Consider the following 57,671-nt stretch of genomic DNA (forward strand, 5'->3'; position numbering starts at 1 on the left):
ACCTGTTCACGCTTGGGGTGTTCGCATGCCAATCTGAAGAAAAAGTCCTGGCCTTCCAGGTCGTGACGACCGCGCAGAATGCTCTCGACGATTTCAGGCACCGACTGATGCTGGTAGATACGGAACTGCCGGCCACGGTCGAGCAGGGCCAGACGCGGCTGCAAGGTAATCTCGTAGACAGCCTGATCGTTGGACCCGGACAGGCGTTTGAAGCCCGTGACCACGCCATACAGCGTACGCAGCGGTTTGATCGGCGGCGGGTTCAGGCTAAACAGCGGCAGCGTTCGGGGCGCGGCGTGCAGGCTGAAACTGGCGTCCTGGCCGAGCAGACTGTCGGCGGCCAGGTCACATTCGGTGCTGGTGAACTCCACCCGATAAAGGAACGGCTGACTCAGGTGCTCCTGGCCGTCGAAGGCCAGGACATCGAGCTGGGCCGCCAGGTTGCGGACCCACAAAATGTGGCGGGTATGGTCGAAAAAAACGCTTGGTGAAACGCTGGAAGCCATGTCTCCAATCCCTGAGCTGCGAAAGCCCAAAGAGTAAAGATTGGTTATCGGTGATTAATGTCGGAAGATTCGACTTTACAAGAAAGACGCTTCCGTATTCGCACCCACAGGTCCGATAGGCCGGTAAATCAAGGTAGTCATCGATCTTTGGCCGAATGTGCCGGCGGCTGACTGCGGCCTGAAGCTCAGTGCTGGGTTTTGTGATCCAGGGCGGCATAGAAGTTGGCGCTTTGCTGCAAGTATTTCTGGGTGTAGGCGCTGGTGCTGGAACGTTTGCCACTGACTTCCACACTGACTGCAGCGGGCAAGGCCACCGTGGCGGAAACGGCGGAAGCAGCGATAACGGAGAAGAGATTGAAGTTCATGTCGGTAACCCTCGTGTGCGTTTGGTTGGGTGGCCGGTGAAGGCCTTGGAACCGAACTTACGCCCGAGGGTGACACCTTAGAAATGCTTTGAAACAGTAGCCGCTATTAATACAATTAATACAAAGACTCAGGCCCCGTGTTGCGGGGCCTGTGGCTTATTGACGCACCAGGAACTTGAGGTCGCTGGGGGCATCGATGGCCAATGTCTGCACGGTTTTACCCAGCAGGCCGGTCTTGGGATCACGCTCGACCACCACGATTTCATTGCTTTTCTGGTTGGCAATCAGCAGGAATTTGCCGCTGGGGTCCAGGGCGAATTCGCGGGGGTGGTCGCCTTCCACCGAGCGCTGCTGCACTTGCTTGAGGTGCGCCGTGGCCGGGTCAATGCTGAACACCAGGATATGGTTGGCCGTGCCGCGGTTGCTCACGTAGAGAAACTTGCCATCGCTTGACGCATGCAGCGCCGCGCCGGCTTTGTCCGACACCGGTTGGCCGACGGCATAGTCCACCAACTGGGTCTGGGTCAGCTTGCCGTCGCGGTAATCGAACACCGCCACCTGGGCGCTCATCTCGGTGGTCAGCCACGCATGTTTGCCGTCAGCGCTGAACAACAGGTGACGCGGGCCGCTGCCCGGCGGCAGTTGCACCGAGGCCGGGTCTGCCGGGGTCAGTGGTTGTTCGTGGTTGGCCTTGGGGTCGTAGCGGTAGGCAAATACTTTGTCGGCCCCCAGGTCCTGCACAAATACGTACTTGCCATCCGGCGACGACACCACCGAATGCACGTGGTTGGAGGCCTGGCGCTCAGGGTTCACACGGCTGGCCGGGTGCCCGCTCAACTGCACGGGCGGTGACAGCTTGCCGCTGGCGTCCACCGGCAGGATCGCCAGGCTGCCGCCCGGATCTTCGAGGACCGAATAGTTGGCCACGAACAGGTAGCGCCCATCAGCAGCAAGGCTGGAATGGGTCGGCTCGTTGCCCAGGCTTTGCACCTGGTTGATCAAGGTCAACTGGTGCGTCTTGGGGTCGATGCTATAGCTGCTCACGCGGCCGACGGCGTCTTTCTGGCCGGGACCATTCTCGTTGACCACAAACAAGTGTGTCTGGTCTTTGGAGACCGTCAGCCACGACGGGTTGGCCGCCTGTGCCGCCAGTACCGGCTGGCTCTGGAACTGGCCGGTGCGGCTGTCGAACTGCAGGCGGTAGATGCCTTCGCTGGTGCCGGCGGTGTAGCTGCCCACCAGCAACTCATGGATGTCGGCCGGTGCGGCCTGTACCGACATCGCACCGACACTGCCTGCCATCAGCAGGGGCCAGAATTTACGCATCATCATCGGCGTGGTCCTCGTCGTTATTGTTGCCGGTAAAGGCACTCATGCAGATCAAGCGGTGCTCGCCCGATTCACCGGTCAAAGTCCAGCTTTGCAAGGTGCTATCGAAAATCGCGGCCTGCACCTGCTCCAGGCTGAAACACCAGCGTTTTTCAGCGCGGCCGTCCATGGCAGTGATCAGCAGTTGCTGGTCGAGCTGAAACTCGAAAGCGTGCAGGCCGTCAATCAGGAGCATATCGCTGGTTTCGAGGACGGCGATCAGGTTGTCTGCAGTCATTACTAGTCAGTCATCTAAGGGGGAAAGTTCCCATGATAGGCGAGTTTGGTTCGCGCACCCACTGCGGCCTTGGGCCTTGAGGTAGCCGGCTACCTCTCCTCGCTCGCCGGATCAGCGTTAAGTAACCGCGCATCGCTGCGATGCCCGACTAGTTAACCTGGAGCCCCAATATGCCGACACCCTTGCCCAGCGTGGCCAACACCATCAGCGCGCTGTTCGCCAGTCGCCCGCGCTTTGACACCGTGGTGCAAAACCTGTTGACCGCAATGCTGACCGACGCCTATCCGGGCCTGAATCTGGACCTTGCCAAGATCCAACTGGCCACCCCGGAGGCCTCCGGCGGCTGGCGCTTTGAGCCGCTTATGACACACGTGCTCAATTACCTGGCCAGCGGCACCCCCCTTCCCGTCAATGAGCTGGATTTGCGTGCCGCCTTCCTGTCCGGGCAACCGCCCCGGCGCCTGAACAGCGCGGCGGGCACACCGTTGGAGATGCAGCGGATCATTACGCTGATCCGGGAGCTGCCATGGTCGGTGCCCATCGCCCTGCAAAACGCATTGAGCGATTACTGGAATGAAAACGACGAGGCGTCCCACAGCCGCTGGCGGCGACTCAGCACCCTGTTGCTGGACAGCCTGCAAATCAGCGTGTTGAAACAAGCGGACTTGACCGATCTTGAACGCGACACCCTGCAACAGGTGATCAACTGCCCCGACGGCGATCAACGCATGGCCCGCCATGGACTGGCGCAGACCCACGCCTATGCTCTGGAGACCACCTTGCACAGCGATATGGGAGACTCGGTGCTGCTCGGTTCGCACCTGCTGTTGGTGCGCACGGTCGATACCCAGGTGATCGTGCTGCTGTGCAAACCCGGCGGGCGTGTCGAGCACTTTCCCTCGGTTGATGCGTTCGGCCAGTACTGGGGCGCGCAACTGGCCGACGATTACCGTATCGATACGCTGAGCTGGCGCCGTTACGAGATCCAGGGTGATGTGTTCGACCAGCAGGCCGCGCTGATCCTCAATCGCCAACTCAAAAGCCTTGAGGCGCTGCGCCTGCCCTGCACGCTGGGGCTGACGACGCTGCGGGCGCTGCATGCTGAACTCAGCGACCCGGCGCAGTACTTGATCGACACGCCTGCGGGCGGCGAGCCGCAGTTCGAGCATCTGCTGCGCCCGCAACTGCCCGACTGGCTGCAGCGCGCCTCGCCAACCCAGCAACAGGCTTACCGCCAGCACAGCATGGGGCTGGCCGCCTGCAAGATCCTCAACAAGGGTCGCACCTTTCTCAGTGACATTACCGACATTCAAGCCTTCACCCTGGACAGGCTGCGCCAGGCCCTGCGCAGCGAAGAACAACGGACGCTCCCCGCCGGGGCGACGCCCATGTCGCCGGAGCATTACGACCCCGATAAAATCACGCTCACCTTCACCGAGTACGCGGGCTATCCCGGCGCCCCCGGCATCGTCGAAATCACCCACATGAGTCTCACGGAACTGGCACTGAAGAACCTGGTGGGCCGGCCGCGCGGCACCTTGACCCTGGCCCATCGTGACGGCCTGGACCTGCCCGACTGGCTGACCGCCGACTTCGTGACCGGCACCAACGGCCTGATCGAAACCGTCAACATTGGCCGGCACTATCCCGAGTTTCTCAAGCAACAATTGCTCGGCGACGCCCCGGCCGTCGAGGCGCGCATGCGATTGTTCGCCGAACAGATGCGCCACCAACTGCCGTTACAGGCGCTGGAACTGCACCTGCAGCAACAAGACGCGATAGGCGCGACCGGTGCACGCTACGTCGCGGCGCTGGTCGAGCCTGGCGCCGCCGAACGCCGGGTGGATGAACACACGGTGGTGATTCGTTGCCTGGCGCTGTTACGCAAAGCTGAAGCCGTGCCGGATGTGGTCGCCAACATGTTCATCATCGAACCACTGGATAACAGCCAGGGCCCACACCTGCTTTACCGCCCGTTGTATCCCGACGCCTTGTGTGAGTTCCCCACGCGCGCGGCCCTGCTGAACGCCATCGCGCAGCCTGGGCCGCTGCAGACCAGCGTATTGACCTGGCTCAGCGACGAGGCGCGCCCGATCTATGACAACGGCGGCTTCCTGCACCCGCATTACGTGCGCTTCGGCCAGGGCGATGAGTTCTCCAACCTCCTGGCCCCGCCACCCGCGCGGCTGGCCAACGACGGCGCGAGCAACGAGCTATTGCAATACCTGCTTAACGGGCAAGTGATGGAGTACCTCTATGGCAGCAACGCACGGGCACTGGTCGACCAGGCCACCCACCAATCGATGTCGACCCGAAGCAGCCGCTGGGCGGCGATGCTGGAGATCGGTGGCGTGCTGTTTAACACCCTGCTGCTGCCGCTGTTGCGCGGCCCCGCCCTGCTCACCGCGTGGCTGCTGGCGCTAACGGCGAGCCTGCAGCGCGACGTGCCGATGCTTGGCAGCGCCGATCCGACCACGCGGGAACTGGCGGCCGCCGATGTGTTAATGAACCTGGCGAATGTGCTGGGTGAGCTGGTGCCGGGCGTGGAGAGCGCCACCCCCTTGGCCTTAAAAGTCAAGAAACAGGCCCTGCGCATGCCCGCACCGCGCCGCTTGCCGCAACAGTGGCCGCGCCCCAAGGCACCGACGGTTACCGAAGGCGTGGTGGTGATGCCCGGCGAATTTCCCGGTGAGCGCAGTTCCGCCCTGGAACTGGACTTCGCCAGTGCCCGGCGCCGACTCACGGCCACGCAAAAGGCACGGCTGGCACGATTGCAAGTGCCGCGTCCGCCGACCCTGCCGTCGCCAGTCCTCAATGGCCCGCGAAGAGGCTTATACGTGCTGGACAACCGGTGGCACGTGTTGATTGAACGGCAGCTCTACCGGGTCAACCTGCTGGAAGACGGCAATGTGCTCATCGTCGACCCGCTCGACAGCCGCAACCTGGGTCCCTATGTAAAGGCCGACGATCAAGGTCGCTGGGATCTCGACCTCACCCTGCGCCTGCGCGGCGGCATGCCGCTCAAACGTGTGGCCGCGCAGCGCCAGCGCAAGGCCCAGCGCAAGATCCAACTGACCGATCAGTACAACGACTTCCTGGCCCAGCAAGTGGCACTGCAGCGCGCGGCGGACGTCTCGCAAAGCGTGATGGAAAAAGCCGCGCAGGACCCTCGCTTCACCGCTCAACAGCGCGCCGGCCTGCAGCGTCAGTTCGACACCGCCCTGGAGCGCCAGACCCGCGTGTTCCAACAACTGCTGGACACACTCGATGAACGTATCGAACACGGTATTGCACTGAGCGCCGACACCGTGCTGGCCTTGCGGGAAAACACCCTCAACAATGCCCGCAAAGCCGTGGTGCGCGCTGAGCAGGACCGCGAGCAGCTCTACGCCAGCAATCGCCGCTTTATCGGGGGTGGCCTGTCGTTGCGGCAGGTGATCATGGAGCACTACGTCAGCTACCTGGCGTTTATCAAGGAACTGGCGCAGATCAATGAGCGCAGCCTGCGCAACCTTGAACTCAGGGACCGCCAACTGGCGGCTTTGTATGAGCAGGGTCCGGAAGGCGTGGCGGTGTTCGAGCGCCTGACCCGCGACCGCCCGGAAAACGAACTCAGCACCCTCGGCGTGGTAAAGCTGCAATTGCTGGCCCTGCGGGTATTGAGCATCAAGGACGCGGCGCTGGACCTGATGGACGGCCTCAACGCGATCGTCGACCCTTTGAGCGTGCACGTACGCTCCCACTCCGAACTCAAGACCCTGGAGCTGACGGCGGTGGAGCGCCGTGAAACCCTGGAGAGCCTGGTGGAGCGTTACGGACAGGCGCTGGATGGCTTGCAGGGGCTGCGCGAGGTCAATGCCGAGGAACTGGAAAGCGGCCACTTCAATGCGCTGTACACCCTTGTCGAAAAACTCTACGAAGACGCCACGCAACAGTTGGCCAATGAAGTCAAACCCGCCGCGCAAACCGTCAGAAAACCGCCGAAACGCCCCAAGATCAGGGCGGGCCGAGCGCAGAAAAAACTCATCAGAACTCGCAGCGGCGCGATGCTCATCGGCGATCTGGCGCCCGCCGGCAGCAGCCTGCCAATTGATGTGGTGGAGGTGCGTTCGGAGGACAACAACCAGGTCATCGCCACCTACTCACGCCGCGAAGAGGACCTGTGGGATGAAGTGCGCATGGTGCGCACACCGGAACCGCCAGCCGCCGCGAGGCCCTTGAACGAACTCAAGGGCAAGGCGCGCAAGCTGCTCACACAATTGGAAGGCCACCTGCAAGGCGCCGAGCGTTACAAAGCACTGTGCCGCCACCCGCAGGAAATCGAGGAATTGATGAGCAACGAGGCCACTCGCCTCGACAACGCCGCCCAGGCACTCGACCAGGCGCTTGGGGCGCAGCCCGCAGAGGCAAGACTGGCGGCCGACCAGCGCCTGCTTGAGGACCTGCGCCAAGGGGTGGCGCGCCTGACCCGCAAAGGCCACGAACTGCGCACGGCGCTGAGCCTTGAGCTGCCACCGACCAGCGGCAACCTGCAATTTTTATTCGATCAGGGCCTGGTGCAGGTCGCCATGCTGGGCGAGCGCATTGCGCTGACCGGCGCGCGCAAAGACTTTATCCAGGAATATGCGATCAATGATCGCCGGGGCTATCCGCTGTGGTACGCGCACTTTCACTACGGCACCGCACACACCCCCAAAGCCGACTACAGCGTGGCGCACCTCAAGACCGCCGCCCAGCGTCGGCAAAGCTATTACACCCTGCTGGATAACGCCCAAAGCCCGCAGGCGGTGGTGGCTGTGCACCGTGGGATGCTCGGTAAAGCCCTGGCCGAACGTTGGTTCCTGCCATTGGCGCCTTGAGCGCGGGTGGGTAACCGTGGAAACAAAAACGCCCGACGGTCAGGTCGGGCGTTTGGGCGGCGACGCTTGCGCGTCAGTGGGCAAACAACGAATTGCCCTTTTGCCCCGCGAGCTTCTCGGGTTTGATCAGGAACCGCGCCAGCGCCGGCAACAGCCACAACGCGCCGAACATGTTCCACAGGAGCATGAAGGTCAGCATCAGGCCCATGTCGGCCTGGAACTTGATCGCCGAAAAAATCCAGGTGCACACGCCGATGGCCAGGCACAGACCGGTGAACAGCACTGCCTTACCGGTGGACTTGAGCGTCTGGTAATAGGCTTCCTGCAACGGCAGGCCGGCACGCAGGAAGCTTTCCAGGCGGCTGTAGATGTAGATGCCGTAGTCCACGCCAATTCCCACGCCCAGCGCCACCACCGGCAAGGTCGCAACCTTGACGCCGATGCCCATGAACGCCATCAGCGCGTTGCCCAGCACCGAGGTGAGCACCAGCGGCAGCACGATGCACAAGGTCGCCGCCCACGAGCGGAAGGTGATCATGCACATGGTCGCCACACACAGGTACACCAGGATCAGGATGGTCAGCTCGGACTCCTTGATCACCTCGTTGGTGGCCGCTTCGATCCCGGCGTTGCCGGCGGCGAGGATGAATTCCAGGCCGTCCTTGTTGTTCTCCCTGGCGAAGTCCTGCACCGCATGCACCGCGCGGTCGAGGGTCTCGGCCTTGTGGTCGTTGAGGAACACCAGCACCGGCGCCAGCGAGCAATTGTTGTTGTACAGGCCATCGGCGCGGGCGATGGAGTTGTTCAGTACGTCCGGGTTACGCGACAGGGTTTCCCATTTCAGGTTGCCCTCGTTCATGCCCTTGATCATCTGTTTGGACACGGTCACCAGCGAGATCGCCGACTGCACGCCTTCAGTGTTCTGCATCTTCCACATCAACTGGTCGATGGGCGCCATGGCCTCATACCGCGAACAGCCTTCGGCCTTGGTCTTGACCATCACCACCAATACGTCGGAGCTGGTGGAGTAGTTGCTGATGATGAAGTTGTTGTCTTTGTTGTAGCGCGAGTCCGGGCGCAGTTCCGGCGCGCCCTGGTCGAGGTCGCCGATCTTGAGGTTCTGGCTGTACCAAAGGCCGCCGCCAAAAGCGACCAGCGCCAGCAGGATCGAGACCGGCGCGACTTTCGCGCTGGCAAATTTGGACAGCAGGCGCCAGAACGGATGCTCGCGGTGTGCATCTTCCTTGCTTTTAGCGATGGCTCGTTTGCTGATACCGACATAGGAAATCGCCACCGGTAGCAGGATCAGGTTGGTGAACACGATCACCGCCACGCCGATGGACGCGCCGATGGCCAGTTCGCGGATCACGCCGATGTCGATGATCAGCAGGGTAATGAAGCCCACCGCATCCGCCAGGATCGCGATCATCCCCGGCAGGAACAGTTGCCGGAAGGTGCGCCGCGCTGCCGTCAGTGCGTTATCGGCTTCGCTCGATTGCAGGGCGATCCCGTTGATCTTCTGCACGCCGTGGGAAATCCCGATGGCGAAGATCAGGAACGGCACCAGCATCGAATAGGGATCGAGCCCGAAGCCGAAGAAGTGCATCAGCCCCAGTTGCCAGACCACCGCCACCAGCGTGGTGCTCAACACCGCGATGGTGCTGCGCAGGCAGTTGGTGAACCACAACAGCAGCACCAGGGTGATGACGAACGCGATACCGAAGAACAGCACCACCATCACCAGGCCGTCGATCAGGTCACCGACCTTCTTGGCAAAGCCGACGATGTGGATCTTGACGTTGGGGTTCTGGGCTTCGAACTTGTCGCGAATTTTTTCTTCCAGTTCATGGGAGAACTTGCGGTAGTCCAGGGCCAGCAACTTGCCCTGGTCCTGCGGGTCCGGGTAAGACTCCAGCAGCGGGATATCGACGATGCTCGATTTGAAGTCGTTGGAGACCAGACGCCCGACCTGGCCGGACTTGAGCACGTTGTTGCGCAACTGGTCGAGGCTTTGCGCCGAGCCGTTGTAGCTCTGCGGGATGACTTCGCCCCCGGCGAAGCCTTCTTCGGTCACTTCGGTCCAGCGTACGCTGGGGCTCCACAGCGACTTGAGGCCCGAGCGGTCGACGCCGGAGATATAAAACACCTCGTCGTTGATCTGACGCAGGGTCTCCATGTACGCCTTGGTGAAGATGTCGCCGTCCTTGGCCTCCACCGAGATGCGCACCGTGTTGCCCAGGTTGGCCAGGTCGTTGCGGTGCTCCATCATTTTTTCGATGAAGGGGTGTTTCAGGGGGATCATTTTTTCAAAGCTGGTGGACGGGCGAATCAAGGTCGCCTGCCAGAACAGGAACACGCTCACCAGCAGGCAGATGACGATGACTGCCGGGCGATTGTTGAAGATCAGGCGCTCAAGAAAGGTTGCTTTATCGTTGTGATGACTGCTCATTCTTTCCCCGCCTTCTTATTGTTTTGTCGGTTCGGCGCCGGTCGGCGCGGCGACACGAACACCGCCCTGCCCGACCAGAATCAAGTTGCCATTGCCTGCCGCGGTGACCGCCGACAGTGAAATACGGTCCGGGCGGTTGAACACGGCGAAGGTCTGGCCGTCGTCGTGGCTGACCACCACGCTGCCGCCGTTGCCGACGACCACAATGGAGCCATCCTCCAACAAGGTGGCCCCGGACAAGCCGAATTCCAGGGCGCCACGCGCGGCAGTCAATTCGACCTGCTCCCAGGTGCTGCCAAAATCGGTCGAACGGTACAGGTTGCCGCGCAGGCCATAGGCCAACAGGGTGTGCGGTTGTGCGGTGCTGATCACCCCGAACAGCGAGCCTTCATAAGGGCCTTCGAGTTTTTCCCAGGTCTGGCCCTCGTCGCTGGAGCGGAACATGCTGCCCTGCTCCCCGACGATAAACAGGCCGGCGTCCTTGATATGGGCGATGGCGTTGAGGTGGAACTGGTCCTCGTTGTCGAGGCGGTCGCTGACGTCTTCCCAGGTTTTGCCGCCGTCGGTGGTTTCGATCAGCGCACCGTAGGCGCCTACGGCCAGGCCGTGGCTGGCGTCGTTGAACCATACATCGAGCAAGGGCGCTTCGCGCTTGAGGTCTTGGTATTGCTGGACCCAGGTGGCGCCGCCATCGGTGCTGGCGAGGATCTGCGCGTCATGGCCCACGGCCCAGCCCTGCTTGTCATCGACAAAAAACACGGCGGTGAGCAACTGTCGGGTGGGGACCTTGGCTTGTTTCCAGGTGCTGCCCTGGTCATCGGAATAGAGGACATGCCCGCGATCACCGACCGCCACCAGGCGCTTGCCCGCGTGGACCACATCGATCATCAGGCCTTTGGCGGCCTTGGGGGATTCAATCGCAAACACCGGCTGCGCGGCGGTATCGCTGGCTGCCAGCACAGGTGTCGACAACACAGCCCCCGCCAGCAACGAGAGCGCTGTGGCCAGCAACGCAACCCGGCGTGCGGCGCGTGGGCGGCAAACAACCCAACCCATGACAGGCTCACTCATAGACCTTCTCCCATTTATTATTTTTTGTTAGGTCGTCTCGCCTTCCCGGGCTCTGAAACCTGCAATCTAGAGCGCCTGGAGGAAGCAGGGGCCATCCTATCGGGCTTTCGAATCGTCTGACAATCGGCGCTACGTTATCTTTTGTTAACTGGCGGCGTTTGGCCATGTGGTGAATATAGCCGTATTCGCCAGGCTGATTGCCGGGCGCGCAATGAATTTTTATTCCATCTATTGAGTTTAGAGAATTTTTATTCCACTAATAGGCACCTTAAAAACAATAATCCAAAGGACCACGGCTATGCGTGAACTCGGAATCGGTTTGATCGGCACAGGCTTCATGGGCCGCGCCCACGCCCTGGCCTTCAACAATGCACGGGCGGTTTTCGAACTGCCGGTACACCTCAAGCTGGCCGCCCTGGCCGATGCCGATACCGAGCGGGCCAAACGCTGCGCCGCGGCCTGGGGCTTTGCCGCAGCCCATGGTGACTGGCAAGCATTGGTCGACGACCCGAAGGTCGATGTGGTGGCCATCACCACGCCCAATCACTTGCACTACCCCATGGCCATGGCCGCGATCGCGGCGGGGAAAGCGGTGTATTGCGAAAAACCCCTGGCGGTCAGTCTGGAACAGGCCGACGCCATGCGCCGCGCCGCCAGCGCTGCCGGCGTGGTCACCCGGGTGGGCTACAACTACCAGCACAACCCCATGATCACCCTGGCGCGGCAAATGATTGCAGGCGGCGAACTCGGTGAAATCATCAGTTTCCAGGGTGAATTCAGCGAGGATTTTATGGCTGACCCAACGTCGCCGTGGTCATGGCGCTGTGAAGTGGCCCACGCCGGTGGCGCGTTGGCCGATCTGGGCAGCCACCTGCTGTCGATGGCGCGTTATCTGGTGGGGGATGTGGTCAGCGTGTGCGCCGATACCCAGACCGTACATGTCCAGCGCCCTGCCGTTAAAGGCGGCAACGACGTCAAAACCATCGCGGTGGATGACCAGGTGCATGCACTGCTGCGTTTCGCCAACGGCGCGCGCGGCACGATCAGCAGCAGTTGGCTCAAGCACGGCTACAAGAACCACCTGGGTTTCGAGATCAGTGGGACAAAAGGCACCCTGGCCTTCGATCAGGAGCGTTTAAACGAACTGCGCCTGTGCCGTGTCGGCCAAGACGGCTTCCAGCGGCTGCTGGCCGGCCCCGCCCTGCCCGGCTACGCCGCGTTCAGCCCGGCGGCGGGCCATCAGTTGGGTTACAACGAGTTGAAAACACTGGAGGTGCAGGAATTGATCATGGCCGTGGCGGGCAGAGGTGCCGATGGCACTGACTTTGACGGCGCATGGGCAGTGGAGCGGCTGGCGACAGCGATTCGCGTGGCCGCCCGTGAAGAGCGCTGGGTGAAAATAGAAGAAGTATGAGTTAACACGCCAAACCCTGTTGTTTCACATCAGCGTAAGGCCCGGCGCAGCACTTTACCCACCGTCGTTTTAGGCAGTTCGGTGCTGCGAAACTCCACATACCTGGGCACTTTGTAGCCCGTCAGGTACTCGCGGCAATGGGCGAGGATCTGCTCCTGGGTCAGGCTCGGGTCTTTGCGCACGACGATGATCTTGACCCTCTCGCCGGTCACGCCATCCTCCACCCCAATCGCCGCCACCTCGGCCACGCCTGGGTGCAGCGCCACCACGTCTTCGATTTCATTGGGGTACACGTTGAAGCCCGACACCAGAATCATGTCTTTCTTGCGGTCGACCAGGCGGATGTACCCGCGCTCGTCCATCACACCGATATCCCCGGTGGACAACCAGCCCTCGGCATCCAGCACTTCGGCGGTGGCCTGCGGGCGTTTCCAGTAGCCCTGCATCACCTGCGGCCCGCGTACTTGCAGTTCGCCTGGCTCACCGATGTCAGCCAATCCACCGTCCTCGCGCACAAACCGCACCCAGGTCGAGGGCAGTGGCACGCCGATGCTGCCGGTGAAGTCCATCTCACGCATGCGGGCGATATCGATGGGGCTGATGCTCACCACCGGCGAGCACTCGGTGAGGCCGTAGCCTTCGATGATCGGAAGCCCGGTCACCTCCTTCCAACGCTTGGCCACGGCAGTGTGGGTGGCCATGCCGCCGGCGATGACCATGCGCAGGTCCGAGAAGTCTCGTGCGCAGAAGTCCTTATTTTCCAGCAGCCCGTTGAACAGGGTGTTGACCCCGGCAATGCCGTTGAAGCGCTCCTTGCGCAGGATCATCTGCACCCGTTTCACGTCCCGTGGGTTGGCGATGAGGATGTTGCGCCCGCCCAGGCACATGAACATCAGGCAGTTCACCGTCAGCGAAAAAATGTGATACAGCGGCAACAGGGTGACGTTGGTTTCCTGCTTGTCCTGGTCCAGTTGGTCACCGACCCAGGCCTTGGCCTGCAGCAGGTTGGCGATGATATTACGGTGGCTGAGCATCACGCCCTTGGCATCACCGGTGGTGCCGCCGGTGTATTGCAGGAAGGCCAGGTCATCCAGCGCCATGCTCACCGGCAGGTGGTTCAGCGCGCGCCCCTGCTTGAGCACCTGATTGAAGCGCACCGCGCCAGGCAGGTGAAACGCCGGCACCTGCTTTTGCACGTGGCGCAGGATGAAGTTCATCGCGGCGCCCTTGAAGGCACCGAGCAAGTCACCGATGGCCGCCACCACCACGCGCTTGACGCTGCTGCCGGCCACAGCCTTTTCCAGGGTGTGGGCGAAGTTTTCGAAGATCACCACGGTCTCGGCGCCACTGTCCTTGAGCAGGTGTTTGAGTTCGTGGGCGGTGTACAGCGGGTTGACGTTGACCACCACCGCGCCGGCCAGGATCGTACCCAACAGGCAGATCGGGTACTGCAGGCAGTTGGGCATCATCAACGCCACACGGTCGCCCGGCTGTACGCCCTGGCCTTGCAGCCAGGCGGCAAACGCGATGCCCTGGACGTGCCAGTCGGCGTAGCTCATTTCGGTGCCGATGCTGACATAGGCCACACGCTCGCGGAATTTTTCCAGGTGTTCCACGAACACTTCGCGTAACGATGGGTAGTCCTCGATGGCGGCATCGATGTCTGCCGGGACGCCGGGCAGGTAAGCGTTCAACCACACCCGTTCGGTGTGTTCCAGGCTGATAGCGTTCATGGCAGTCTCCTTGTTGTTGTTTTGGTGGGCCCTGCTACTTTTCGACGATGGCGGTAATGCCCAGCCCGCCCGCTGCGCAGATCGAGATCAACCCGCGGCCGCCGCCGTTCTCATGGATGATCTTGGCCAGCGCCGCCAATTGCCGGCCGCCGGTGGCGGCGAACGGATGGCCGCAGCCGAGGGAGCCGCCGTTGACGTTCATTTTGGCGCGGTCGATGGGCCCCAACGGCGCCTCCAGGCCCAGGCGCTCGCGGCAGTAGTCGGCGTCTTCCCAGGCCTTGAGGGTGCACAGCACCTGGGCGGCGAACGCCTCGTGAATCTCGAAGAAATCAAAGTCGGCAAAGCTCAGGCCTTCGCGTTTGAGCATGCGCGGCACGGCATAGGCCGGCGCCATCAGCAGGCCTTCGCTGCCGTCGACAAAATTCACCGCCGCCGTCTCGCCGGTGCGCAGGTAGGCCAGCACCGGCCAGCCGTTCGCCGCAGCCCACTCCTCGCTCGCCAGCAGCACCACCGAGGCGCCATCGGTCAGCGGCGTGGAGTTGCCCGCCGTGAGCGTACCGTTGTGCCGGTCATAGGCCGGTGACAGGCCAGCGAGTTTTTCCAGGCTGGCATCGGCGCGCAGGTTGTTATCACGGGCCAGGCCGCGATGGGGGCTGATCAGGTCGTCGAAGAAGCCGCGTCGGTAGGCGGCGTCCAGGCGCTGATGGCTGGTGAGGGTCAGCTCGTCCTGGGCCAGGCGCTTGATCTGCCAGCGCTGGGCCATGGCTTCGCAGTGCTCGCCCATGGACAACCCGGTACGCGGCTCGCCGTTGCGCGGCAGCAGCGGTTTGAACAACATCGACGGCCGCACCTTGAGCAGCGTCTTCAGTTTGTCGCCCAGGCTTTTCGCGCGGTTGGCGGCGAGCAAGGTGTGGCGCAGGGATTCATTGATGCCGATGGGCGCGTCGGAGGTGGTGTCGGCGCCGCCGGCGATGCCCACCTCGATCTGGCCCAGGGTAATTTTATTCGCCACCAGCAACGCGGCTTCAAGCCCCGTTCCACAGGCTTGTTGCACGTCGTAGGCGGGGGTTTCCGGGGATAAGGTGGTGGAGAGCAACGACTCACGCGCCAGGTTGAAGTCCCGCGAATGCTTGATCACCGCGCCGGCCGCAAACTCGCCCAGGCGCTGGCCGTGCAGGTTGTAGCGGTCCACCAGGCCTTGCAGTGCCGCCACCAGAAGATCCTGATTGCTGTCGTGGGCGTACAGGGTGTTGGAGCGCGCGAACGGAATTCGGTTGCCGCCGATGATCGCCACACGGCGAGTGGGGGCCGGGTTGAAACGGTAGTCACTCATTGAACGCTCTCATTCCAAATGAACAGCCCACGCATATGGGGTTTGTCGCCTGCGAAATTGCGCACCTCAAATTCACGCCGTGGGCCGCTCACCGGATGGCTCCACAGCGCGACCTGGCCGGGCAAATAAATCGGCAACTTGAAATCACAATGGGCCTCGGCCTGGGCCAACCCACCCGGCGGTTGCTGGGCGGCGAGTGCGCGGCCCAGGGTCCACATGCCGTGGGCAATGGCGCGGCGAAAGCCGAAGATTCTGGCGCCTACCACCGACGTGTGAATCGGGTTGAAATCGCCGGAGACTTTGGCAAAACGTCGGCCCAGATCCGCCGGCAACACCCAGCGCCTGGTGCGCAACAACCCGTGTTCCTGCAACGGCAGAACGTCGTCCCAGGGTTCACCGACAGGGGTCGGCACGTCACGACGCAAGTACAGGCTGTCGCTTTCCCACGCCAGGGTGCCCGCGCTGAACGCCCGCGTGGCGATGCTCAGCGCCTGCCCTTTGGGATGGGCCACCCAACGCTCGGCATACACTTCCAGGCGCAGCGCCTGGCCCTCGTGCAAGCGCTGGTGCTGACGAATGCGGTTGGCCAAATGCACCATGCCGCTCGCTGGGTACGGAAAGCTCGGCCGCGTCAGCAGCATCAAGTGCAGCGGGAAGGCCAGCACGTGGGGGTAAGACAGCGGCACGCCCTGCTCACGGCGAAAACCGCAGGCCCGGCCGTAGGCCGCGATGCCCTCGGCGGACAACTCCACCGCCGAGCGCACCAGGCGCGCGTTCGGCAGCACCGGATCGCCGTCGGGCTTGGGCTTGCGCAGGGCGCGTACGCCGTCCAGCAACAGGCGCGTGCGCGAAGGCGGTGGGTCGATGATCTGGGTCACGTAGTCCATGGCATCAGGCTCCCAACAGGCTTTGGCCGCACACCCGCACGACTTGGCCATTGACCCCACCCGAGGCCGGGTGCGCCAGCCAGGCAATGGTTTCGGCCACGTCGATCGGCTGTCCGCCCTGGCTCATGGAGTTCATGCGCCGCCCCGCCTCGCGAATCATCAGCGGAATCTTCGCGGTCATCTGGGTTTCGATAAACCCAGGCGCAACGGCATTCACCGTCACCTGCTGCGCCGCTGCACGCGGGGCCAGGCCCTGGACCAGACCGATCACACCGGCCTTGGAGGTGGCGTAGTTGCTTTGCCCGAGGTTGCCGGCGATGCCGGAAATCGACGACACACATACGATGCGCCCGCCGGGGTTCACCCCCTGGTGCGCGAGCAACGCGTCGCTCAGCTGCAACGGCGCCTCAAGGTTGACCGCCAGCACACTGCGCCAGTCTTGCTCAGGCATTTTGGCGATGGTCTTGTCGCGGGTGATGCCGGCGTTGTGCACCACCACATCGAAGGCGCCGTACTGGCTGACGTGGGCCAGCAACAGCGCGGCGGCATCCGGCGCGGTGATGTCCAGCGGCAACGCCGAACCGCCGACGAGGCTCGCGGCCTGTTGCAGCGACTCCAAAGCATTGGGCACATCGACGCACACCACATGGGCGCCCTCGCGGGCCAACACCTGGGCGATGGCCAGGCCGATGCCACGGGACGCGCCGGTGACCAGCGCACGGCGGCCGGTGAAAGGCTTGTCCCAATTGACGCCTGGCTGGCCGTCCACGGGTTTGTCCAGGCGCACTACTTGCCCCGAAACATAAGCCGAACGGCGTGACAGAAAGAAACGCAGGCTGCTGTCCAACGCGTCTTCGGCACCCGGTGCAACATAGAGCAACTGCACGGTGATCGCCCGGCGCAGCTCCTTGGCCAGCGAGCGCACCAGACCTTCGAGGGCGCGTTGGGCGACGGCCTGGGGCAGGTCCTGGCAATGTTCCGGCGCGGTACCGAGCACCACCACGCGAGCATGCTGGCCGAGGCGTTTGGCGTTGGCGTGGAAGAACACGTACAGCTCATCCAGTTGGTGCAGGTCGGTCACACCGGTGGCGTCGAACACCGCGCCCTGCACCTTGACCGTGGACGGTGCCTGAACGGTGGCCGGGCTGGCGGCCACGGTGTCGGTGGCGCTGAAGAGGCGTTGCACTTCGCCGACCAGGCGCCCTGCCCCGGCGACGATCACCGGGTTGGCCAAGCCTGGCTGGCCGCTGCGATGACGCTGCAACGGCACGGGCTGGGGCAAGCCGATCGCCTGCGCCACGCGGCGGCCCCAGGGGGAACTGACGAACGCTAGGTAACTGTCACTCATAGATAGATCCACTCAAAACACTGTCGTGACTTGGGTTCTGCGGGAGGGGCAAGCGCCCTCCCACACTGGCGGCGTTTGTCCTCAGTTGACCGAGGCGTTTTCGCCCTGGCTGGCGCGGCGTTTGGTCACCGGTTCCAACGCCTGCTTGCGCTGCTGCAAGGCTTCCAGCAAGCCGAAGTCCTGCGGGAAGTCGTCCACCTGGATCGCGTGATCGGCAAATTCCACGTAGCGCGCCAGCAACCCTTCCTCGTCCTCGCTGATCAGGTCCTGCGCTCGCGCTTTGACGCGCCAGGCCGTAAACGCCGCGGTCGAGATCGGCAGCGGCTCGATCAGCCCTTGCTTGACGGCGGGCTTGAGCCGCGCATCGATCAGTTCCACTTGCGGCAACAGACGCAAGCCCAATTCGCCATAAGCCAACTTGTCGATCTCCGGCCGTGGGATGTAGGAATTGGCCAGCAAGCGGTCACGGGTTTCGCCCGGCGTCTGCACCACGTCGGCGACCTGGGCCAGCAAATGATCCGACGGCTTGCGCTGTGGGATGCCGAACGGAAACGTCAGGCCCCGCACCACCGCCGCAGCGGCTTTGGAGGGGTAGTTATCGAGGACTTCGGCGAGGGCTTCATGGGCCCGCAACAGCGCATCCTGGGCCGACCAGTGCACCAGCGGCAGGTCGCTCTGGGGCCGGCCATCGTCCTCAAAGCGCTTGAGCACGCAGGACAGGATATACAGCTGCGAAAGGATATCGCCCAGGCGCCCGGTGATACTTTCCTTGCGTTTGAGGGCGCCGCCCAGTACGCCCATGGACACATCCGAGATCAACGCCAGCACCACCGACAGCCGATTGGCCTGACGATAGTAGGACGCCAGCGCCGGCTCGGTCTTGGCCGGCGCGGACAGCAGGCGGCCACCGGTCAGCGCATGCACCGCCGCGCGTACGGTGTTGGCCAGCACGAAACTCAGGTGGCCGAACATCGCGCTGTCGAAGTCGTGCAGGGCCTTGCGCCGGTCCGGGTTGCGCGCCGCTTCCATTTCGCGGAACACATAGGGATGGCAGCGAATCAGGCCCTGGCCAAAGATGATCAGGCAGCGGGTCATGATGTTCGCGCCTTCCACCGTAATGGCGATGGGGCTTTGCTGGTAGGCGCGGGCGAGGAAGTTGTTGGGGCCCATGCAGATGCCCTTGCCGGCGACGATGTCCATACCGTCATTGACGATGATCCGCGCGCGTTCGGTGACGTGGTATTTGGCGATGGCCGAGATCACCGAAGGTTTTTCACCGGCATCCAAAGACGCCACCGACACCTTGCGCACCGCATCGCACGCATACAGATGCCCGGCCATGCGCGCCAACGGCGCCTGCACCCCTTCGAACTTGCCGATGGGCAGGCCGAATTGCTTGCGCATCGCCGCATAGGCGCTGGTACCGCGCACCGCGACCTTGCCCAGGCCGACGTTGGCCGAGGGCAGCGAAATCGCACGTCCGGCGGCCAGGCATTCCATCAACATGCGCCAGCCATTGCCGACTTGCTCACGGCCACCGATGACCCATTCCAGCGGGATAAACACCTCCTTGCCGGTGGTCGGGCCGTTCTGGAAGACGGCGTTGAGCGGCCAGTGGCGGCGACCGCTGTTCACGCCGGGGTGGCTCGTGGGGATCAAGGCGCAGGTGATGCCCAGAGAACCCTTGGGCCCCAGCAAGCCGTCCGGATCTTGCGCACGGAACGCCAGGCCCAGCACGGTGGCGATAGGCCCCAGGGTGATGTAGCGCTTGTCCCAGGTCACTTTGAACCCCAGGACTTCTTCGCCTTCGTGCAGGCCCTTGCAGACAATGCCCAGGTCGGGAATCGCCCCGGCGTCCGAGCCGGCATAGGGGCTGGTCAGGGCAAAACAGGGGATGTCTTCACCCCTGGCCAGGCGCGGCAGGTAGTAATTGCGCTGGGCATCAGTGCCGTAATGCAGCAGCAGCTCGGCCGGGCCCAGGGAGTTGGGCACCATCACCGAAATCGCCGCCGCCGAGCAGCGTGTCGACAGCTTCATCACCACTTGGGAGTGCGCGTAGTGGGAGAAGCCTTTGCCACCGTACTGCTTGGGAATGATCATGCCGAGAAAGCCCGCGTCCTTGGTGTACTGCCAGGCTTCGGGGGACATGTCCTGCCAGACCTGGGTGGTTTCCCAGTCATTGGCGATGTCGCACAACGTTTCCACTTCCGTGTCGAGAAACGCTTGTTCTTCGGCGCTCAGGCTCGCCGGTGCGGCTTGCAGCAGGCGCTGCCAGTCGGGTTTGCCGCTGAACAGCTCGGCGTCCCACCACACAGTTCCGGACTCAATGGCCGCACGCTCAGTGTCGGACATCGCCGGCATGATCGTACGAAACAGGCCGAGGGCCTTGCCGGTCAACAGCGTGCGACGCAGCGGTTTGATTGCCAGCAACACGGCAGGCAACAGCACCAGCAACGCGGCAACCGTGATGCCGAACCCCGCCACCACGTTGAACAAATAACCGGCCGCTATCCATATCAGGCCGATGCCCAGCCACAGGGCCGCGGCCGCTTGTCGATACGCCAGGGCAATCGCTGCTGCGAAACCCGCCAATAACCAGATCACCATGGGGATACCTCGACTCGATTCAGGGCATGGCCAACGCGCGTCCCGCTCGGTATGAGCGACGGCTTGAAACCACACTACAAACTTGGAAACACAAATTCAAATTTTGTTTTGAAATTTTTATTTAATGCTCGGGCGAAAAAACAGCGGCCGAACGGGTCAGCCTGGGTCAATGCTTAAGACCTGCGTGGAATGAGGATGAACCACTGGGGAAGGCAGCAAGATGCGCTTGGTGCCCTCCTCCATCATCCTCGGTGAAGCCTCAGAACGCGTAGGTGGCCGACACACTCACCACATCACCCGACGACTCGGCCTTGCCGTTGAGGCTGGCGCCGCCCAGGCGATCGACGTTTTGCGTCTTGAGCTTGACCTCCTGGACGAACTGGTGCGAATACGCCAGGTCGACACTCAGCCCCTTGATGGCTTTCACGTCGTAGCCGGCCCCCAGCGACAGGAAGGTACGGTCACCGTCCGGAATGCGGGGGTCGCGGGTCGAATTGCGCGTCGGGGTCTGGTCAAGGGCCACACCTGCGCGCAGGGTCAGCTCGTCGGTCACGCGGTAGTCACCGCCGAGGGAGTACATCCAGGTGTTTTTGTAGTTGTAGGGAATGGACACAATGGTGGTGCCCCCGGACTCAAGCGTCAGGTCCTTGAACGAGGACCACTCTGTCCAGGTCACGCTGGCGCCGAGGGTGAAACGGTCGTTGAACTGGTGCACCCAGTCCAGGCCCGCCGTGGCGGGGATGTCCAGTTGGACGCTGGCATGGGCACCGTCCGGCTTCAGTTCCAGCCCTGGGTAAGCGGTATTGACCAAGGTACCGCTACCGCCGAACGGGCTCGGCTGGGTCATGAGGTTGTAGGAAAACTGATCGGCGTACATGTTGTATTTGCCGGTCATCTTGTTCTTGATCTTGGCGTGATAGTTCAGGCCAAGGGTGTCTCGGTCGGTGGGTTTCCAGACCACGCCGGTAAACCAGCCCGCCGAAATATTGTCGACTTTCACGCGCATCAGCGCATTACCGACATCCGACGGGAAGTTGATCCCGCCCAGCACCGAATCGGACACCGCTGCGGCCGATAACAAGTCGACGTTCTGGCTGACGAAGCCCTTGCTGTGCTGCACGATCACACCACCGCCGATGGAGAACTGGTCGTTGACTTTGAACGACAGCGAACCCGTCAAGCCGACGGTTTCAATTTTGGTGTCCACGGCGAAGTCGCGCAGTTTCGAATCCTGATCCCAGGTGGAGCGCATCCCTTGGGGCACGACCTGACTCAAGCCGAACGCGAAGCGATCCCCCAGGGGCATCACCATGAAGCCGGTCGGCAACCAGGCAGTAAAGCCGCCTTGGCCACCATCGTTGTTATTGACGGTGGTTGCCGCGACATCGGGGAAACCGTTGGCATCCAGCGGCGTGCTGGAAATCGGGTTGCCGGCGTAATCCGAAGCGTCGCCCTTGTACTTGATCTTGATCCGCGCGTAGTCGACGGTGAATTGCGCGACGTTGTGCTCGACGAACGCCATCGCCGCCGGGTTGTTGTACGCCGAACTCGGGTCGTTCTTGAACAGCGAACCGCCCCCGAATGCACGGCCCCATCCAGGCGCGCCGTAGGTCGGTGTGGAGAAACCGCCGGCCTGGACAGGCACGGCCACCAGCGCCCCGCCTATCATCGCCAGCCCCAGCAAAACCTGCACATGTTGTTTCTTATTATTCATGCGGCACTCCTTATTGTTATCTCTCTGAGCCAGCCCTGCCGGTTCGTCTTGCGGCTTTCAACGTTTGGACCGGCGCCCGGTACAGGCGCCGGTTTTTTTCAACGGGTGATCAGCCCTTCGTTCTGTGCTGCCTTCAAGGCACGATGGTCAGCGCAGGGCTTGGGGTCACGCTCAGGCTCACCACGGTGCAGCTGCCGCTCAGGGTCTGATTGGAGGCGGTCAGCACGCCGCCGCTGTAACCCACCGCGATGGTGGACGGGCCGCAATTGGAGGCCGGGTACAGGATGGAGCTCGCGATGGTGTAGCCAACGTTTGTCACCGAGCCGACAGCCGCCCCAGTGGCGGTCAAGGTCCAAGGCAAACCGGTGATTTTAGGCAGCGCACACAGGCCACCGCCGGTCACTGCCACGCCAGTGATCTTGGCAACACCGGTTGCATCCACATTCCCGGTAAACGTGGCCCCACAGTTAACGGTGGCCTGGAAGGAAGATGGCGACTTCACCGAGATCGTGCCTGGCGCGGTGAAGCTGGTACTGACCGGAGAGATGCTATAGGCGTTCGCCATGGAAGCCGCACCCATGCAAACAGTCAAGGCAGTCAACGACACGAGGGTTTTCAAACTTTTCATTGTTATTCCTCACATGTAATGGCGAGTCATTCGCCGGGGGTAATGGCCATGAACGAGAGGTCACGGTGAACTGCAGAACTTCCCTTTCCAGCCAAATCTCAATTCAATTACCGCTACAAACAGGACGAGCGTTATTCAACAACTTTGAAGTTGGGCGGCATCTTGATCGACACCGTTTTGATCTTGCAGTCTTCGCCAATCGGTACATTGGCCGCTTCCAACTTGCCGGTGGCGTTATCCCACGTGCCCTCGGCCGTCGACGGCCCGCACTTGCCGCCCAGGCCGAAGGCATGCACATCCACGCTGATGTTGGACATGGCGCCGCTTTTCGTATCCTTGGCAACTAATACCCACGGCAAGTTGATTGCCTCAACCCGGCTGCACTTGAGGCCACCGTCGAACTCCACTTTGTCGACATTGACCGAGGCGCCATCGGCCGCGACCTTGCCGGCCACCTTGATGGTGCAGTCGGCGCTGATCAGCGCGCCCTTGGAGAAGCTGATGGGGCCTTGGGCCGTAAAGGCGCTGCCGGCCGGTTCGATACGGGCGGCCTGGGCCTGGTGATAGGTGATCAGGCCCAGTGCGGCGAGCACGATATGGGCGGTGAACCTGGCAGGTGTGTGCATGGTGTACGTCCTTCCCTTAATTATTGTTGTTCGGGTCAAACCACATTCTCGGGGCGATAAAATCCTGCGCGGTATTCACACCCCGAGTGGATGAATCACGTGTTACTTGAACTAGAACGGCTTGGCGCTGTTGCTGTACTTCGCCAGATACTTCAAACGCTGTGACGGCTGCAAATTGGTCAGTGTGATATCCCCGGCATAGTGGTTAAGCACGCGATGGTCCATGCGCCTGCGCCATAAATACGGCACGTAGGCCCAGACAATCATGCTCGCGTAACCGTAAGGCAGTTGCGGCGACTCATCGAAGTGACGCAACGACTGATAACTGCGCGTGGGGTTGGCGTGATGATCGGAATGCCGTTGCAACTGGAACAAAAAAATATTGGTCACAACCCGATTACTGTTCCACGAGTGTCGAGGCGAACAGCGTTCATAACGTCCATTGGGCAACTTCTGACGTTTAAGGCCGTAGTGTTCGACGTAGTTCACCACTTCCAACAACGAGAACCCGTAAATGCCCTGGATGACCAGAAACGGAATCACCGCCGCGCCCAGCCAGGCAATCATCGCGCCCCACAGCACCACGCTGTACAGCCAGGCACTGAGCACGCCGTTCTTCCAGTGCCATGCCGGCAGGCCGAGTTTGCGCAGGCGTTCGCGCTCCAGGTTCCACGCCGACTGTGCGCTGAACCACACCGAACGCGGCAGAAACGCCCAGAAGCTCTCGCCCAGGCGCGAGCTGGCCGGGTCTTCCGGCGTGGCCACCCGCACGTGATGGCCGCGGTTGTGTTCGGTGTAGAAGTGCCCGTAGAACGTCGGCGCCAGGGTGACCTTGGCCAGGAACACCTCCAGCGCGCTGGGCTTGTGACCCAGCTCATGGGCCGTGTTGATGGCAATGCCAGTGGCGGCACCTGTCGACATGGCCATGCCCAGGTAGGTCAACAGGCTCGGCTCGCCGTGCAACTGGGTGCGGGCAGTGATGTAGCTCGCCACCTGGGCCAACCCGCTGGACGGGTCAAGACCCGCGACCGCCGGCGTCAGGCCGCCCTGGATGATCCAACTGATGCCGCCGGCGGCCAGCCAGCCGGTGATCACCACCGAGCTGATCACGAAGAGCACCCCGGTGTAGACGATCCAGCGGTAGTAGCGCTGCGATTCAAGGTGGCTGACAGCGGATTCGGGCGGGTTGCTGACGTCTTCGCCCAACAGGCCGTCGATCAAAGGAATCAGGCCGAAGATCACCAATACGCCGACCCACCACAACGACTGGATACCGGTGCTGATCGCCAGCGCCCCGGACAGTAACGGCGTGGCCAGGGGCATGATGCCCAGCCACCACAGATGACGCTTGCCATCGGCCCAGACGGTGGGCGTTGCCAGGGTCTGGTTCATGGCAGCCTCCGCACGCGGGAAGCAGGCCGGGAAAAAAGGTTCAGGGAGCGTTGAATGCTCCGGGAAATCAACCATGCGATAAAAGGCGTTTTTTTCATTTTTATTCGCTCTTAGGCATTTCAAAAATCATTTCAAAATATAAATTGAAATATTTTTTTAAATAAATAGCGCGGAATCGTTAGGTCGTCAACTACTTTTTCGAGGCCTTTTTGACGTGACCGGGCAGTCTCTTTTTCTGCCACTTGGTCAGGTCTCTACGCCCAGCGTTTCAGGCCGTGAATACCCGCCATAAGGGCCACGTTTATTTGTTCGTCAGGGCAAAAGGGGGATGCAGAACGCTGGCGCCTTGCACGGGCTTCACGCGTTTGGCCACCTGCAGCACCACCTCGACCACGCGCGCCGTGGCGGTGATCGGCAACATATGGCCGCGCCCGTCCACCAACTGCAGCTTGAGCCCAGGCACCCGGTCGGCGAGTGCCTGGCCATGCTTGCGAACGTCCAAAACCCTGTCCTGTGCGCCGTAGATCAGGCCGATGGGCAGGGTCAGTTGCCCGTAGCGCTTGATCATGTCCGGCAAGTAATCGTTGACCAGGGCAATTTCGCTGGAGGCGGCATAGAAGTTGTCGGGGCGCATGCCCAGCAGCCCGCCGCCACGGGTGGCGAAATCGTCAGGGGCCGGGTCCGGCGCGAAGATGCCCTTGACCACTGAGCGGCGCATCAACAGCCCCATGGGCACTGTGAGGGTATGAGCCACCAGGCGCCGCAACAGGGCCGGGCGCACCGCCAGTGACCAGAACACCAGGGGCAAGGTGGGCTGGGGATGGGTCAGCGGCGCGACCAGTACCAGGCCTGATACTGCCTCGGGATGGTCTAGCGCCAGCGCGAGCGAGATCGCCCCGCCGAGCGAATGCCCCAGCACCAAGGGTTTATCCAGGCCCAATGTGTGGATAAACGCCGCCACTTGCCGCGCCTGGGCCGGCAGGTCGGCCGCCGTGCCTTTATGGCGTGTGGAATAACCCGAGCCGGGGCGGTCGAGGGTGATCACCCGAAAGTGCTCACGCAATTGGCCGGACAACGCATAGGTCAGGTTGCGACTGCTGCCCATCAACCCATGAATCATCACCAGCGGCGGGCCCTTGCCCTCCTCCACATAATGAAAGCGCTCGCCATCGATCTCCACGCAACGCCCCATCATCGGCACGCGCGCTTCAATGCGCCGTGTCATCCAGGTACTGAAGCCCCATAACAGCACACTTGCGCCCGCCGCAGCGGCCACCCATTCCACAGCCATAGCTCGGTCCTCCGCATCCCTGCTGCCGGCGACCCGACCGGAATTGATCTGGGCCTCAGCTACCGTCCACACCTTGGATCCGAACCCAGTCCATGCCATGCGCGTCCGTCGGACAAATCGCACAAGCGGAACAAGGATCTGGCGTAAGCGACATTTTCAGGTAGATTATTTAAAATCTTTTTTAAAATAATTAATTCAATTTTTCTTTGCAATGGTGTTCTATCTAAAAGACACAACAAAAACAGGAGCACATCCGATGCCCATCAAGGACAGCCTATGAATGCCCACAGTGACTCAATCGACATTGCCATCATCGGCTCCGGTTTTGCCGGGCTGTGCATGGCCATCAAACTCAAGGAAGCCGGGTTCACCGATTTCCTGGTCGCTGAACAGGCGCAGACCCTGGGTGGCACGTGGAGGGACAACCATTACCCCGGCTGCGCCTGCGATGTGCAGTCCCACGTGTACTCGTTTTCCTTTGCGCCTAACCCGAACTGGACCCGGCAGTTCGCACCACAGGCGGAGATCCGCGCTTATCTGGAGCACTGCGCCGAGCGCTTCGGGCTGGCGCCGTTCTTGCGTTTTGGCATGGGCCTGCAGCGCGCGGTGTTCGATGAACAGCAGCAGCGCTGGCAGTTGCGCTTCAGCGATGGCCGCCAATTGAGTGCACGGGTGCTGGTGTCGGGGATGGGCGGCCTGTCGCGCCCGGCGCTGCCGGATATTCCGGGGCTGGAGAGCTTCAAGGGCAGGCGCTTTCACTCCCAGCAGTGGGATCACGACTATTCGCTCAAAGGCAAACGTGTGGCGGTGATCGGCACCGGCGCCAGTGCCATTCAGTTCGTGCCGCAGATCGCGCCGCAGGTGGCCCATCTCGATCTGTTCCAGCGCACGCCGCCGTGGATCATGCCCAAGCCCGACCGGGCGATTTCAGCGGGCGAGCGCTGGCTGTTCAAGCATCTGCCCTTCACCCAGCGCCTGGTGCGCAACGCCTTCTACTGGGCTTTGGAGGCCCGAGTGGTAGGTTTTGCGCTGAATCCGCGGCTGATGAAAATGGTGCAGAAAATCGCCCTGCGCCACCTGCACAAACAGGTGGCCCGCCCCTCCCTGCGCAAAACCCTCACACCGGACTACACCATCGGCTGCAAGCGCGTGCTGATCTCCAATGACTATTACCCGGCGCTGTCACGCAGCAATGTCGAGGTGGTCACCGACCCGGTGCTGCGCATCGAGGCCGACGGGGTGATCACCGCCGACGGCATCAAACACCCGGCCGATTGCCTGATCTTCGGCACCGGGTTCCAGGCCAGCGATCCCCTGCCCCGCGACTGCATCATCGGCCGCGACGGGGTGGACCTGATGGACACCTGGCGCGACGGTGCCCATGCCTACAAGGGCACCACGGTGCCGGGCTACCCCAACCTGTTTTTGATTGTCGGGCCCAACACCGGCCTGGGTCACAACTCGATGATTCTGATGATCGAGGCGCAAGTGACCTACATCCTCGGTGCGCTCCAGCACATGCAGCGCAGCCGTATTGCCACGGTCGACGTCAAACCGGCGGTGGAACAGGCCTACAACCAGCAATTGCAAGACAAGCTCAAGCGCACCATCTGGAACACCGGCGGCTGCCAAAGCTGGTACCTGGACCCGCGCACCGGCAAAAACACCACGCTGTGGCCGGGCTCGACCTGGCGCTTCAAGCAGGTCACCCGCCAGTTCGCCCTCAAGGACTACGTGGTCGATCCGCTCCCGATCAATCCGCCGGCCCGCCCAGCCGCAGTGCCACATCCCAATGCAGAGGGGAGCCTGTCATGAAGTCATTCAACGGCCGCGTCGCGGCCATCACCGGCGCGGCGTCCGGCATGGGGCGCGCCTTGGCGCTGGCGTTGGCGCGGGAAGGTTGCCATCTGGCGCTGGCGGATAAAAACGCCCAGGGCCTGGACGAAACCCTGACGTTGATCAGGGCCTCCACCCTGTCTCCCGTGACCATCACCACCCAATTACTGGATGTGTCGGAGCGCCAGGCCATGGAGGATTGGGCCGCGCGCTGCGTCGCCGAGCATGGCCGGGTCAACCTGGTGTTCAACAACGCCGGGGTGGCGCTGTCCAGCACGGTGGAAGGCGTGGACTACGCCGACCTGGAATGGATCATCGGCATCAACTTCTGGGGCGTGGTGCATGGTACCAAGGCATTTTTGCCGTACCTGAAGGCCAGCGGCGACGGCCACGTGATCAACACCTCCAGCGTGTTCGGCCTGTTCGCCCAACCGGGCATGAGCGGCTACAACGCGTCCAAGTTCGCCGTGCGCGGCTTTACCGAAGCCCTGCGCCAGGAACTCGACCTGCAACGTTGCGGCGTGTCGGCCACCTGCGTACACCCCGGCGGGATCCGGACCGACATCTGCCGCAGCAGCCGCATCGACCCGAACATGACTGGCTTTCTGATCCACAGCGAGCAACAAGCCCGCGCCGACTTCGAAAAACTCTTTATCACCGATGCCGATCAGGCCGCCAAGGTCATCCTGCAAGGCGTGCGTCACAACAAGCGCCGCGTGCTGATCGGCCGCGACGCCTACTTCCTCGACCTGCTCGCGCGTTGTTTGCCGGCCGCCTATCAAGCGTTGGTGGTATTGGCCAGCAAACGCATGGCACCCAAACAACCCCGGCCGGTGTTTGAAACCAACGACGAACCCCGTCTCTGAACAGGAGCCCACACCATGTTGCCCATTCGCCGCGACCTGCGTTTTGCCTTGCCTGCCGAGCGCATCAAGAACTGGCATGAACAAGGCCCGTTCATCACGCATTTTTTCAACGCCTTGTCCCTGTTATTTCCCCAGGGCGAGCTGTTTTTCATGGACAGCGTGCGCCACTACCGTCAGCGCATCGATGACCCGGAGCTGAAAAAACAAATCCAGGGTTTTATCGGCCAGGAGGCCATGCACAGCCGCGAACACGTGGCCTACAACGACCTGATGCAAGCCGCCGGCCTGCCGGCACACACCCTGGACCGTCGGTTGAAATTCATCCTCGACCTGCAGAAAAAACACTGCCCACCGGCCTTCAACCTGGCGATCACTATTGCCCTTGAGCACTACACCGCGATGCTGGCCGAAATCCTGCTCAGCGACCCGTCGCGCTTCGGTAACTCCCTCAAGGGCTACCAACAGATGTGGTACTGGCACGCCTTGGAAGAAACCGAACACAAGGCCGTCGCGTTCGATGTGTGGAACACGGTGATCAAGCCAGGGCCCATGCGCTACCTGCTGCGCACCGGCACCATGCTCACCACCACGGTGTTTTTCTGGTTGGTGGTGCTGGACTTCCACCTGCGCCTGCTCGTTGCCGACCGCAAGAGCGGCGGGCACCTTAAAGGGTTCTGGCGCATGTTGAAGTTTCTCTACGGCCCCAGGGGCGTTTTCCCACGGATGCTGGTGCCGTGGCTGCACTACTTCAAACCGGGCTTTCACCCCTGGGACCACGACAATCGTGCGCGCCTGGCCGGCATCGATGGCCTGGTCGAGGAGATCGAACAGACCCGGCGCGGCTATGAGTCGGCCTGAGCGTCGGCCAAGGCCGCGCGCTCGCGCACAAAGCCTTCGACCTGATCGCCCGGCAGCGCCTTGCTGAAATACCAGCCCTGGATAAACAACTCGGCGCCGGTATTCAAAAAGGCCAACTGCTCGGCGGTCTCTACCCCTTCGACCACCACCCCCAGGTTCAGCGCCTCGCAAAAGCGCAGCATGCCGGTCAGGACCTGGGCGCCCTTCGGATCGTGTTGGGCCACCACAAAACTGCGGTCGATCTTGATGAAGTCCACAGGGAACTGGTGCAGGTAACTCAAGGCCGAGAAGCCGGTGCCGAAGTCATCGATGTAGACCTTGGCACCGATGGCCTGCAACTTCTGGATGGTCTGGCGCGTAGCCGGGACATCACTCACCAGCGCGTCTTCGGTAATTTCCACCGACACCTGCCCATGGGCCTGGGCCAGGATCTCCACCAGGCGATCGCCATAGGCAGCGTCGGTCAGGCTGGCACTGGAAATGTTGATGGTCATCGGCAGCGCGAACCCGAGTTTTTGCCAGCGCTGGTACTGACGCACGGCCTGGGACGCCACCCACACATCCACGTCCGGCATCAACCCCGCCTGCGCCAGCCACTGCAGGAACTCCCACGGCGAATGCACCGTGCCCTGGGCATCGCGGGCACGCATCAGCGCTTCGCAACCGGTGCACAAGCCGGTGCGGATAGACACTTGCGGCTGGAACTCCAGATAGAACTCATAATCGCTGATCTGCTGGATCCGGCTCAGGTCATTGGCCTGGCGTGCCATGACCTTGTGGGAGGCGAGCACGGGGTCGAGCTCGCGCAACCGGCCTTTTTCTTCCAGGCCACGAAAGGTCATGTCCAGGGATTTGAGATAGACCGTGCCCCCCTCCGTCACCTGGCGATGGAGCGCCCGCACGTAAGGCGCATACACCAGGGTTCCCAGCCCCAACAGCGACACTTGCAGCGCCACTGCCGCCCAGTCGCCATGGGTGCTCAGGTACGCATTGAGCAGCACCGGGGAGGTGAATGGCACACTGGCCACCGCCGGAGATACCCACCCCAGTTGCACCACGCCAAGCGCAAGCATCCCGTTCAGGGCGGGCACCACTAGAAACGGTATAAACAAACGCGGGTTGAGGATGATCGGCAAGCCGAACAGCAGCACCTCGCTGACATTGAACAGCGACAGCGGCAAGCTCGCTATCGCCACCAGGCGCATGGATTGGCTTTTGGAAAACAGCAGGATCGCCAGCAACAGGCATAACGCGGCGCCCGAGCCACCAATAAAGGCAAAACTGCCCAAGAGGCCGCTGTTCAACACATATTTGATCGGCTCGTCCGCCGCCGACGCCACGCCATTGAGTACCACGGCCTGGTCCAGCACATCGAACAGCGGTTGCATGGCGTAGACGCCGTGAATCCCGAAAAACCACAACAGAGAGTTCATCAGTGTCACAAACAAGCCGCTGCCGTAGGGCGACGCCAGCGCATTGATGACCTGAGGGCCCTGCAACTGCGCCACATAGGGCACCTGCAACAACAACGACAACACCAGCACCAGCGCCAATGCAGTGAGGGTTCCCGGCACCACCATATTGATAGTGCCCCTGAGGTTGTGGCCCACCAGGTCTTCGTTGACCAACCGGGTCCAACGGTGTCGGTGCAGCCAGGCAATGGCCGGCACATTGAGCAACGGTGAAGCGATGGCGATAAACAGCACGAACGTGGCTGATGCCCTGGGGTATTCACGCAGAATAAAGGTCGCCACCACCACGTGGGCCAAGCATAGAAACGCCACCGGCAACTGCGGCAAGCGGTGCTGGATCGCCAGCATGTAACCGATGGAAGCCGCCACCAACAGCGGGATCACCGAGCTGATCTGGTTGTGCAACCCTGCCAGGAAAGTCACGACCTGAGGCTCGAAGCCCAGCACCCGGGCACATTCGGAGAGGATCAGAAAACTCGCCGATACCAGCAGGCACGGCAGAATCCACAACAGCCCTTCGCGGATCGCGCGTAGCGATTCGGTACTGGCCAGCGCCGCCAGGCGTTGAGTAAAGAAAAGTTTGAACAGCGTTTGCGCCATGACACGTTCCTCTGCCCGTCGCCCTCTGCCCTTGGACGGCAGGGCCGGAAACTCCACGGCTAACGCTACACGTCCTGGCACGGGGAGCGAAAGCCCTTTACCTGGTATCACGCTGTTTTTCGGCAATGGATGAAGGGCCGGGTACTGATCGCCTATCTGTTATTGTTTTCGCTAAGACCGATACGCATCTGCCCCCCTTTGATTTGGAGTACGCCCTTGTCACCCCCTGGCGATAACCACCAGCTCGCGCTTGACCGTTTCTTGAACGAACACCCCGAGGTGGCCGCAGAACTGGATACCCTCAACCCACTGGCCGCCCAGGTCAAGGGCGAAACCCTGGCACAGTACCGCGCCGAACGCCTGCATGAAGCATTCGAAGCCGAGGCGCAGCGCCTGGGGTTATTCGCCTGGGAGCTGACCCTCAAGCTGACGGCTGACTCCCCGGAAGCCTTCGAGCATCAGCGTTTGGAAGTGCACAGAGAAGTGGCCCAAATGGCCGGCCTGAGCTGGTCCGAGTACTGCCAACTGCATGAGCTGCCCGATTAACCACGCCACCCGAACAAGGCGTGACGCTGGCGCCCCATCGCGTCGCGCAGTTCGGCGGCGCAGAGCGCTCGGCACGCCGGGTCAACGGCCAATGCCGAACGCAGCGCCGGCCAGCAATGCCTGGGTAATTGGCGAGGCTTTTCCAGAGGTGTATTGGGCGGTCGCTTGCCGAGGGGCTGCCCCTGGGCCAACGCAAAAAGTACACACGCCGCGCCATACAGGTCGGCGCTGGCGGACGGGCACCCACCGGCCAGCAGTTCCGGTGCGGCATACGCAGGAGTCCAGGCGTTCATGTGGCTGCGGTCCAGGCCCGGTAACCCGGCGGCCCGCTGCGCCGGGGCATATCCCAAGCCGAAATCGAACAAACGCACACCATGATCGCCCAGCATGATGTTGGCCGGTTTCACATCACCATGCACTACGCCCTGCTGGTGGACATACGCCAGTGCATCCAGCAGTTGCACCGCTATCGGCTAAGGCGGATCCCGGCAGAAACGGTAGCCAGGGACGGTGCCGTTTCTGCCTGTCGGCTACACCATCGCCAACGGGTGCTTACGCTTGGGCGCGCCGAAGACTCGGTCAATAGCGTCCAGGTCATGTTCGTCAAGCACCAGTTTGGCAGCGGCAGCGTTGAGCCGCACATGCTCCGGCGTGACCGCCTTGGGAATGGCAATCACACCTTCCTGGCGCAAGACCCAAGCCAGGGCAACCTGGGCGGGGGTGGCATCGTGCCGCTGGGCGATCTGCTTAAGTGTCGGGCTGGACAGCAGTTCACCACCCTGTGCAATCGGGCAATACGCCATTAACGGTAAATGGTGTTGCTGCCACCAAGGCAACAAATCAAATTCGATACCGCGCTCTTCAATGTTGTAGAGCACCTGATTGGTCGCACAGGCCGGGGATGCGAGTTCCTGAAGATCGGCCACGTCAAAATTCGAGACGCCCCAGCGACCGATTTTTCCGGCTTCACGTAAGCGCTCAAACGCTTCAACCGTTTCTTCGAGGGGATATTGACCACGCCAATGCAGCAGGTACAGATCGACATAATCGGTGCCCATACGCTTAAGGCTCGCTTCGCAGGCGCGAGGGATGCCTGTGCGACTGGCATTGTGCGGGTAGACCTTGCTCACCAGGAACACCTGGTCACGTCTGCCGCGAATGGCTTCACCCACCACCGTTTCAGCGCCCCCTTCGCCATACATTTCGGCGGTATCGATCAGGGTCATGCCCTCATCGATACCCAGTTGCAGGGCTGCGACTTCGGCACGCTGCCGGCCTGGGTCTTCACCCATGCGCCAGGTGCCCTGGCCGATGACAGGCACGGGAACGCCCGCAAGATCGATGGTACGCATGACAACCTCCTAAGGATTTCGCGTGATAACCGTGGGGCACTGACAGGACAAAAGGGTTCAACCGAAGTATGGTTGCCCTTTGCCAAGCCGCCAGGAAGAACCCGCAATGCTGTTTGTCGTAATGCTCGGGGGCAAGCACCCACGGGCCAGGATCGAGGTGCATGATGTGGTGTTTGCCGCAGGAGATTCACTGCAATCCACCTACCCGCAATTGCGCGACGCCTGGTTTGGCAGCCCCAAGGGCGTGCATATCGATTCCTGGATGGCGGTTGATGGCGTCGACGGTTGGAAGGTCGAACTCAGCCACTTGGCGCCCCAGGCGGACGCGCATCACCTGTACTTCCTTAATCTCGGTGGCTATGAAGCCGACAGCTTCGGCGAGGCTCACCACTACCTGCTGGTGGTCGCCCGCAACAAACAGGAAGCCACCCGCAAAGGCAAACAACAGATGCTGCGCCATTGGTCCCAGGCCCATACCGACGGGGTGCTGGACGTGGACGACTGCCTGCCTGTCGATCTGGTTGATGGGCGCTACCTGCACCTGGTTCAGGGCCCGCACCGCCCCACCGTCCAGCGGAACGACTATATTGTGCTGCCCTGAGCCTTCTGCAGCACCACTGACGCGACTGCCGGGAACTTTGCCAGGAAATAACCGCCTGAATCCGGTAGGCTCACCCTTTTTATTCAAGGAGTTACTCTCATGGCCAAAGCCACCGCCCGTCACATCCTCGTTTCCACTGAAGACAAGTGCAACGAACTCAAGGCCCAAATCGAAGGCGGCGCTGATTTCGCAGAAATCGCCAAAGCCAACTCCAGCTGCCCATCCAGCCGTCAAGGCGGCGACCTGGGTTCGTTCGGTCCAGGGCAGATGGTTAAAGAATTCGACACCGTGGTATTCAGCGCGCCAGTCAACACCGTGCAAGGCCCGGTCAAGACTCAGTTCGGCTACCACCTGCTGGAAGTCACCAGCCGTCAGGACTGATGCCCGCCCGCGCTAATGCTTGAAACAACGGCCCGCCTTATGGTGGGCCGTTGTGCATGTGATGACTGGCGACGCTGATGCCGTTAGCGTACAAATCCTTATTCTTCTTTACGCGGCGTTCAAGACTGATAATGCGATTGGCCTTCTCGACCCTATTGAGCTCCACCCTTGCCCTGCTGCTGGCCAGTGCCGCCGTGAGCGCGGCGCCACAACCGTACCTCACGGTGTACGGCGAAGCGGCCAAGTACCCTGCCGGTTTCAGCCATTTCGACTATGCCAACCCCAATGCCCCCAGGGGCGGCAGCTTAAAGCGTTCGGCTATCGAGATCGGACGCTTTGACCATGTACTGCCTTATATCGACAAAGGCATCGGCGTGTCCCAGGTCGACGGCTGGCTCTATGCGCCCCTGGCCCAGCGCTCCCTGGATGAACCCTATACCGTCTATGGCCTGGTGGCGGAAAAAATGGAGCGCGCCGAGGACGGCCTGTCACTGCGTTTTTACCTGAACCCCAAGGCACGCTTTGCCGACGGCAAGCCCATCACCGCCGAGGACGTACGCTACAGCTTCGACTTGTTGATGACCCAAGGCAGCCTGCGCTTTCGCACGCTGTTCGCCGACGTGAAACAGGTTGAAGTGGAAGGCGAGCGCCAAGTGCGCTTTGACTTTTCCAGCAACGAAAATCGGACCCTGCCCCTGGATCTTGCCACCCTGCCGGTGTTCCCCGAACACTGGTGGAAAACTCGCGACTTCGCCAATGGCGGCGGCTATGAAGCGCCGCTGGGCAGCGGCCCGTATAAAGTCAGCAAGATCGACGGCGGCAATACCATCACTTTTACCCGCGACCCGAACTGGTGGGGCAAAGACCTGCCCGTGAGTCGCGGCCTGTACAACTTCGATCACCTGAGCCTGGAGTACTTCGGCGACACCGAAGTGGCCCGCCAGGTGCTGCGCGGCGGCGCCTATGATTTCAATCGCGAATTCTCCGCCACCGGCTACTCCATCGGCTACAACGGTCCGGCCCTGGACGACGGCCGTCTGCAACGCGCCCATTTGGCCAAAGAGATGCCGCAACCGGCGCAAGGTTACGTGTTCAACGTGCAAAAGCCGATGTTCAAAGACCGCCGCGTGCGCCAGGCCCTGGCGATGCTGTGGGACTTCGAATGGGCCAACCGGCAGATGATGCGCAATATGTACATCCGCCAGCAGAGCTTCTTTTCCAATAGCCCGCTGGCCGCCAGCCAACCCCCGACAAAGGAGGAACTGGCAATTCTGGAACCCTTGCGCGGGCAAGTGCCTGAGGAGGTGTTCAGCCAGGTATTCAAGGCGCCGGTCACCGATGGCAGCGGCATGATCCGCGATAAACAGCTGCAAGCCCTGGCCCTGCTGGAAGCAGCAGGCTGGAAACCCGACGGCGACAAGCTGGTCAACGCCGAAGGCGAGCCGCTGGAGTTTACGTTTCTCAACGCCCAGGCGGGCCTGGAACGTCTGTTGCTGCCCTACAAGCGCAACCTGGCGCAGATCGGCATCACCTTGAATATCCGCCGTATCGACTCATCCCAGTACGTCAACCGTTTGATGACACGGGATTACGACATGATCGTCACCGGCTTTCCGGTGACCACGTCGCCGGGCATGGAGCTGTACAACTATTTCGGCTCGAGCGCGGCCTTCGATCCGGGCGCCAATAACTACATGGTGCTCAAGGATCCCGCCGTCGACAGCCTGATCAAGGGGTTGGTCAAAGCCGACACCCAGCAAAAAATGCTCACCTACGCCCATGCTCTGGACCGGGTGCTGCAATGGAACTACCTGTGGATCCCCAACTACTACCCGCCCGGCACCTCCGCCGCGTGGTGGAACCGTTTCGGCCGCCCGGCCGTCGAGGCCAAGAACGACGAGGCCCTGGAAACCTGGTGGGAAATCAGCCCTGTACCACTGACCAATGAGCAGATGAGCGCCGAACTGAAAAAACGCGCAGGAGCCCGCTGATGTTTGCCTATATCGTGCGGCGCCTGCTGCTGATCATCCCGACCCTGGTGATTATCCTGCTGGTGAATTTCGTGATTGTGCAGGCCGCCCCCGGTGGTCCGGTGGAACAGGCCATTGCCCACCTGCAGGGGATTGGCGGCGGTGGTGTCGGCGGTTCATCCGGTGAAGGCATCAGCAGTGGTTCGCGCGCCAGCCGCGGCCTGGACCCCAAGCTGATCCAGGACATCGAGAAACAGTACGGCTTCGACAAGCCCGCGCCGGAACGCCTCTGGCTGATGCTCAAGAGCTATGCCCAACTGGATTTTGGGAACAGCTTCTTTCGCGGCAAGACGGTGATCGACCTGATCCTGGAAAAAATGCCAGTCACCATTTCCCTGGGACTGTGGGCCACGCTGATCACCTATCTGGTGTCTATCCCCCTGGGCATCCGCAAGGCCGTACGCCACGGCAGCAGCTTTGATGTATGGAGCAGCACGGCCATCGTGATCGGCTATGCGATGCCCGCGTTTCTGTTTGCCATGTTCCTGATCGTGGTGTTTGCCGGGGGCACGTCGCTGAACTGGTTTCCGGTGCGTGGTCTGGTCTCGGAAAACTTCGAAGAGCTGACTGCCGTCGGCAAGATTGCCGACTACTTCTGGCACTTGGTGCTGCCGGTAACGTCCCTGGTGATCGGCGGCTTCGCCACCCTGACGATTCTCACCAAGAACTCGTTCCTCAATGAAATCACGCGCCAATACGTGGTGACGGCACGGGCCAAAGGCTTGAGCGAGCAACGGGTGCTGTACGGCCACGTGTTCCGCAACGCCATGCTGCTGGTGATTTCGGGGATTCCCCAGGCGTTCATCAGCGTGTTCTTCGCTGGTTCGCTCTTGATCGAAGTGATCTTTTCCCTCGACGGCCTGGGCCGCATGAGTTACGAAGCCGCCGTGTCACGAGACTATCCGGTGGTGTTCGGTTCGTTGTTTATCTTCACGCTGTTCGGCCTCTTGATAAAACTCATCGGTGACCTCTGCTACACCCTGGTGGACCCGCGTATCGACTTCGCCGCGAGGAACGCTTGATGATCAACTTGTCTCCCGTTGCCCGTCGGCGTTTCGAACGGTTCAAGAAGAATCGCCGTGGCTGGTGGTCGCTGTGGCTGTTTATCGGCCTGTTTATCCTGACCCTCGGCGGCGAACTGATTGCCAACGACAAACCCCTGGTGCTGAGCTACAAAAATGAGCTGTATTTCCCGGTGTTCAAGCGCTACACCGAGCAGCAGTTCGGAGGCCAACTGCCGTTCCAGGCCGACTACCGCAGCGATTACGTGCAAAAGCTGATCAAGAAGGAAGGCGGCTGGATGCTGTTCCCGCCCATCCCGTTCAGCGATGACACGCCCAACTACGAACTGACCCGACCTGCCCCCAGCCCCCCGTCTGCGGTGAACTGGCTGGGCACTGATGATCAATCCCGCGATGTGCTGGCGCGGGTGATCTTCGGTGCCCGGGTGTCGATCCTGTTTGCCCTGGCGCTCACCGCCATCAGCGCGGCTATCGGCATCGCCGCCGGGGCCTTGCAGGGTTACTACGGCGGCTGGGTGGACTTGATCGGGCAACGAGTGCTTGAGGTGTGGTCCGGCTTGCCGGTGTTGTACCTGTTGATCATTTTGTCGGGTTTTGTCGAGCCGAATTTCTGGTGGTTGCTGGGCATCATGGCGTTGTTTTCCTGGTTGGCCCTGGTGGACGTGGTGCGCGCCGAGTTCCTGCGCGGGCGCAACCTGGAGTACGTCAAGGCCGCTCGCGCCTTGGGCCTGAGCGACGGCAAGATCATTCGCCGGCATATCCTGCCCAATGCGATGACCGCGACGTTGAGCTATCTGCCGTTTATCTTGACCGGGGCAATTTCCACCTTGAGCGCCCTGGACTTTCTTGGCTTCGGCATGCCCGCCGGCAGCGCCTCGCTGGGTGAGCTGATTGCCCAGGGCAAGCAAAACCTGCAAGCACCGTGGCTGGGCCTGACGGCGTTTTTTACCTTGGCGCTGATCCTGTCGCTGCTGGTCTTTATCGGCGAGGCGTTGCGTGACGCCTTCGACCCACGTTCATGAGTGAATCCCGATGAACCTGATCGAAATCCGCGACCTCAGCGTCGCCTTCAGCGGCCAGACCGTCGTCAACAAGCTGTGCCTGGACGTGCGTCCCGGCGAGTGCCTGGCGCTGGTGGGCGAGTCCGGATCGGGCAAGTCGGTCACGGCCCATTCGATCCTGCAACTGCTGCCCGAGGCCGGCACCCACACCACCGGTTCAATCAAGTATCGCGGCCAGGAGTTGATCGGTGCACCGGCCGCCACGTTGCAGAAGCTGCGCGGGAACCGCATTGCGGTGATCTTCCAGGAGCCGATGACCTCGCTGAACCCGCTGCACAGTATCGAAAAGCAAATCGGCGAAACCCTGTTGCTGCACAAGGGGCTGGGCGCCAAGGCCGCGCAGGCGCGCATTCTCGAACTGCTCGAACTGGTGGGCCTCCAGAACCCCAAGGAGCGCCTCAAGGCTTACCCCCATCAGCTGTCCGGTGGCCAACGCCAGCGGGTGATGATCGCGATGGCCCTGGCCTGCGAACCGGAATTGCTGATCGCCGACGAACCCACCACCGCGCTGGACGTGACCGTGCAGCGCAAGATCCTGCTGCTGCTCAAGTCCCTGCAACAACGCCTGGGCATGTCGCTGCTGCTGATCAGCCACGACCTCAACCTGGTACGCAGCATGGCCCAGCGGGTGTGCGTGATGCGTGCCGGCGAGATTGTCGAGCAGGCCGACTGCGAGACCTTGTTTGCCGCGCCGAAACACCCCTACAGCCAATTGTTGCTGGACGCCGAACCGTCGGGCGATGTGCTGTGCAGCGACCCGCGTGAGACGGTTCTGGAAGTGAACGACCTGACCGTGCAGTTTCCCCTTGGCGGCGGGCTGTTCCAGCGCAAGACGTACTTGCGCGCGGTGGACGGCATCAGCCTGCGCGTGCAGCGCGGCAAGACCCTGGGCATTGTCGGTGAATCAGGTTCGGGCAAGTCCACCCTGGGCCAGGCGATTTTGCGCTTGATCGACTCCAGCGGCAGCATCCGTTTCCAGGGCGCAGCCCTCGACCCACTGAACCACCAGCAAATGCGTCCATGGCGCAAGCAAATGCAGGTAGTGTTTCAAGATCCCTACGGCAGCCTCAGCCCGCGTATGTCGGTGCAGCAGATCATCAGCGAAGGTCTCGAAGTGCATGCGCCGTGCAGCCTGGCCGACCGTGATGCACAAGTGATCCAGGTGCTCAAGGATGTGGGCCTGGATCCCGCCAGCCGCCATCGCTACCCCCATGAGTTTTCCGGCGGCCAGCGCCAACGCATCGCCATCGCCCGCGCCCTGGTGCTCAAGCCGGCGCTGATGCTGCTGGACGAGCCGACCTCCGCGCTGGACCGCACCGTGCAGAAACAAGTGGTCGCGCTGTTGCGCGAACTGCAGGAAAAATACGGCCTGACCTACCTGTTCATCAGCCATGACCTGGCAGTGGTACGTGCCATGGCCCACGACATGATCGTGATCAAGGACGGCAAGGTGGTGGAAAGCGGCGCCAGCCACGATGTCTTTGAGTCACCGCAACATCCCTACACTCGGGAGTTGCTGACTGCAGCGTGCGGACTGTCGACATGAGCACCCGCCTCAGCGACTACCAGCAGGTTCGCGGCCTGGCCATCCAGTCGCTGTTCGAGATCATCGAGCAGTCCAGCGAAGGCACGGTGATTGTCGACCGCGACGCCAATATCGTGTGGATGAACGAGCGATACGCCAAGCGCTTCGGTCTTAACAGCGCCGAAGAAGCCATCGGCCAACCGTGCGAGCAAGTGATCTCCAACAGTCTGTTGCGCCAGGTGGTGCGCAGCGATCTGCCGATTCTGCTGGATATCCAGGACACGCCCAAAGGCCCCTTGGTGGTGATGCGCCTGCCGATCCATGACGACGCGGGCGCGGTGATCGGGGCGATTGGGTTTGCGCTGTTCGATGAGTTGCGCAACCTGTCGCCGCTGATCGAACGCTACCTGAGCATGCAGCAGGAGTTGGCCTCTACCCGCTCGCTGCTGCGTAAACGCCAAAGCAAGTACAACTTTGCGCACTTTATCGGCACCAGCGCCGCCAGCCTCGACGTCAAACGCCGGGCGCGACGCAGTGCAAGTGCCGAGTCGCCGGTGCTGCTGCTCGGTGAAACCGGTACCGGCAAAGAGTTGCTGGCCCAGGCCATTCATGGGGCTTCGCCCAGGGCGCACAAAGCGTTTGTGAGCATCAACAGCGCGGCCATTCCCCACGACTTGCTGGAGGCCGAGTTCTTTGGCACCGCACCGGGCGCGTTCACCGGCGCCGACCGCAAAGGCCGTCCCGGCAAATTCCAGATCGCTCAGGGCGGCACCCTGTTCCTCGATGAAATCGGCGATATGCCGCTGCCGTTGCAAAGCAAACTGCTGCGGGTGTTGCAGGAGAAGGAATTCGAACCGGTAGGTTCCAACGAAATGCTGCACAGCGATGTGCGGGTGATCGCGGCCACGTCCATGGACCTGGAAGCGGCGATCAAGCGCGGTGAGTTTCGCGCCGACCTGTATTACCGGTTGAATGTGCTGCCGATCCAGGTGCCCCCGCTGCGCGAGCGTCTGGAAGATATTCCGGCGTTGAGCGAAGCGATCCTCGAAGACCTGAACAGCCGGCATGAGCTGGACCAGGAAGCCCTGACACTGTTGGCGCAGCATGCATGGCCGGGGAACATCCGCGAGTTGCGCAATGTGCTGGAGCGCGCGGCGTTGTTGAGTGATGACCTGGTGTTGAATGCCGGGGAGATTCGCGCGGCGATTGGCACGTTCACTCCGGTGGCGCGTGGCAGTGCCGTGGCGGCGGTAGAAGGCGAGACGTTCGCGGCGGCGCGGGAGCGGTTTGATCGGCAGGTGATTGGCGCGGCGCTCAGGGAATGTGAGGGGAATGTGGTGGAAGCGGCCAGGCGGTTGGGGCTGGGCAGGTCGACGCTCTATAAGAAAATGGTTGCACTGGGCATCGCCTAGTCTCACATAAGAGACCACTATCTCTATAAAGAGACATATATTTGAGCGCGAGCTTGCTTGGGAAAAGTCAGGCGCGAAAAGCAGATCTGCTGAATAACAGCGCTTCATTAGGGCCTTGCGCCCTCTCATATTTGATCTTGGCTTGTCTCAAAAAAGAGATACGTGCTGAATCTTTGTTTGTCAGCCCTTAAAATTTCCATATTTTTCAATACTTTGAAGATATGGCACGTATCTCGCTATAGCCTTTCCCACAGCACCACCCACAAAAATAACAATCCCATCTGGAGACACACCATGAGTGTGATCATTGCCCTGGCAGCTCTCGCGCTGTTGATGCTGGCTGCCTACCGTGGCTATAGCGTTATCCTGTTTGCCCCTATCGCCGCCCTCGGCGCGGTCCTGCTCACCGACCCTTCCGCCGTCGCCCCTGCGTTTACCGGGGTGTTCATGGAGAAAATGGTCGGGTTTATCAAGCTGTATTTCCCGGTGTTCCTGCTCGGCGCGGTGTTCGGCAAGCTGATTGAGCTGTCGGGCTTTTCGCGGTCCATTGTGGCCGCCGCAATCGGTTTGCTCGGCACGCGTCAGGCAATGCTGGTGATCGTGCTGGTCTGCGCCCTGCTTACCTACGGCGGCGTGTCGCTGTTTGTGGTGGTGTTTGCGGTGTACCCGTTCGCAGCGGAGATGTTCCGCCAGAGCAATATCCCCAAGCGGCTGATTCCGGCAACCATCGCCCTCGGCGCATTTTCGTTCACCATGGACGCATTGCCCGGCACGCCGCAGATCCAGAACATCATCCCCAGCACCTTCTTCAACACCACCGCCTGGGCGGCGCCGTGGCTGGGCTTGATCGGCACGGTCTTCGTGTTCTGCGCCGGCATGCTCTACCTGGCACGCCAACGCAACAAAGCCCAGCGAGCGGGTGAAGGCTACGGCACCGAGCTGCGCAACGAGCCGGAAACCGCCGAGAACCTGACCCTGCCCAACCCGTGGATCGCGCTGTCGCCGTTGATTCTGGTGGGGCTGATGAACCTGCTGTTCACCCACTGGATACCGCAGTGGTATGGCAAGACCCACAGCCTCAGCCTGCCAGGCATGAGCACGCCGGTAACCACCGACATTGCCAAGCTCACGGCGATCTGGGCGGTGCAGGCGGCGTTGCTGGTGGGGATTATCGTGGTGCTGGTGTTCGGCTTCTCGGCGATCAAAAGCAAGTTGGCCGAGGGCAGTAAAAGTGCGGTCAGCGGTGCACTGCTGGCGGCGATGAACACCGCGTCGGAGTACGGCTTTGGTGCGGTGATCGCCTCGCTGCCGGGCTTTCTGGTGCTGGCGGACTGGCTCAAGGGCATCCCCAACCCGTTGGTCAATGAAGCGATCACCGTGACGCTGCTGGCCGGTATCACCGGTTCCGCCTCCGGCGGCATGAGTATCGCGCTGGCGGCCATGTCCGAGAGTTTTATTGCGGCGGCCCATGCGGCCAATATCCCCCTTGAAGTGCTGCACCGGGTGGCCGCCATGGCCAGCGGCGGCATGGACACCCTGCCCCACAACGGCGCGGTGATCACGCTGCTGGCGGTCACCGGGCTGACCCACCGCGAAGCCTACAAAGACATTTTCGGCATCACGATTATCAAGACCCTTGCGGTGTTCGTGGTAATCGGTACTTTCTACGCCACCGGCATTGTGTGAGGTTTGCATGACAACATTGAACGGCAAGACCGCCCTGGTCACCGGCTCCACCAGCGGCATCGGCCTGGGCATCGCCCTGAGCCTGGCGAAAGCCGGCGCCAATCTGGTCCTCAACGGCTTTGGCGACGCCAGCGCGGTGATCGCCCAGGTGCAGGCGTTTGGCGGCAAGGTCGGTCATCACCCGGCGGACGTCAGTGACCCGGCGCAGATCGCCGACATGATCGCCTATGCCGAGCGCGAATTCGGTGGCGTGGACATTCTGGTCAATAACGCCGGCATCCAGCACGTGGCCGCCGTCGAAGACTTCCCTGCGGAGCGCTGGGACTCGATCATCGCCATCAACCTGTCCTCGGTGTTCCACAGCACGCGCCTTAGCCTGCCAGGCATGAAGGCCAAGGGCTGGGGACGTATCGTCAACATCGCCTCGGTGCATGGTCAGGTCGGTTCGGTGGGCAAAGCGGCCTATGTAGCGGCCAAGCACGGGGTGATCGGGCTGACCAAAGTGGTAGGCCTGGAGACGGCCACCAGCAATGTGACCTGCAATGCGATCTGCCCAGGCTGGGTGTTGACGCCGCTGGTGCAAAAGCAGATTGATGATCGCATCGCCACGGGGGTGGACCCGCAACAGGCGCAGCACGATTTGCTCGCGCAGAAGCAGCCATCACTGGAATTCGTCACGCCGCCGCAGTTGGGTGAACTGGTGCTGTTTTTGTGCAGCGAAGCGGGCCGCCAGGTGCGCGGTGCTGCGTGGAATATCGACGGCGGCTGGCTGGCACAATAAAACCGGACGCCGACGCTCTACTGTGGGAAGGGACATGCTCGCTCCCACCGTTGAGCTATGTTGACAGCTAGATGTTTACAAGAATAAGAGACCTTGCTGATGTCCGAAATCCTCTGGCAACCCTCCCCCGAACGCATCCGTCACACGCGGATGGACCAGTTCCGGCGCTTTATCAATGATCGCCATGGCGTGCAGCTCAATGACTACCCAGCCCTGCACCAATGGAGCATCGACCAGCGCCCGGACTTCTGGCAGGCCATCGTCGCCTTCTTCGACGTGCACTTTCGCAGCCCGCCCATCAAGGCGCTGATCGAAGGTACCCAAATGCCCAGCGCACAGTGGTTTCCCGGTGCGTCCCTGAACTTCGCCGAACACCTGCTGCGCCGCCGTGACGGGCATCCGGCCGTGGTGGCCATCAGCGAAGACGGCCAACGCGAGCAACTCTCCTACGCCGAACTGGCCGCGCACGTCGCCGGCCTGCAGCGCGGCCTGCGGGCTGCCGGTGTGGCCCAGGGCGACCGCGTCGCCGCCTGCATGCCCAATACCTGGCAGACACTGGTGGGCATGCTCGCCACCACCAGCCTGGGGGCGATCTGGTCGTGTTCCTCGCCGGACTTCGGTACCCAGGGCGTGATCGATCGTTTCGGCCAGATCGAACCCAAAGTGCTGATCACCTGCGCCGGTTACCAGTACGCCGGAAAAACCATCGACCAAAGCGCCAAGCTCAATGAAATCCTCGAACGGTTGCCGTCCCTGGAGCAATTGATTGTGGTGCCATATACGCGGCCCGAGGCACGGGTGGAGGACTATCACACCCACGCCAAGGTGGCGCTGTGGAGCGACTTTTACCAACCCGGCGGTGAGCCGCAATTCGTCGCGGTGCCGTTCGACCATCCGCTGTACATTCTCTACTCCAGCGGCACCACCGGTGTGCCCAAGTGCATCATCCACGGCACTGGCGGTGTGCTGCTCACCCACCTCAAGGAACACGGCCTGCATGCCGACCTGTCCCGCGAGGACTGCCTGTTCTACTACACCACCTGCGGTTGGATGATGTGGAACTGGCTGGTGTCGGTGCTGGCCATCGGCGCCACGGCGGTGCTGTATGACGGCTCGCCGTTTCACCCCGGCCCGGAACGCTTGATCGACCTGATCGATGCCGAAAAGATCAGCGTGTTCGGTACCAGCCCCAAATTTCTCACCACCCTGGAAAAGGCCGGGCTGCAACCGCGCCTGAGCCATGACTTGAGCAGCCTCAAGGGGCTGATTTCCACCGGTTCGCCGCTGTCGCCCCAGAGCTACGACTACGTGTACCGCGAGATCAAGGGTGAGCTGTGTTTGTCGTCGATGTCCGGCGGCACCGATATCGTCTCCTGCTTTGTGATCGGTAATCCGGTGCTGCCGGTGCGGCGCGGCGAGATGCAGTGCAAGAGCCTGGCCATGGCGATCGAGGTGTGGGACGACCAGGGCCGGCCGCTGATCGGTGAAAAAGGCGAACTGGTGTGCACGCGGCACTTCCCGGCCATGCCCATTGGCTTGTGGAACGACCCTCAGCAACAAAAACTGCGCGCCTCGTATTTCAGCCAGTTCCCCGGCGTGTGGGCCCAGGGCGACTACGCCGAACAACGCCCCAACGGCAGCCTGTTGATTCACGGGCGCTCCGACGCGGTACTCAATCCCGGCGGCGTGCGCATTGGCACGGCGGAGATCTACCGCCAGGTGGAAAAAGTCCCACAAGTGCTGGAAAGCCTGGCCATCGGCCAACGCTGGCAGGACGATGTGCGGGTGGTGCTGTTTGTGCGCCTGGATGACGGCGTGACCCTGGATGACGCGCTGGAGCAGCAGATCCGCCAGGTGATCCGCGCCAACACCACGCCACGCCATGTGCCGGCCAAGATCCTGGCGGTCAGCGATATACCCCGCACCATCAGCGGCAAGATCGTCGAATTGGCGGTGCGCAACGTGGTGCATGGCGAGCCGGTGAAGAACACCGATGCGCTGGCCAACCCGCAGGCTCTGGAGGCGTTTCGCGACCGTCCGGAACTGGCTTAAAGATGAAAGGTTTCAGCTCTGCAGCCGTCATTTGAAGACAAACCGCCAATGCGTGCTATTTTTCGAGGGGTAGTCAGCCATTCCCCCTCGCGGGATAATCGGCTTTTGTCATATTTCAAAGCGTTACGCTCAGGGCTTTTTATGAAGGGAACATCCACCGGTAGCGAAGCCGCTGCATTGATTGCACGGCTGGACTGGGCGCAAAGCCCCCTCGGTGAGGCCAACGATTGGCCGCAAAGCCTGCGCACAGCCGTGGACATCGTGGTTCACTCGCCGATGCCGATGCTCCTGCTGTGGGGCAAACACCTCACCCAGTTGTACAACGATGGCTTCGCACGGCTGGCCGGCAACAAGCACCCCGAGGCCATGGGCCAACCGGCGCACCAGACCTGGCCGGAACTGGAAAGTTTTACCGCGCCGGTCTACGAGGCGGTGCTCACGGGCCAGGTCCGCACGTTCAGCGAGCAGCGCTTTGTGTTGCAACGCAATCACTGCGACACCGAGATCTGGCTCGACCTGACCTACAGCCCAATCCGCGACGAACGCGGATCGGTGGCCGGCATTCTGGTCACCGCCATCGAAACCAACGAACGCCGCCGCAAGACCCTCGAACTGCAACAGCGCTCCGAAGACAGCCTCAAGGCCCAGCACAACACTGAAGAACGCCTGCAACTGGCACTGGCGGCGACCGATGCGGTGGGCACCTGGGACTGGGATATCGGCGAAGACCGCTTTATCGCCGACGCCCATTTCGCCTACCTGCACGGCGTCGACCCCAGCAACGCCGGCCTGCTGCCCATCAGCGACTACCTGCACGGCGTGCACCCGGAAGACCGCGGCACGGTGGCGCGCAGCATCAAGCATTGCATCACCCATGGCACTGAGTACGCTGAGGAATACCGCCTGCAGCAAGCCGACGGCCAAGTGCGCTGGGTGTTTGCCCGTGGTCGCTGCTACAAGGATCACCAGGGTCGCCCCGCGCGTTTCCTGGGCGCCGCGCTGGACCTCACCGAGCGCAAGCACACCGAGCAGGCCCTGCGCCAAAGCCAGACCGAGTTGCAGTTGATCATCAACGCCATGCCGGTGTTGATCGGCTACGTCGACCACGAGCAGCGCTTTCGCCTCAACAACAGCGCCTACCTTGAGTGGTTCGGCATGACGCCTCAGGAGCTGTACGGCAAGACCATCCGCGAGGTACTCGGCGATGAGGCGTACGCTGAGCGTGAAGACATGATCGCCGCCGCGCTCAACGGCAAAGCTTGCAGTTTCATGACCATTGCCCCGCATCGCGATGGGCGTTCGCGCCATGCGCTGATGAAATACCTGCCGCGCTTCAGCAATGACGGTTCGGTGAATGGCTTCTACATTTTTGTGAACGATGAAACCGAACGCAAACTCACCGAAGAGGCCCTGCGCCACCTCAACGAAAACCTCGAAGAGCGTGTGGCACAGCGTACCCATGCATTGGCCGAGGCCAACCAGCGTCTGCAAAACGAGATGTTCGAGCGCGAACGCGCCGAAGATGCCTTGCGCCATGCGCAGAAAATGGAAGCGGTGGGTCAGCTCACCGGTGGCATCGCCCATGACTTCAACAACATGCTCACCGGGATTATCGGCAGCCTTGACCTGATGCAGCGCTACATCGCCGCTGGGCGCAGTGAAGACATCGGTCGTTTTACCGATGCTGCGGTGTCCTCGGCGCATCGCGCCGCCGCCCTCACCCATCGCCTGCTGGCATTTTCGCGGCGCCAGTCGCTGGACCGTCGCCCACTCGACCCGAACCAGTTGGTAGCCTCTCTGGAAGAGCTGTTCCAGCGCACCAAAGGTGCGCATATCAACCTTAAGGTGCAACTGGGCCACGACATCTGGCCGGTCAACACCGACGCCAGCCAATTGGAAAACGCCCTGCTCAACCTGGTGATCAATGCCCGCGATGCGATGCCGGACGGCGGTGAACTGCTGATCGAGACTGCCAACAGCTACCTCGACGGCACCGACATCACCACCCTCGAGCCGGTCAAGGCCGGCGACTACGTAATGCTTGGCGTGAGCGACAACGGCAGTGGCATGGCGCCGAAGATCCTGGCCAAGGCATTCGACCCGTTCTTCACCACCAAACCCATCGGCCAGGGCACCGGCCTGGGCCTGTCGATGATCTACGGGTTCGCTCAACAATCCGGCGGCCACGTGACCATCCAGAGTGAGCCGGGCCAGGGCACCTGTGTGCGCCTGTACCTGCCGCGCCTGCACGGCACGTCGCTGGAAAGCGAACTGCCCGCCAGCCTCGGCGAAGCGCCGGTAGCCCTGGCCGGTGAAGCTGTGGTGGTGGTCGAGGACGACCCGGCGGTGCGCATGCTGGTGGTCAATGTGCTCGACGAACTCGGCTACACCGCACACCAGGCGGCGGACTCACGCACGGCCCTGCCGCTGCTGGAGTCGGATCTGCGTGTGGACCTGCTGGTCACCGATGTGGGCCTGCCCGGCATGAACGGCCGGCAACTGGCGGAAATCGCCCGCCAGCATCGTCCGGGCCTCAAGGTGCTGTTCATGACCGGTTACGCCGAAACAGCCGCCGAGCGCCAAGGCTTCCTGGAGGACGGCATGGACATGGTGGCCAAGCCGTTTTCCATTGACCTGCTGGCGACTAAAATCCGCAGCATGATCAGCGTTGCCCCACCCGTTCAGGCATAATCGCGCGCCGTCGCACACCTGGTAGAGCCCAATGAAAGCCCAAGCCCGTCATATTCTGGTGAAAACCAGCGAAGAAGCCGAACAGCTCAAACAACGCATCGCCAAGGGCGAGGCCTTTGATGTGCTGGCCAAGAAGTACTCCACCTGCCCGTCCGGCAAGCGTGGCGGCGACTTGGGCGAAGTGCGGCCCGGGCAGATGGTCGGGGCGATTGATGCGGTGATCTTCAAAAAACCGGTAAAAGTGGTTCACGGGCCGATCAAGAGCAAGTTCGGGTATCACCTGGTGCAGGTGTTTTACCGGGATTGAGGGGGCGAGGACCTTTTGGTGACTTGGGGCCATTCACTCACCCTCTGGGAATCAGTGCGCCCGGCACCTGAATCACCCGGCTCGCCAACCGATGCCCCGCCAGCGCAGCCTCTTCTGGCGAACCGCCCGTGAGCCGACTGGCCAGATACGCGGCACTGAACGAATCCCCCGCCGCCGTCGTGTCCACCACTTGTTCGACCTTTAGCGCCGGCACGGCAAAGCGCTCGCCATGGCAGCGGATCAGACACGCATCCGCGCCACGCTTGAGCACCACTTCGGTGATCGCCGGATACGCCGCAAACACCTGTTCGCTGTCGGCGTAACCAAACAAGGCCAACTCGTCGTCCTCGGTCAACAAGGCGATATCCACCTCGGCCAATACCGCCTCATACGCCGCGCGCGCTGCCTCGACACTCGCCCACAGGCGTGGCCGATAGTTGTTGTCGAACACCACCTTGGCGCCACGCCGACGCGCTTCGGTCAGGCTGTGCAAGAGGCGCTCACGCCCAATCGCCCCCAATACCGCCAAAGTGATACCGCTGAAATACAGCACGTCATACGCCGGCAATGCGGCCAGGATCGGTGCGGCCGCCGGGGTGGTGAAACAGTCGCGTACGGCGGCCTCGTTGCGCCAGTACAGGAATTTGCGTTCGCCGTTGGCGTCGGTCTGGATGCAGTACAAACCCGGCAACCGTCCGGGCAGACGCTGGACCCTATCCAGCCCCAGACCTTCATCCGCCCACTGCTGGCACATCGCGTCGCTGAAACGGTCGTCGCCCAGGGCCGTGACGTAGTCGACGTGGCCGATATCGCCCAACTCGCGGCGCAGGTACACCGCGGTGTTCAAGGTGTCACCGCCAAAGCTTTGCTGCAGGCTGCCATCGGCGCGGTGTTGCAGTTCGATCATGCATTCGCCGATCAGGGCGATGCGGGGATTGCTGTTCATGTCTGAGCCTCCGAGTGATCTGTGCTGGCCACGACGCGGTCTAGAAGCAGGTATGCAAAGACTCGATCACCCGCAACTCTTCATCCACCAGGCAGCCGACCTGCCATTTGTCGAAGGTCAGGCACGGATGGGAAGTACCGAAGGAAATGATGTCGCCGATGCGCAGCTCAACCCCTGGCGCCACGACCATGAACGCGTGCTGGTCCATCACCGCCGTGACCTTGCAGGCACTCATGTCATCGCCTTGCGCCGGCACGATGCCCGCCTTGTAGCGTTTGAGCGGCACCGGCAAACCGGCGTCGTAGGCGACGTCGCGTTTGCCTAGGGCGATCACCGCGAAACCCGGCTCGGGCAACGATTGCACATGGGCCCAGACTTCCAGCGCCGGGCGCAGGCCCTCGCTCAAGTCGCTGCGACGGTCGAGCACGCAGCACTGCGCGTCTTTGTAAATCCCGTGGTCATGGGCCACGTAGCTGCCGGGGCGCAACACGCTGAGGAAACGGCCGGCGGCGTTCTGCGCTTCAAAGGACTCGGCGATCAGGTCGTACCAGGCCGAGCCTGATGCGGTGATGATCGGCTTGGGCAAGTCGAACGCGCCCGTGTCTTGCAGGTCCACCGCCAGGCGCACCAGGCTGGCGGCGAAGTCGCGGATCCCGCTGATGGCGTGTTCGCCATGGATCACGCCTTCGTAACCTTCAATACCGGTAAGGGCCAGGGCCGGCTGGGCCTTGATGGCGCGAGCCAGGTCGCGCACCTCCTGCTCGCTGCGGCAACCGCAACGGCCGCCGACCACGCCATATTCAATCATCACGTTCAGGCGCAGACCACGGGCGGCGAAGAACAGGCCCAGGTCGGCGACGTTATCGGGGTGATCGACCATACAGTGGAAATCGAAATCCTTGTCGGCCAGCAATTCGGCGATCAACGCCATGTTAGGCGCGCCCACCAGTTGGTTGGCCATCAACACACGACGCACACCACCGGCATAGGCGGCGCGGGTCTGCACGGCGTTGGCCAGGGTAATACCCCAGGCGCCCTGGGCGATCTGACGCTCAAACAGCGCCGGCATCATGCTGGTTTTGCCGTGGGGTGCCAGTTCGGCGCCGCTGTTACTGACGAAATCCTGCATCCACCGGATGTTGTGTTCCAGCGCCTCGCGATGCAGCACCAGGGCCGGCAGGCTGACGTCGCGGACCAAATGGGCACCGACGGCGGCTGCGCCTTTTTCAACGGCATTGAGGGCAGACATGAAAACTCCTATTCGTTGATGCGGCGGGCGAGGTTGTTGGCGCTTTCGATCAACACCCGGCGATAGTCGTTGTAGTTTTTCAGCGCATCGGCCCGCGGGGCGACGATGCACAGGGTCGCAATGCTGATGCCTTGCGCGTCCCGCACGGGAGCGGCGAAGCAATGGGTAAAGGTGTCGGCCACACTGTCGAAGGAGAAGAACCCATCAAGGGTGGCCTGACGGATTTGCGCCAGAAAAGTGTCCAGCGCCAGGCGCTGGCCGTCCGGCAGGATGAAATCGTCGTGATCGATCAGGTCAACGATCTGCTGATCGCTCAAGTGCCCCAGCAACAGGCGCCCCGAGGCGGTCCAGGGAATGGGCGCGTTTTCGCCGATGTCCGATGAAATCCGGAAGTGCCGTTCACCCTCGCGCATCAGCGCCACGGTGTATTTGCGCCCGTTGAGCAGGCACATCTGCGCGGTCTCGTGGGTCTGGCTGACGATCTCCTGCAAGGCGTGGTCGGCCTCGCGGGTCAGGTCGAAATGACGCAGGTGCGCCTGGCCGAGGAAGTACAGCTGACGACCCAGGTACACGTGACCGTCCTTGCCCACGGTTTCCAGGATGCGCCGCTCCAGCAGGGAGGCGACCAATTCATACACAGTGGACTTGGGGCTGCCGATGCCGCTGGCAATATCATTCGGGCGCAGGGGTTGGCCGACTTCCTTGAGAAAGTCGAGGATATCGAATGCTCGGTCCAGGCCTTTGGCGCGGCGCTTGATGGTGTCTTCGGTCATGGCGGTGTCGGTCCGGTCATAGTGGTCATGCTGCACAGCTGCCGTAGTGGCGCTTGTGCAGCATTCAAATCAGGGCATTTAGCCCTTTTTCCTGTAGGCCACGCAATCGATCTCCACCTTGCAATCGACCATCATGTTCGCCTGTACACAGGCGCGCGCAGGCGCGTGCTCAGGGGTGAAGTACTCACCGAACACCTTGTTGAAACTCCAGAAGTCTCGTGGGTCTTCCAGCCATACGCCCACGCGCACCACGTCCTTGAGTTCGTAACCGGCTTCTTCGAGGATCGCCACCACATTGCGCATGGTCTGCCGGGTTTGTTCGATGATGCCGCCAGTAATGATTTCACCGTCCACTGCCGGCACCTGGCCCGAGACGTAGAGCCAGCCGTCCGCTTCCACCGCACGGGCGAAAGGACGGGGTTGGCCGCCACCGGCGGTGCTGCCGGCGCCGTAACGAGTAATGCTCATAAAAAATGCTCCTGATTAAAAACGAATGTTCTTCAAAAATTCCGCCAGGCGCGGCGACTGCGGCCGTTCGAAGATGTCTTTCGACGAGCCCTGCTCCTCAATACGCCCCTGGTTCATGAATACGATCTGGTCCGAGACCTCATAGGCAAAGCGCATTTCGTGGGTGACCAGCAACATGGTCATGCCCTCTTCCGCCAGGCCCTTGATCACGCTGAGCACCTCGCCCACCAATTCCGGGTCAAGCGCCGAGGTGACTTCGTCGAACAGCATCAGGCTGGGGTTCATCGCAATCGCCCGGGCAATCGCCACCCGCTGTTGCTGGCCGCCGGACAACTGGCCGGGGAAGTGGTTGCGACGCTCCAGCAGCCCTACGCGGTCCAGCCATTTTTCCGCGAGCGCCACGGCCTCGTCCTTGCCCATCTTCTTCACCTTGAGCAGGCCCAAGGTCACGTTCTGCAACGCGCTCAAATGCGGGAACAGGTTGAATTGCTGAAATGCCATACCGGTCATCGCCCGGTGCTGGGCGATCACCCGCTCAGGGTGCCGCACGCGCCTGCCGTCGAGCTCGCTGTAGCCAATGGATTCGCCGTCCAGGGTGATCTGGCCGCCCTGGAACTCCTCCAGCAGGTTGACGCAGCGCAGCAGCGTGGTCTTGCCCGAGCCGCTGGAGCCGATCAAGGTCACCACGTTGCCGCGCTGCATGGACAAGTCGACACCCTTGAGCACTTCGACCGTGCCGTATTGTTTACGCAGGCCGCGAATGTTCAGCAGCGGCTCGGTTGTTTGAGGTTGGTTCATGGCAAGGCCACCCGCTTTTCAATGTAGCGCCCGAATAACTCAATGGCGTAGTTGATGACAAAGAACATAAAGCCTGCGAACAGGTAGAACTCCAGGGTCATAAAGGTGCGCGCGATGACTTGCTGGGTGCTCAGCAGCAATTCGGCCACGCCGATCACCGAGAGCAAGGTCGAAGCCTTGACGATTTCCGTAGAGGAATTGACCCAGGTCGGCAGGATCTGACGCAGCGCCTGGGGCAACAAGACGTAGGTCAGGGACTGGTAGAACGTCAGCCCGATCGCCTTGCCCGCTTCCAATTGCCCACGGGGAATGGCTTGCAGCGCACCGCGGACGATTTCCGACACGTGGGAGCCGCAGAACAGGGTGAGACCGACCGCACCGGCCTGGAAGGCGCTGATCTGCCAACCGAGGGCCGGCAGCATGTAGAAACACGCCAGCACCAGCACAAACACCGGAGTGCCGCGGATCACATCCACGTAGAGACGAAACGGCGCACGCATCCAGAATTTTCCGTAGGTCAGCACCAGGCCGGCAAAGATGCCGATCAGGGTGCCAAAGATGATCGCCAGCGCCGAGCAATAGATGCTGGTCTGAAACCCCGCCCAGAGGGTGTCCCGGGCGATCCACAACTCATGCAGCCAGCTGGGGGACTCGTACATGCAAACCTCCTTAGCGACGGATTGCCAGACGCTGTTCCAGGTAACGGAGCAGCATGGCAATGAGGTAACAGGCAGCGACGTAGAGCGCGGTCGTGACCAGCCAGGTTTCGATCACCCGGTAGCTTTCAACGTTGATCTTGCGGGCGTAATAGGTCAGCTCGGGTACCGCAATCGCAGCGGCCAGCGAGGTGTCCTTGAACAGCGAGATAAAGTTGTTCGACAGCGCCGGCAGCACGTTGCGCAGCATCACCGGCACGGTGATGTAGGCGCGGATACGCCACTCACCCAGGCCGATCGCCAGCCCGGCTTCACGCAAGCCTTTGGGAATATTCAACAGCCCGGCGCGGAACACCTCGGTGAGGTAGGCGCCGGCGTACAGCGACAGGGTGATGATGAACGAGGGGATCTTGTCCAACCGGATGCCCAGGCTCGGCAACGCGAAGTAGATCAACAGGATCAGCACCAGGATCGGCGTATTGCGGATCACCGTCACGTACACCGAGGCGAAGATTCGCAACGCACGGTGCTTGGACAGCATGGCAAACGCCATCAGCAGGCCGATCACGCAACCGATGGCGATCGACAGCAATGCCAGTTGCAAGCCCAGACCGAGCCCCGCCAGCAACGTGTCGAAATCGCGCCATACGGCGGCAAAGTTCAACTGATAGTTCATGGTCAGCAGTACCTAGTTGGGGCGCAATGACGGGCGCCCCGGTTGTTCCGAATCACTTGAATTCAACAGGAAAACCGATCGCCGGCTCTGGCAGGTCGACACCGAACCACTGTTTGAACGAGGCCTTGTAGGTCGGGAATTCCACACCGGTCATGGCTTCATGCAGCGCAGTGTTGACGAAATTCAGCCAGTCCTGGTCGCCACGCTTGACGGCACACGCATAAGTTTGCGGGCTCCAGGCGTACGCCGGACTGCGGTAGCGGCCCGGGTTCTGCACCATCAGGTATTTGACCGAGGACTGGTCGGTGGCGGCGGCATCGGCGCGACCGGAGTTCACGGCCTGGTACATCAGGTCGACGCTGTCGTACTGGTCGACCTTGGCTTTGGGCAACGCCTGGTGCACCAGTTCTTCGGCGTACACGTTTTGCAGCACCGCCACGGTGACGCCGTCGCCAGCCGCCTGCAGGTCTTCAATCTCTTTGTACTTGCTGTTGGCCGGCAACAGCAGACCCACCCCTTCGCGGTAGTACGGCAGGGTGAACGCCACCTGCTGGGCACGGCTGGCGGTGACGGTGATGAACTGACAGCTCATGTCGACCTTGTCGGTCAGCAGGTTGGGAATACGTGCGTCGGACGACTGCACCACGAACTCGACCTTGGTCGGGTCGTTGAACAGCCCTTTGGCCACGATGCGGCCGATGTCGATATCAAAACCCTGCAACTTGCCATCCGCTCCCTGGAAGTGCCACGGCGCATTGGTACTGCCTGTACCCACGATCAGGTGCCCACGCTTGAGCACGTTGTCGAGCTTGCTGTCCGCCGCCTGCACGATGCCTGCGAGGGAAGCCGATGCGGCGAAGAGAAAAACACACGCTGTAAACACGGAAGGTCGGTGATGCATGACAAGCACTCCAAGGGTTGTGTATTCCGCTATAACGGAACTTAGTATGTAACAACGGAATAAACAGCAGAAAGTGTGCCACACATCTGAAGGGCAACCTATCGTCGTCATAAACTCGTTTCTAATCAGCTAGATGGACGGAGCCAGGAGATGAGGCGTTGCGCCAGCATCTGAAATCAAATTGCTACCGAAGGCCCCACGCAGGGGTGACAGCGCCACGGAGGTGCAGCACCGCCCCGTTACCGGGCATGACCGCCCATGGAAAATTCCTCGGGCTGAATTGGCGGTTGGCCCCGCAAAATGACAACGCGAGCGCGTCTACCTGTGAAGGTTGACAGTAGACGCTGGGAATCCTGTGACTTAGCGTACCCCCGACAACATTAAAGCCGGGTGCACAAGGAGGTTCTCATGGGCGTAATCACTTCGGTTATCAAGGACCTTGATGAGTACCATCGGATCCTGAAGAAACACACGCTGGTCATCGTGCTGTTTACCTCACCGTACTGCCAGGCATGTCTCGGGCTTGGCCCACGCTTCCACCGCGTTGCCGAACGGTACGCCGACCGCGTCAAAAGCCTGCTGCTGGACACCAGCCAAACCCCGAGAATCGACGGCGTGGACGGAACCCCTACCCTGGTGGTGTACAAAAATGCCCTTGAGGTAGAAAACCTCAAGGGCATCGGTGAACCGCAGGAACAGGAAGCGATCCTGGAGGAAGTATTCAGTGACTATGCGCCAACGGTACTAACGCCACCTGTGTCACCCGTCGCTCCTCCACCGCCGCAACCGTCAAGCGCCAGCCCTCATGTTCCAGGCTATCGCCCACCCTTGGCAGGCGATCGAGCAGACTCACTACCAACCCTGCCAGGGTTTGATAATCCTGGGTCGCGACCGCCTTGAAGCCGGTACGCTGACGCACTTGATTGAGGTTCAAGGCGCCGTTGGCACGGAAGCCACCGCCTTCCTCGACAATATCCGGCCCCTCGATCTCACTGGCATCCGGTAACTCACCGGCGATGGACTCAAGGATGTCGGTCATGCTCAATACGCCCATGAAATCCCCGAATTCATTGATCACAAAGGCGATATGGGTCGATTCCTGGCGCATCTGCTCCAGGGCATTGAGGATCGAGAAACTCTCCAGCAGGTTGATCGCACGTCGCGCCAAGTGCTCCAGGTTTGGCTCGTTGCCTGCCAGGTACTCCTTGAGCAACTCCTTCTTGTGCACAAAGCCCAAGGGCTCATCCACCGCGCCATTACGGATCAGCGGCAAGCGCGAGTAGGACGAATGCATCAGCTTCAGGCGAATCGTGTCGGCATCATCGGCCAGGTCGATAAAGTCGACCATGGCCCGCGGCGTCATCAGGGTGCGGATCGGCCGCTCGGCCAATTGCAGCACACCGCTGATCATGACCCGCTCACGGCGGTCGAACAGCGGGCCTTGCGCGGCGTCCGACTCACCCAGCAGGTCGGCCACCTCTTCACCCACGTCTTCCACCGCCAGACTGCGACCGCCGAGCAAGCGCATCACCGCATGAGCAGTACGCTCACGCACCGGCAACACACCTTGTGCCGACTTCTTGCGACGGGCGCGGGCGATCTGGTTGAACACTTCGATCAGGATCGAGAACCCGATCGCCGCGTACAGGTAGCCCTTGGGAATATGGAAACCCAGGCCTTCGGCGGTCAGGGCAAAACCGATCATCATCAAAAAGCCCAGACACAGCATGATCACGGTGGGATGGGCGTTGACGAAGCGCGTCAGCGGCTTGCTGGCGACGATCATCAGGCCAATGGAAATGATCACCGCGATCATCATCACCGCCAGTTCGTCGACCATGCCGACGGCCGTAATCACCGCATCCAGGGAGAACACCGCGTCGAGTACCACGATCTGCGCCACGATCGGCCAGAACATCGCATACGCCACATTGCCGGTGCGTTGGGCCACATGGCCCTCCAGGCGTTCGTGCAATTCCATGGTGGCCTTGAACAGCAGGAACACACCACCGAAGAGCATGATCAGGTCACGGCCGGAGAAACTCTTGTCGAACACCTCGAACAGCGGCTGGGTGAGCGTCACGAGCCAGGAAATACTCGCAAGAAGGCCCAGGCGCATGAGCAATGCCAGGGACAAACCGATCAACCGAGCACGGTCGCGCTGCTCCGGCGGCAGCTTGTCCGCCAGGATCGCGATAAACACCAGGTTGTCGATACCCAGCACCAGTTCCAGCACAATCAAGGTCAACAGGCCGAGCCAGGCCGTTGGATCCGCTAACCATTCCATTTATAGAGT

The 57,671-nt window shown here is 61.7% G+C and carries 45 protein-coding genes and 1 pseudogene; 18 read left to right on the top strand and 28 right to left on the bottom strand.

Annotated features, from left to right (window positions below):
• The 4 genes from KZX66_RS22470 to KZX66_RS22485 all read right to left on the bottom strand — a co-directional run.
• A partial coding sequence (locus KZX66_RS22470; protein WP_248083435.1) for a contractile injection system protein, VgrG/Pvc8 family occupies nt 1-506 on the bottom strand: 506 nt, incomplete at its 3' end.
• Between the two features lie 185 nt (nt 507-691).
• Nucleotides 692-871 carry a hypothetical protein gene (locus tag KZX66_RS22475; RefSeq protein ID WP_248083436.1) on the bottom strand — a complete coding sequence of 60 codons (180 nt, stop codon included), beginning with the start codon at nt 869-871 and terminating at the stop codon, nt 692-694.
• A 156-nt stretch (nt 872-1,027) separates the two neighbouring features.
• The gene (locus tag KZX66_RS22480; protein WP_248083437.1) at nt 1,028-2,203 is read right to left on the bottom strand and encodes a lactonase family protein; all 1,176 of its coding nucleotides are present in this window, start codon (nt 2,201-2,203) and stop codon (nt 1,028-1,030) included.
• Nucleotides 2,190-2,477 carry a DUF5629 family protein gene (locus KZX66_RS22485; RefSeq protein ID WP_248083438.1) on the bottom strand — a complete coding sequence of 96 codons (288 nt, stop codon included), beginning with the start codon at nt 2,475-2,477 and terminating at the stop codon, nt 2,190-2,192. Before KZX66_RS22485 ends, KZX66_RS22480 begins: the two co-directional genes overlap by 14 nt.
• Nucleotides 2,478-2,647: 170 nt before the next feature.
• Between KZX66_RS22485 and KZX66_RS22490 the strand changes: the two genes are divergently transcribed.
• Complete coding sequence (locus tag KZX66_RS22490; RefSeq protein WP_248083439.1) at nt 2,648-7,336, top strand: hypothetical protein; 4,689 nt, start codon at nt 2,648-2,650, stop codon at nt 7,334-7,336.
• A 73-nt stretch (nt 7,337-7,409) separates the two neighbouring features.
• Here KZX66_RS22490 and KZX66_RS22495 read toward each other — a convergent pair whose 3' ends face one another.
• Together KZX66_RS22495 and KZX66_RS22500 are read right to left on the bottom strand one after the other, a co-directional pair.
• Nucleotides 7,410-9,785 (bottom strand): RND family transporter, encoded by a 2,376-nt coding sequence (locus KZX66_RS22495; protein ID WP_248083440.1) that lies wholly within the window; start codon nt 9,783-9,785, stop codon nt 7,410-7,412.
• A 15-nt stretch (nt 9,786-9,800) separates the two neighbouring features.
• Entirely contained in the window at nt 9,801-10,841 is a 1,041-nt protein-coding gene (locus tag KZX66_RS22500; RefSeq protein ID WP_248083541.1) for a YCF48-related protein, read from the bottom strand.
• Between the two features lie 313 nt (nt 10,842-11,154).
• Here KZX66_RS22500 and KZX66_RS22505 point away from each other — a divergent pair, with 313 nt between their 5' ends.
• Nucleotides 11,155-12,270, top strand: coding sequence for a Gfo/Idh/MocA family oxidoreductase (locus tag KZX66_RS22505; protein WP_248083441.1), 1,116 nt, complete (start codon nt 11,155-11,157; stop codon nt 12,268-12,270).
• Nucleotides 12,271-12,299: 29 nt separating this feature from the next.
• Here the strand turns inward: KZX66_RS22505 and KZX66_RS22510 are convergent, their stop codons facing one another.
• From KZX66_RS22510 to KZX66_RS22555, 10 genes are all read right to left on the bottom strand, one after another.
• On the bottom strand, nt 12,300-14,003 hold the full coding sequence (locus KZX66_RS22510; protein ID WP_248083442.1) for an AMP-binding protein: 1,704 nt from the start codon (nt 14,001-14,003) through the stop codon (nt 12,300-12,302).
• A 34-nt stretch (nt 14,004-14,037) separates the two neighbouring features.
• Complete coding sequence (locus KZX66_RS22515; RefSeq protein ID WP_248083443.1) at nt 14,038-15,336, bottom strand: acetyl-CoA C-acetyltransferase; 1,299 nt, start codon at nt 15,334-15,336, stop codon at nt 14,038-14,040.
• Nucleotides 15,333-16,223: a MaoC/PaaZ C-terminal domain-containing protein gene (locus KZX66_RS22520; protein ID WP_248083444.1), complete on the bottom strand. Its 891-nt coding sequence runs from the start codon at nt 16,221-16,223 to the stop codon at nt 15,333-15,335. Before KZX66_RS22520 ends, KZX66_RS22515 begins: the two co-directional genes overlap by 4 nt.
• Nucleotides 16,224-16,227: 4 nt before the next feature.
• Nucleotides 16,228-17,571, bottom strand: a complete 1,344-nt coding sequence (locus tag KZX66_RS22525; protein ID WP_248083445.1) for a 3-oxoacyl-ACP reductase — start codon at nt 17,569-17,571, stop codon at nt 16,228-16,230.
• Nucleotides 17,572-17,652: 81 nt separating this feature from the next.
• Entirely contained in the window at nt 17,653-20,178 is a 2,526-nt protein-coding gene (locus KZX66_RS22530; protein WP_248083446.1) for an acyl-CoA dehydrogenase, read from the bottom strand.
• A gap of 259 nt (nt 20,179-20,437) precedes the next feature.
• Nucleotides 20,438-21,892 (bottom strand): outer membrane protein transport protein, encoded by a 1,455-nt coding sequence (locus KZX66_RS22535; protein ID WP_248083447.1) that lies wholly within the window; start codon nt 21,890-21,892, stop codon nt 20,438-20,440.
• Between the two features lie 133 nt (nt 21,893-22,025).
• Nucleotides 22,026-22,520 (bottom strand): alkane oxidation protein activator PraB, encoded by a 495-nt coding sequence (praB, locus tag KZX66_RS22540; protein ID WP_248083448.1) that lies wholly within the window; start codon nt 22,518-22,520, stop codon nt 22,026-22,028.
• Nucleotides 22,521-22,651: 131 nt separating this feature from the next.
• Nucleotides 22,652-23,146 (bottom strand): alkane oxidation protein activator PraA, encoded by a 495-nt coding sequence (gene praA, locus KZX66_RS22545; RefSeq protein ID WP_248083449.1) that lies wholly within the window; start codon nt 23,144-23,146, stop codon nt 22,652-22,654.
• Nucleotides 23,147-23,257: 111 nt separating this feature from the next.
• Nucleotides 23,258-24,538: an alkane 1-monooxygenase gene (locus KZX66_RS22550; protein ID WP_248083450.1), complete on the bottom strand. Its 1,281-nt coding sequence runs from the start codon at nt 24,536-24,538 to the stop codon at nt 23,258-23,260.
• Nucleotides 24,539-24,839: 301 nt separating this feature from the next.
• A complete protein-coding gene (locus tag KZX66_RS22555; protein WP_248083451.1) occupies nt 24,840-25,829 on the bottom strand; it encodes an alpha/beta hydrolase in 990 nt (329 codons plus the stop codon).
• A 276-nt stretch (nt 25,830-26,105) separates the two neighbouring features.
• Between KZX66_RS22555 and KZX66_RS22560 the strand changes: the two genes are divergently transcribed.
• From KZX66_RS22560 to KZX66_RS22570, 3 genes are read left to right on the top strand one after another with little or no spacing between them, the layout of a single operon-like run.
• The gene (locus KZX66_RS22560) at nt 26,106-27,644 is read left to right on the top strand and encodes an NAD(P)/FAD-dependent oxidoreductase (RefSeq protein ID WP_248083452.1); all 1,539 of its coding nucleotides are present in this window, start codon (nt 26,106-26,108) and stop codon (nt 27,642-27,644) included.
• On the top strand, nt 27,641-28,531 hold the full coding sequence (locus tag KZX66_RS22565; protein ID WP_248083453.1) for an SDR family NAD(P)-dependent oxidoreductase: 891 nt from the start codon (nt 27,641-27,643) through the stop codon (nt 28,529-28,531). Before KZX66_RS22560 ends, KZX66_RS22565 begins: the two co-directional genes overlap by 4 nt.
• A gap of 15 nt (nt 28,532-28,546) precedes the next feature.
• Complete coding sequence (locus KZX66_RS22570) at nt 28,547-29,389, top strand: metal-dependent hydrolase (RefSeq protein ID WP_248083454.1); 843 nt, start codon at nt 28,547-28,549, stop codon at nt 29,387-29,389.
• Here the strand turns inward: KZX66_RS22570 and KZX66_RS22575 are convergent.
• Nucleotides 29,374-31,461 carry an EAL domain-containing protein gene (locus tag KZX66_RS22575; RefSeq protein ID WP_248083455.1) on the bottom strand — a complete coding sequence of 696 codons (2,088 nt, stop codon included), beginning with the start codon at nt 31,459-31,461 and terminating at the stop codon, nt 29,374-29,376. The two genes, KZX66_RS22570 and KZX66_RS22575, sit on opposite strands and share 16 nt — an antisense overlap.
• Nucleotides 31,462-31,677: 216 nt before the next feature.
• Here KZX66_RS22575 and KZX66_RS22580 point away from each other — a divergent pair, with 216 nt between their 5' ends.
• The gene (locus tag KZX66_RS22580) at nt 31,678-32,007 is read left to right on the top strand and encodes a DUF6388 family protein (RefSeq protein WP_248083456.1); all 330 of its coding nucleotides are present in this window, start codon (nt 31,678-31,680) and stop codon (nt 32,005-32,007) included.
• Here the strand turns inward: KZX66_RS22580 and KZX66_RS22585 are convergent.
• Nucleotides 32,004-32,480 (bottom strand): annotated as a pseudogene (locus KZX66_RS22585) (protein kinase); the annotation flags it as partial. The gene KZX66_RS22580 and the pseudogene KZX66_RS22585 overlap by 4 nt on opposite strands.
• A gap of 57 nt (nt 32,481-32,537) precedes the next feature.
• Nucleotides 32,538-33,359, bottom strand: a complete 822-nt coding sequence (locus KZX66_RS22590) for an aldo/keto reductase (protein WP_248083457.1) — start codon at nt 33,357-33,359, stop codon at nt 32,538-32,540.
• 106 nt (nt 33,360-33,465) lie between these two features.
• Between KZX66_RS22590 and KZX66_RS22595 the strand changes: the two genes are divergently transcribed.
• From KZX66_RS22595 to KZX66_RS22650, 12 genes are all read left to right on the top strand, one after another.
• Nucleotides 33,466-33,960, top strand: coding sequence for a DUF1543 domain-containing protein (locus KZX66_RS22595; RefSeq protein ID WP_248083458.1), 495 nt, complete (start codon nt 33,466-33,468; stop codon nt 33,958-33,960).
• 99 nt (nt 33,961-34,059) lie between these two features.
• On the top strand, nt 34,060-34,341 hold the full coding sequence (locus tag KZX66_RS22600) for a peptidylprolyl isomerase (protein WP_005788801.1): 282 nt from the start codon (nt 34,060-34,062) through the stop codon (nt 34,339-34,341).
• 131 nt (nt 34,342-34,472) lie between these two features.
• The gene (locus KZX66_RS22605; protein WP_248083459.1) at nt 34,473-36,332 is read left to right on the top strand and encodes an extracellular solute-binding protein; all 1,860 of its coding nucleotides are present in this window, start codon (nt 34,473-34,475) and stop codon (nt 36,330-36,332) included.
• On the top strand, nt 36,332-37,393 hold the full coding sequence (gene yejB / locus KZX66_RS22610) for a microcin C ABC transporter permease YejB (protein WP_248083460.1): 1,062 nt from the start codon (nt 36,332-36,334) through the stop codon (nt 37,391-37,393). Before KZX66_RS22605 ends, yejB begins: the two co-directional genes overlap by 1 nt.
• Nucleotides 37,393-38,415: an ABC transporter permease gene (locus KZX66_RS22615; protein WP_248083461.1), complete on the top strand. Its 1,023-nt coding sequence runs from the start codon at nt 37,393-37,395 to the stop codon at nt 38,413-38,415. The genes yejB and KZX66_RS22615 overlap by 1 nt, the downstream gene beginning before the upstream one ends.
• 10 nt (nt 38,416-38,425) lie before the next feature.
• A complete protein-coding gene (locus KZX66_RS22620) occupies nt 38,426-40,000 on the top strand; it encodes an ABC transporter ATP-binding protein (protein WP_248083462.1) in 1,575 nt (524 codons plus the stop codon).
• Nucleotides 39,997-41,391 (top strand): sigma 54-interacting transcriptional regulator, encoded by a 1,395-nt coding sequence (locus KZX66_RS22625; RefSeq protein ID WP_248083463.1) that lies wholly within the window; start codon nt 39,997-39,999, stop codon nt 41,389-41,391. Before KZX66_RS22620 ends, KZX66_RS22625 begins: the two co-directional genes overlap by 4 nt.
• Before the next feature lie 294 nt (nt 41,392-41,685).
• Complete coding sequence (locus KZX66_RS22630; protein WP_248083464.1) at nt 41,686-43,077, top strand: GntP family permease; 1,392 nt, start codon at nt 41,686-41,688, stop codon at nt 43,075-43,077.
• Between the two features lie 7 nt (nt 43,078-43,084).
• Nucleotides 43,085-43,858, top strand: coding sequence for a 3-hydroxybutyrate dehydrogenase (locus KZX66_RS22635; RefSeq protein WP_248083465.1), 774 nt, complete (start codon nt 43,085-43,087; stop codon nt 43,856-43,858).
• 99 nt (nt 43,859-43,957) lie between these two features.
• Nucleotides 43,958-45,910, top strand: a complete 1,953-nt coding sequence (locus KZX66_RS22640) for an acetoacetate--CoA ligase (protein ID WP_248083466.1) — start codon at nt 43,958-43,960, stop codon at nt 45,908-45,910.
• Nucleotides 45,911-46,051: 141 nt separating this feature from the next.
• Entirely contained in the window at nt 46,052-48,601 is a 2,550-nt protein-coding gene (locus KZX66_RS22645) for a PAS domain-containing sensor histidine kinase (protein ID WP_248083467.1), read from the top strand.
• Nucleotides 48,602-48,632: 31 nt separating this feature from the next.
• Nucleotides 48,633-48,908: a peptidylprolyl isomerase gene (locus KZX66_RS22650; protein WP_003174397.1), complete on the top strand. Its 276-nt coding sequence runs from the start codon at nt 48,633-48,635 to the stop codon at nt 48,906-48,908.
• Nucleotides 48,909-48,945: 37 nt separating this feature from the next.
• Here KZX66_RS22650 and KZX66_RS22655 read toward each other — a convergent pair whose 3' ends face one another.
• The 9 genes from KZX66_RS22655 to KZX66_RS22695 form a co-directional block, all read right to left on the bottom strand.
• Entirely contained in the window at nt 48,946-49,854 is a 909-nt protein-coding gene (locus KZX66_RS22655) for a sugar kinase (RefSeq protein WP_248083468.1), read from the bottom strand.
• Nucleotides 49,855-49,894: 40 nt separating this feature from the next.
• Nucleotides 49,895-51,103 (bottom strand): amino acid deaminase, encoded by a 1,209-nt coding sequence (locus tag KZX66_RS22660; protein WP_248083469.1) that lies wholly within the window; start codon nt 51,101-51,103, stop codon nt 49,895-49,897.
• An 8-nt stretch (nt 51,104-51,111) separates the two neighbouring features.
• Nucleotides 51,112-51,876, bottom strand: a complete 765-nt coding sequence (locus KZX66_RS22665) for an IclR family transcriptional regulator (protein WP_248083470.1) — start codon at nt 51,874-51,876, stop codon at nt 51,112-51,114.
• Between the two features lie 78 nt (nt 51,877-51,954).
• Nucleotides 51,955-52,344, bottom strand: coding sequence for a RidA family protein (locus KZX66_RS22670; RefSeq protein ID WP_124433008.1), 390 nt, complete (start codon nt 52,342-52,344; stop codon nt 51,955-51,957).
• 15 nt (nt 52,345-52,359) lie between these two features.
• Complete coding sequence (locus KZX66_RS22675; protein WP_248083471.1) at nt 52,360-53,142, bottom strand: amino acid ABC transporter ATP-binding protein; 783 nt, start codon at nt 53,140-53,142, stop codon at nt 52,360-52,362.
• The gene (locus tag KZX66_RS22680) at nt 53,139-53,801 is read right to left on the bottom strand and encodes an amino acid ABC transporter permease (protein ID WP_248083472.1); all 663 of its coding nucleotides are present in this window, start codon (nt 53,799-53,801) and stop codon (nt 53,139-53,141) included. The genes KZX66_RS22675 and KZX66_RS22680 overlap by 4 nt, the downstream gene beginning before the upstream one ends.
• 10 nt (nt 53,802-53,811) lie before the next feature.
• On the bottom strand, nt 53,812-54,474 hold the full coding sequence (locus KZX66_RS22685) for an amino acid ABC transporter permease (protein WP_065878346.1): 663 nt from the start codon (nt 54,472-54,474) through the stop codon (nt 53,812-53,814).
• A gap of 52 nt (nt 54,475-54,526) precedes the next feature.
• Nucleotides 54,527-55,375, bottom strand: coding sequence for a transporter substrate-binding domain-containing protein (locus KZX66_RS22690; RefSeq protein ID WP_248083473.1), 849 nt, complete (start codon nt 55,373-55,375; stop codon nt 54,527-54,529).
• A gap of 721 nt (nt 55,376-56,096) precedes the next feature.
• Nucleotides 56,097-57,662 carry a TerC family protein gene (locus KZX66_RS22695; RefSeq protein ID WP_248083474.1) on the bottom strand — a complete coding sequence of 522 codons (1,566 nt, stop codon included), beginning with the start codon at nt 57,660-57,662 and terminating at the stop codon, nt 56,097-56,099.
• Between the last annotated feature and the right edge of the window lie 9 nt (nt 57,663-57,671).

Origin of the sequence: Pseudomonas sp. EYE_354 (genome assembly GCF_023148575.1) — a bacterium.
Taxonomy (GTDB): Bacteria; Pseudomonadota; Gammaproteobacteria; order Pseudomonadales; family Pseudomonadaceae; genus Aquipseudomonas.

What these genes read in the sequence shown, in the direction of transcription:
- KZX66_RS22575 (WP_248083455.1), bottom strand. Translation starts at nt 31,461, where the DNA reads ATGGCGCAAACGCTGTTCAAACTTTTCTTTACTCAACGCCTGGCGGCG.
- KZX66_RS22650 (WP_003174397.1), top strand. Translation starts at nt 48,633, where the DNA reads ATGAAAGCCCAAGCCCGTCATATTCTGGTGAAAACCAGCGAAGAAGCC.
- KZX66_RS22615 (WP_248083461.1), top strand. Translation starts at nt 37,393, where the DNA reads ATGATCAACTTGTCTCCCGTTGCCCGTCGGCGTTTCGAACGGTTCAAG.
- KZX66_RS22520 (WP_248083444.1), bottom strand. Translation starts at nt 16,223, where the DNA reads ATGGACTACGTGACCCAGATCATCGACCCACCGCCTTCGCGCACGCGC.
- praB (WP_248083448.1), bottom strand. Translation starts at nt 22,520, where the DNA reads ATGAAAAGTTTGAAAACCCTCGTGTCGTTGACTGCCTTGACTGTTTGC.
- KZX66_RS22490 (WP_248083439.1), top strand. Translation starts at nt 2,648, where the DNA reads ATGCCGACACCCTTGCCCAGCGTGGCCAACACCATCAGCGCGCTGTTC.
- KZX66_RS22695 (WP_248083474.1), bottom strand. Translation starts at nt 57,662, where the DNA reads ATGGAATGGTTAGCGGATCCAACGGCCTGGCTCGGCCTGTTGACCTTG.
- KZX66_RS22600 (WP_005788801.1), top strand. Translation starts at nt 34,060, where the DNA reads ATGGCCAAAGCCACCGCCCGTCACATCCTCGTTTCCACTGAAGACAAG.
- KZX66_RS22625 (WP_248083463.1), top strand. Translation starts at nt 39,997, where the DNA reads ATGAGCACCCGCCTCAGCGACTACCAGCAGGTTCGCGGCCTGGCCATC.
- KZX66_RS22570 (WP_248083454.1), top strand. Translation starts at nt 28,547, where the DNA reads ATGTTGCCCATTCGCCGCGACCTGCGTTTTGCCTTGCCTGCCGAGCGC.
- KZX66_RS22500 (WP_248083541.1), bottom strand. Translation starts at nt 10,841, where the DNA reads ATGGGTTGGGTTGTTTGCCGCCCACGCGCCGCACGCCGGGTTGCGTTG.
- KZX66_RS22685 (WP_065878346.1), bottom strand. Translation starts at nt 54,474, where the DNA reads ATGAACTATCAGTTGAACTTTGCCGCCGTATGGCGCGATTTCGACACG.
- KZX66_RS22555 (WP_248083451.1), bottom strand. Translation starts at nt 25,829, where the DNA reads ATGGCTGTGGAATGGGTGGCCGCTGCGGCGGGCGCAAGTGTGCTGTTA.
- KZX66_RS22560 (WP_248083452.1), top strand. Translation starts at nt 26,106, where the DNA reads ATGAATGCCCACAGTGACTCAATCGACATTGCCATCATCGGCTCCGGT.
- KZX66_RS22645 (WP_248083467.1), top strand. Translation starts at nt 46,052, where the DNA reads ATGAAGGGAACATCCACCGGTAGCGAAGCCGCTGCATTGATTGCACGG.
- KZX66_RS22510 (WP_248083442.1), bottom strand. Translation starts at nt 14,003, where the DNA reads ATGAACGCTATCAGCCTGGAACACACCGAACGGGTGTGGTTGAACGCT.
- KZX66_RS22690 (WP_248083473.1), bottom strand. Translation starts at nt 55,375, where the DNA reads ATGCATCACCGACCTTCCGTGTTTACAGCGTGTGTTTTTCTCTTCGCC.
- KZX66_RS22475 (WP_248083436.1), bottom strand. Translation starts at nt 871, where the DNA reads ATGAACTTCAATCTCTTCTCCGTTATCGCTGCTTCCGCCGTTTCCGCC.
- KZX66_RS22525 (WP_248083445.1), bottom strand. Translation starts at nt 17,571, where the DNA reads ATGAGTGACAGTTACCTAGCGTTCGTCAGTTCCCCCTGGGGCCGCCGC.
- KZX66_RS22620 (WP_248083462.1), top strand. Translation starts at nt 38,426, where the DNA reads ATGAACCTGATCGAAATCCGCGACCTCAGCGTCGCCTTCAGCGGCCAG.
- KZX66_RS22635 (WP_248083465.1), top strand. Translation starts at nt 43,085, where the DNA reads ATGACAACATTGAACGGCAAGACCGCCCTGGTCACCGGCTCCACCAGC.
- KZX66_RS22595 (WP_248083458.1), top strand. Translation starts at nt 33,466, where the DNA reads ATGCTGTTTGTCGTAATGCTCGGGGGCAAGCACCCACGGGCCAGGATC.
- KZX66_RS22665 (WP_248083470.1), bottom strand. Translation starts at nt 51,876, where the DNA reads ATGACCGAAGACACCATCAAGCGCCGCGCCAAAGGCCTGGACCGAGCA.
- KZX66_RS22550 (WP_248083450.1), bottom strand. Translation starts at nt 24,538, where the DNA reads ATGAACCAGACCCTGGCAACGCCCACCGTCTGGGCCGATGGCAAGCGT.
- KZX66_RS22660 (WP_248083469.1), bottom strand. Translation starts at nt 51,103, where the DNA reads ATGTCTGCCCTCAATGCCGTTGAAAAAGGCGCAGCCGCCGTCGGTGCC.
- praA (WP_248083449.1), bottom strand. Translation starts at nt 23,146, where the DNA reads ATGCACACACCTGCCAGGTTCACCGCCCATATCGTGCTCGCCGCACTG.
- KZX66_RS22480 (WP_248083437.1), bottom strand. Translation starts at nt 2,203, where the DNA reads ATGATGATGCGTAAATTCTGGCCCCTGCTGATGGCAGGCAGTGTCGGT.
- KZX66_RS22515 (WP_248083443.1), bottom strand. Translation starts at nt 15,336, where the DNA reads ATGAGTGACTACCGTTTCAACCCGGCCCCCACTCGCCGTGTGGCGATC.
- KZX66_RS22670 (WP_124433008.1), bottom strand. Translation starts at nt 52,344, where the DNA reads ATGAGCATTACTCGTTACGGCGCCGGCAGCACCGCCGGTGGCGGCCAA.
- KZX66_RS22605 (WP_248083459.1), top strand. Translation starts at nt 34,473, where the DNA reads ATGCGATTGGCCTTCTCGACCCTATTGAGCTCCACCCTTGCCCTGCTG.
- KZX66_RS22655 (WP_248083468.1), bottom strand. Translation starts at nt 49,854, where the DNA reads ATGAACAGCAATCCCCGCATCGCCCTGATCGGCGAATGCATGATCGAA.
- KZX66_RS22495 (WP_248083440.1), bottom strand. Translation starts at nt 9,785, where the DNA reads ATGAGCAGTCATCACAACGATAAAGCAACCTTTCTTGAGCGCCTGATC.
- KZX66_RS22565 (WP_248083453.1), top strand. Translation starts at nt 27,641, where the DNA reads ATGAAGTCATTCAACGGCCGCGTCGCGGCCATCACCGGCGCGGCGTCC.
- KZX66_RS22675 (WP_248083471.1), bottom strand. Translation starts at nt 53,142, where the DNA reads ATGAACCAACCTCAAACAACCGAGCCGCTGCTGAACATTCGCGGCCTG.
- KZX66_RS22680 (WP_248083472.1), bottom strand. Translation starts at nt 53,801, where the DNA reads ATGTACGAGTCCCCCAGCTGGCTGCATGAGTTGTGGATCGCCCGGGAC.
- KZX66_RS22530 (WP_248083446.1), bottom strand. Translation starts at nt 20,178, where the DNA reads ATGGTGATCTGGTTATTGGCGGGTTTCGCAGCAGCGATTGCCCTGGCG.
- yejB (WP_248083460.1), top strand. Translation starts at nt 36,332, where the DNA reads ATGTTTGCCTATATCGTGCGGCGCCTGCTGCTGATCATCCCGACCCTG.
- KZX66_RS22640 (WP_248083466.1), top strand. Translation starts at nt 43,958, where the DNA reads ATGTCCGAAATCCTCTGGCAACCCTCCCCCGAACGCATCCGTCACACG.
- KZX66_RS22485 (WP_248083438.1), bottom strand. Translation starts at nt 2,477, where the DNA reads ATGACTGCAGACAACCTGATCGCCGTCCTCGAAACCAGCGATATGCTC.
- KZX66_RS22535 (WP_248083447.1), bottom strand. Translation starts at nt 21,892, where the DNA reads ATGAATAATAAGAAACAACATGTGCAGGTTTTGCTGGGGCTGGCGATG.
- KZX66_RS22590 (WP_248083457.1), bottom strand. Translation starts at nt 33,359, where the DNA reads ATGCGTACCATCGATCTTGCGGGCGTTCCCGTGCCTGTCATCGGCCAG.
- KZX66_RS22630 (WP_248083464.1), top strand. Translation starts at nt 41,686, where the DNA reads ATGAGTGTGATCATTGCCCTGGCAGCTCTCGCGCTGTTGATGCTGGCT.
- KZX66_RS22505 (WP_248083441.1), top strand. Translation starts at nt 11,155, where the DNA reads ATGCGTGAACTCGGAATCGGTTTGATCGGCACAGGCTTCATGGGCCGC.